This is a genomic window from Williamsia muralis (genome assembly GCF_002735905.1).
GTDB classification, from domain to species: Bacteria; Actinomycetota; Actinomycetes; order Mycobacteriales; family Mycobacteriaceae; genus Williamsia; species Williamsia muralis_A.
Window position 1 is genome coordinate 288,358 of record NZ_PEBD01000012.1, and the last position, 56,152, is coordinate 344,509.

Here is a 56,152-nt window from a genome sequence, read left to right on the forward strand (position 1 = left end):
TGAAGTGCACCACGTAGACCGGCGCCCGGTCTTTGGCGATCAGCTCTTCGATGGTCTCGTGCACGGGCCGGGTGGAGTACGAATACTCCAGCGGCACCGGGCGAGTGGTGCCGGTGATGTCGGCGGTGTCACGTCCGGTACGCCGCCGTAGATCTTCGATGAAGAAGTCGACATTGCCCAGCGTCGCCGACATCAGGACGAATTGGCTCTGCGTCAGCTCGATCAGGGGGACCTGCCACGCCCAGCCACGGTCGGGCTCGGAGTAGTAGTGGAACTCGTCCATCACCACGATGCCGATGGAGGCATCAGCGCCTTCTCGGAGGGCGACGTTCGCCAGGACCTCGGCCGTGGCGCAGATGATGGGGGCACCGGCGTTGACTGAAGCATCGCCGGTCAGCATGCCCACGTTCTCGGCGCCGAACTGGGCGCAGAGGTCGAAGAACTTCTCGCTGACCAGCGCTTTGATCGGCGCCGTGTAGAAGGCGCGGCGGCCCTGTGCGGCAGCGAAATAGAGTCCGCCGCTGGCGATGAGCGATTTACCCGAGCCGGTGGGGGTGGAGACGATCACGTTCGACCCGGCGGCGAGTTCGAGGAGCGCCTCGTCCTGGTGGGGGTACACCTCGATCCCGCGCGCACCCCACCAGTCGACGAACGCGGTGTACAGGCCGTCGGGGTCCGCGTCCCCGGGATTCGGGAAGGCGAGCGGCTGAGCCTCTGCGGACTGTGTCACCACTGCAGGTTAGGTCACCGACGGCGATCAGCCGGCAGTGCCGTCGCCCGCCTGTCCCGGATCATCGTCTGAGTTGCGGCCGCTGCCGGCATCCCCGGTCTGGGTGGCGAGGAACCGTTCCAGCTCGGCCCCGAGCTCGTCGCCGGTGGGTAGATCGCCCTCGGCAGCCAACAGCGATGCCTTCTCCTGTTGCGCCTGGCTGAAGGTGTCGTACTGCGTTTCGAGCGCGGCGACCACAGATTCGACCTCCTGGTTGCCCGACACCTCGGCGTCGACCTGGCTGCGGACCTTCTCCGCCGCGTTGGCCAGTGCGGCCGTCGGCAGATCCAGTCCGGTGATCTCGCCGAGCGACTCGAGCAACTTGTGCGACGCGGCAGGATATTCCGCCTGCGAGAGATAATGCGGCACATGGACGGAGAGTCCAGCGGTGGTCAAACCGTGCTGTCCCAAGCGGAGTTCGAGCAGCATCGACGCGCTGGCGGGGACCTTCAGTTCCGAGCCCCATCGGGGCAGCGAAGCGATCAGGTCCTTGTCGTTCGCGTGCGCGGTGATGGTGGACGGCCGGGTGTGCGGAATCCCCATCGGGATGGCGTTGAGACCGATCACGGTGGAGACCCCGAACCGATCCGACAATCCCTGGACTGCGGCGACGAACCGTTCCCAGCGCAGGTCCGGCTCGGCGCCGGAGAGAAGCAGGAACGGTGTGCCGTTGTTGTCGCGCACGGCATGCAGCGTCAGCTCGGGCATCGCCACATCGGTGAACTGGTCACCGGTGAACGTCATCAAAGGGCGGCGCGATCGGTAGTCCATCAGTTCGTCGGTGGAGAACGTCGCCACCAATTCCGATTCCAGACTCTGCCGCAAGTGGTCCGACGCGAGTTTGATCGCGTGGCCCGCGTCGGCAAAGCCCTCCAGCGCGTGGACCAATACCGGTCCGTCACCCTCGTCGCCGGTCACCTGTGGCGCTGGAAACTCGAGCTCGTAGAGCGTGGACTTGTCGTCCATGGCGAACCTCCTCGCTGCCCAGTCCTGCTGTCGTGTGGATAAGTGTTCTCCATTGTCGCCCATGATCGGCCGTTCGAACCAATCCCTGGCCGAGAGTCAGCCCGACCACGGGCGCAATGGCGACTAGTGTTCTCAACGGAGTTCGAACGGTGTCAATTCCCCAGCGAGTTCGCCGTGAGCGAAAACCAAGCAAACATTAGGGTGAAGACCGTGGCGGTCAGACCGCCCACAAACACGGTCAGTGCAGCGAAAGGCAATCATGGCAGAGCAGGTGCGTGGTGTGGTCTCGGCAGGAAAAGGGGCCCCGACCACGATCGAGACGATCACGATCCCCGATCCGGGTCCCCGCGACGTGGTGGTGCGAATCCTTGCCTGCGGCGTGTGCCACACCGACCTCGCCTACCGCGAGGGCGGCATCAACGACGACTACCCGTTCCTGCTGGGACACGAGGCCTCCGGCATCGTGGAGACCATCGGTGATCAGGTCACCCATGTCGAACCCGGTGATTTCGTCGTACTGAACTGGCGCGCCGTGTGCGGTGTGTGCCGAGCCTGCAAGCGTGGTCGCCCCTGGTACTGCTTCGACACGTTCAACGCGAGCAAACCGATGACCCTGCAAGACGGCACCGAGCTGACCCCCGCACTCGGTATCGGTGCGTTCGCGGACAAGACGCTCGTTCACGAAGGACAGTGCACCAAGGTCGCCCCCGATGCCGATCCGGCCGTGGTCGGATTGCTGGGTTGCGGTGTCATGGCCGGTATCGGAGCCGCGATGAACACCGGAGGCGTCGGCCGCGGCGACAGCGTCGCGGTGATCGGATGCGGTGGAGTGGGCGATGCCGCCATCGCGGGCGCCAGGCTTGCCGGCGCGACCAAGATCATCGCGGTCGACCGCGATGCGCGCAAACTCGAGTGGGCGACCTCTCTCGGCGCAACCCACACCATCGATGGTTCTGTGACCGACGATGTCGTCACCGCCATCCAGGACATCACCGACGGCAACGGTGCCGACGTGGTCATCGATGCGGTCGGCCGTCCCGAGACGTACAAGACTGCGTTCTATGCGCGCGATCTGGCCGGTGTCGTCGTGCTCGTCGGTGTGCCGACGCCCGAGATGACCCTGGAGATGCCACTGGTCGACTTCTTCTCTCGCGGCGGGGCCCTCAAGTCGTCCTGGTACGGCGATTGTCTGCCCGAGCGTGACTTCCCGATGCTCGTCGACCTGTACCAGCAGGGCAGGTTGCCACTCGAGCTGTTCGTCACCGAGCGTGTCGGACTGGACGACGTGGAAGCCGCGTTCAGCAAGATGGAGGCCGGCGAGGTCCTGCGTTCGGTGGTGATCCTGTGACCGTTCGCGTCGACCACGTCGTCACCTCGGGCACGTTCAGTCTCGACGGCGGTACCTGGGATGTCGACAACAACATCTGGCTCGTCGGTGACGATTCCGAAGTTGTCATCATCGACGCCGCACATTCGTCGGCGCCGATCATCGAGGCGGTGGCCGGACGTACGGTCAAGGCCGTGCTGCTCACCCATGGCCACAACGACCACATCACGGTGGCCCCCGAGTTGTCGCGCACGCTCGATACCCCGATGAAGATGCACCCGGGTGACCGAATGCTGTGGGACCAGACGCACGCCGATGTCGCTCCTGAGGAACTGGCCGATGGTCAGAAGATCGATGTCGCGGGCACCGACCTCGTTGTGATCAACACCCCGGGTCACTCGCCTGGTTCGTCATGCATTTACGCGCCAGAACTCGGAGTGCTCTTCAGCGGCGACACCCTGTTCTCGGGCGGACCCGGCGCAACCGGTCGCTCGTTCTCAGACTTCCCGACGATCATCGAGTCGATTCGGACCAAGATCTTCACGTTGGATCCGGGGACGAAAGTGCATACCGGACACGGGGATTCCACTGCGGTGGGTACCGAGTCACCTCACCTCGAAGAGTGGATCAAACGCGGGAGCTGACCTCGCGGGAGGTCAAGCATCCAGTGCAGGCGGCGAGCTGATCCTGGTGATCAGCTCGTCAACCCGATCGTGCTGCATTGTTGCCCCGCCGGACAATGCGGCCGCCACGTTCTCCAACTCGGTGACCGCGGAGCCGGCATGAGCAAGCGCGGTTTCGCGCAGTCGCGGGGGAGTCTTGGCCGCCGCTATCAGCCAATTGTCGAGATCTGTTGCAGCCAGCTCGATCCGGACCCTGGTGTCGATACGTTCGCCGTCGTACTCGAGCTTCGGGTCGGCGCGGAGCAGGGCCAGCGCATCGCGGATGCGCCGGTGCAGCCGCGCTTCCGGGTCATGCGAACCCGCCCATGCCGCAGGCGCATTGGTCGGCTGACCGGGGATGATCTCGTTCGAGCGGACCGCGCTGTCACGAATCCGGCGGGTCATGAGGAACACACCCACCGCAGCAGCGACGCACGCGAGGAGGACAACGACCACGATCGCGGTGGTCACGACGGCCTCGCGGTGGGTGTGGTCATCGCAGCGCCGACCATGCGGCGACAATCGCGATGGTGACGATCAGAGCCGCGAGCACGGCGAACGCGATCTTCACCTTGCTCCACGGACGTTGGCCCTGCACCTCACCGGTCACCCCGTTGATGAAGACCTGGAACGGATTGCCTGCGTAGACCACGGTGAGCAGCCAGATCGGCAACAGGACGTGCTTGAACGTGAGGGCGTTGTACCTGGTGTCCTTGCTGTTGATCCGCTGGTGATCACCACCGATGTCGCGACGGATCGCGTGGTCGATCCCGGCGTCGATCCGCGCCTGGGCCACCGGAAAACACTGGTCGGCGTCGTGGTCGTAGGTACGGCACAGGTGGCCTGCCACGAACTCGGGCGTGAAGGGCGTCGCCTGAGCAGTCGGCCAGGGTTCGAGTTCATGCACCTTGTCGGTGTCGAAACCGGTGTTCGCCAGAACGGCCACGTCGTCGAAGTCGACCCCCACGACACCGGAACGGTGACTCCACCGTGTGCGGGTCTCGGTGCGCCGGTTGTCGCCGCTGCCGACCGTCACCGTGTAGTTGTCGCCGCGCATTCCGGTGTAGGACGTCGTGGTGTCCGCGTCATAGGTGAAGTAGGCGGCGTACACGCTGCTGAAGGCGCCCACCTCGCGGTACTTCTTGAACTCGGTGGGGGCGAACCAGCGGCTGTTGATCCACTTCTCGATCACCTCGCGGCCCTGCTTGTCGTCGACCTGGAATGGCAGGATGCCGTCGACAGGAAGTCGTGTGGGAGCGTCGTGGATGTCGTCTCGCTGGATCGGGGTGGCACAGTACGGACACCGGGTAGCGGTCAGAGTGCCGCTGAACGTGGTCTTTCCGCCACAGCTCTGGCAGACGATCTCGCGCTCGCTCACCACTGTTCGGCCCGACGAGTTCTCCGCGATCAGTCCGCGCAGCTGGGTCATCGTGGAGGCCAGATCGTGTTCGACCACTCGCCGGTTCGTATCCAGCACGATCTGATGAGAACGACCGCAACTCGGGCACAGCAGCTGCTGTGACGCCGGGTCGAACACCAACTGTGCCCCGCAGGTGTCGCAGGGGTAGGTACGTGTCCGCTCGGTGACCTGGAATTGGGCTCGCTCGGGGTCCGATGGCCCGGGCACCGGTTGCTGTGGCGCCGTCGGTCGCGCGTCACGCGTCGGCAACGGTGGCGGGCTGAAGGACGGCGGCGCGGCGTACCCCGACGGCGAGGCGTCCGGATCAGCATGACCGGGCAGCGGGGGCGGTCCGAAGTTGTCGTCGTTCATGGCTACACCGTCGGTGTGGTCGTCGGGATGGGTGGCGGAGTCGCGAACAAGCCCGCAAGAGCGGGAACGGAGGCCGCCTGCGCCCAGCCGGGCATGCCCTGGGTCCACACCAGAGTTGCCCCGGTGAACTGACCCGACGCGACTGCACCTTGCAACTGGGCGACGGTGTAGGGGCCCGCAGGCTGACCGCCGTTGTCGATGTGGAACGTGACGGCCCCGGGCAGCGGTGGAGGCCCTTGTGGCGCAGCGGCATTCGCCTGCTGCGCCTGCCCGCCGAACTGGCCGGCCATCTGGCTGCCCAACGCCACGCCCATACCGGCCGACATCATGTCGCCCATTGCGCCCCCGCCGGGGTTCTGGGCTGCGGCGAGCATGGCGTCGGCGGCTCTGCCCTGCTGATAGCGGCCCAGGTCGCCGACGTTGTTCAGGAAGCCGCCCTCCTCGACCCCGCGGGCGACACCACGCGTCATCGCCGAGGTGATCTCGTCGGGCAGCGAGATGTTCATCGTGATGGAGTCGATGGACAGACCGAACTCGTCGTCGACGCGTTCGGCCACGAAGTCCCGGAGTTTCTGCGACAGCTCGACCTGGCGACCCTGGAGGTCGATCACGCCGAGACCGGTTTCCATGACCATGTCGGAGAACGCCAGCGTGATGACACGCCTCAACAGCTCAGAGATCTCAGCCACGTCCACCTCGCTGTCGGTCCCGATCACCTCGCGAAGAAAGATGTCGGGTTCAGCCACTCGAACGACACACAAACCGTTGGCCCGCACCTGGACCATGGTGAAATCCGGGTCGCGAACCGTCACCGGATTGGCGGTACCCCAACGTAAATCGGTGACCGGCCGGGTGTTGATGAAGTACACCTCGGAACGGAAAGGACTGTTGAACCCGTGCTTCCAGCCCTGCAGGGTGCTCAGGAGCGGAAGGTTCTCGGTGGTGAGCTGGTAGTGACCCGGACCGAAACGGTCGGCCAGTTGTCCGCGGTAGACGAAAACAGCCTGCTGACCTTCACGGACGATGAGTTCGGCGCCGTTCTTGATCTCATTGTTGTAGCGCGGAAAACGCCAGGCCAGCGTGGAGCGCGAATCATCGATCCATTCGATGATGTCGACGAGTTCACCTTTGAGCTTGCCGATGATCCCCATAACCGTTTTTCTCCTTGCGGCGTCGCCTGATCGCTGTCTTCGGTGATGTTCGCGCAGCAGTCGCCCCGGCGGCTGTCACTAGTGGGCAGTCTAATCGTGTCGTGCGCCCCCATGGCCTGCTCGCGGTGGCACAGTGGTTCCGATGAGTTGGGTGTCGGTGTGAGCCGGATGGCAGGTTTTCGAGCGGGGCGACGGGGGTTGTCCTTGCTCGCGATGGTCGCTGTCCTCGCGGTCTCCGGGTGCACCTCCGCGGTCGACGGTGAGCCCACGGCTGCACCGACGAGGTCGGCAGAGCCGAAGAACTCGAGTTCGAGCGTTGACCTCGCATCACGATCCGTCACCGCTGCGGACTTTCCGGCCGGGTATTCACCGACAGAGGTGACCGGGGACCAGTTGGGCGCCGTCGTCGCCGATACGGCGGGTGTCCCCTCGGGCGGCGGTGTCAATCCACCGAACTGCGCCCCGAGACCGTTGCCCAGTGGCGCTGGGCAAGCGGTTGCGTGGGTGGCAACCGGCGCAGGGCCCAATGCGGGAACTCTCAGCGCCGTGTCGGTTCTGGTGAACTCGCCGCTGGCCGACCTACAGACCCAGATCCGGAACTGCCCGTCGTACACAACCGACGCATTCGGTGCGACAGCCACCGTGACCACCACGATCCTGCCTCCTTCGCCCGCGGAATCCGACGAGTCGATGGCGTTCCGCCGGGTCACGGTCTCGGGGGCGATGACTCAGACGATGACCGCGCTGGTGGCCCAGAACGACGGGGTACGCGTATACGTAACCTCCCTCATAGCAGGTCCGCGGCCCGGATCGGATGGGTTGGCGCTCGACGAGTTGTACACCAAGGCGGTCTCTCGCTCGCGTGGATGAGTCGGCCGCTGTGGACAACCCGGGAACGGTGGACAACCTGGCCGAATCGGTCCTCGCGCCATCGCTTTTGTCGCCGGGTGACCCGAACATCGGTGCATGACATCTGACAGCTACTCGACATCGGTTTCTGGCCCGGGAGCATTGATCACCGCCATCCCGGCCCTCCTCGGTTTCATCCCGGAGCGTTCCTTGGTCCTCATCACCCTCGACGGGGACGGTGGCGAGATCGGCACCACCATGCGACACGATCTTGTGCTCGATGACAAGGGGCGTCCGACCTCGGAGATGCTCGCGCTCATCGAGCACCTCGCGCACGTATGCGAGTCGTACGAAGCACAGCTTGTGATGGGGGTCGTGATCGACGGCGCCCATCCGGCCGACAGCCCCCACTATCGGTGCCTGTTCGCGATCATCGATCGGCATCTGGCCGCGGTCGGCGGACTGTACGGCGGTTTCGTGACGCCCGCCATCACATCAGGTTCTCACTGGACAACGATGTGGGACAACAGGTCCGACGCACAACAGGGGAGCGGCCCGGCCACGGGTGTGGTGGGTGACCCGACGATCAGCCCGGTGGCCATCGCACGTGCCGTCAAGAACGGCAGGCGAGTACTGATGACCCGCGACGAGATGGTGAACAGTTTGTCAGCCCTTCCGCACTGTGCGGATCCGGCCTGTGACGCCCACGCCGTGGCTGCCGACGATGACAGGGCGTACTGGCGGATCCACGACGAACGCGCTGAGAGTGCGCTGTTCGGCACAGGGGAGGACGACGAGCTGGAGCCACAGGACTGTGGTCGAGTGGACGACACCGCGCACTGGGTGAACCGGGTCCCGCAGTCGCTGGACCAGACGACAGTCGCTCCATCGACACTGCGACAGTGGGCCGAGTCGGCGGCGCCGCAGCGAATTGCCTTGCCGACCTTGGTCGATGGCCTGCGCCGGCTGCAGGAGAGCCTCGACCTCGAGAGGGCCCTGGACGTGCTCGAGGACGGTCGTGAGCTGACGTGTGCCGATCTCCGGTTCTTCGACAAGGCCCTTCGCGAGTTCTACGTGCGCGACTCACTGCTGGCGTTGGCGGTCACCGACCGATGGATGGACGCCGAACGCGCGTGGACGCAGGCTGCTCGCCGGCTCCGCGGTCGTGGACAGGCATCTGCGGCTACTTTGCTCGGGTTCATCTACTACGTACACGGCAACGGGGCGATGGCAGGCACCGCATTCGACGTCGCGTTGCGTGCCTGCCCGGACTATTCGATGGCGGTGCTGTACAGCGATGCCCTCGTGCGGGGGATCCCACCCAACAGGATCAGCGAATGCGCCGAATCAGGATTCATCGTCGCCCGGTCACTGGGCGTGACACTTCCGGACCCCGTGATGCGGCCGGCGGCCTGAGAACGGACGTCATCGAGCGGCGGCGGCCGCCGAGTGCGCTCGATCGCCGAGGGTCCGCGTGAACTCCCAGGCGTCGCTGACGATGACCGGCAGGTCCGTCTTCTCGGGGTACCACCCGAGGTCGGCGATGGCCTTGTCGCTCGAGGCGATCAGGACAGCGGGGTCGCCGGCGCGACGCGGCGCATCGACGACGGGGATGTCGAGACCCGTCACCTCGGCACATGCCGAGATGACTTGCCGCACAGAGAATCCCGTGCCACTGCCCAGGTTGTAGATCGCGTGACGTCCGGCGATTGCCGATTCGAGCGCCAGCACATGTGCCTGCGCCAGGTCGTACACGTGGATGTAGTCGCGAATCGCCGTGCCGTCATCGGTGTGATAGTCGGTACCGAAGACCTTGATGTGGTCGCGGTGTCCGAGGGCGACCTGAAGGATCAGCGGGATCAGATGCGTCTCGACCTGACGATTCTCGCCCGCGCCGGCATGAGCGCCCGCAACGTTGAAGTACCGCAAGCTCATCGCAGCCAGTCCGTGCGCCGCCGCGTAGGACGTGATGGCGTGGTCGATGGCCAGTTTGGTTGCGCCGTAAGGGTTCGTCGGTCGAGTCGGTGAGGACTCGAGAATCGGCACCGACTCAGGTTCGCCGTAGGTGGCGGCGGTGGAGGAGAAAACCAGTCGCGGAGTTCCCGAAATCCGAACCGCCTCGAGGAGGGCCAATGACTCGACCACATTGCCGTACCAGTACTTTTCGGGTGACTCGACCGATTCGCCCACCAATGACTGCGCGGCAAAATGGAGTACGCCGTCAAATGAGTCGGAGCCGAGTACTCGCGGCGCGACCTCACTCACGTTGCCCTGGATGAACGCGGCGTGGTCGGGCAGGGCATCGACATTGCCGGTGGAGAGATTGTCGATGATGGTGACGTCGTGGCCGTGCTCGATCAGCACCCGAGCGCAGACGCTACCCACATAACCGGCTCCGCCGGTGACCAGAAGCTTCATTGCGGTGCGTTCAGACCTTCTCGACCTGCAGCGAGTGGGCCATTTCCTCGGACAGTGTCAGACCTTCGTGTCCCGGGGTGATGATGACAATCGCGCCGGGCTTCACCGACACGGTCACCCGCGCGTTGGGCACCACACCGGCCTCACGGAGCTGGCTGATCAGTTCGATGTCCGACTGGGCGTGCTCGGACAACCGTCGAACGATCACGGCAACCGGTTCGCCCTGCGGGAGCTCGGAGATGCGCGTCATCGGTCCGGGAGGTGCCATGTCCTCGTAGCCCAGCAGGTCCAGGCCGGGGATCGGGTTCCCGTACGGCGAGGTGGTCGGGTGGTCGAGGACCTCCAGTAGACGTCGCTCGACGTTCTCGCTCATCACGTGTTCCCAGCGGCATGCCTCGGCGTGCACGTCTTCCCACGGCATGCCGATCACGTCGACCAGCAGCCGCTCGGCGAGCCGGTGCTTACGCATCACCGACACGGCAAGGCTGCGGCCTTTGTCGGTCAGCTCGAGGTGGCGGTCACCCGCAACCATCACCAACCCGTCGCGTTCCATCCGTGCGACGGTCTGTGACACGGTCGGGCCGCTCTGTTCCAGTCGCTCGGCGATACGGGCTCGCAGCGGAACGATGCCTTCTTCCTCGAGGTCGTAAATCGTCCGGAGATACATCTCGGTGGTGTCGATCAGTTCGTTCACGATCCCCATCCCTTTCGTCCTCTAGTAAGGTTACCTGTACGAGTGGGTGGTAGCGGTAGCGCGGGGCGACGGGGCGCGATACGCCCGTGCCCTCGTCCGGGTGAACCAGGCCGACAGGGCCCCACTGCGCATCAGTCGAACTAGGCTCGCAGCATGAACAATGCTGTCGATCGACCCGGTGCGGAGCCGGCCGCGGTGATCTGGAGCGACGACTTCCTCGGATACCGATGGACGGCGGCGCATCCGATGAACCCGGTACGGCTGGCCCTGACGATGTCTCTGTCGCGGTCGCTCGGGGTGCTCGACGGTGTCGAGACCACGCCGCCGATGAACGTCGACGACCGGCTGCTGCAGACCGTCCACACCTCGGCTTACCTCGACGCGGTGCGCAGCGCTTCCGCGGTCGACGACTACGTCGGCGGCGCAACGCATTTGCTGGAGAGACTGTTCGGGCTGGGTAGCACTGACAACCCGATCTTCGAGGGAATGCACAGCGCCGCCAGCGTTCTCGTCGGCGGCACCATGGCGGCCGCCGCGGCAATCGCGTCCGGCTCGGTACGTCGAGCGGTGAACATCGGTGGGGGCATGCACCACGCGATGCCCGGTCACGCGGCGGGTTTCTGCATCTACAACGACTGCGCTGTCGCCATCAGGTGGCTGCTCGAGCAGGGGTATGACCGCATCGCCTACATCGACATCGACGCGCACCACGGTGACGGTGTGCAAAAGGTCTTCGCCGCGGATCCCCGCGTTCTGACGGTGTCGTTGCACCAGCATCCGGCGACGCTCTGGCCGGGCAGTGGGTGGCCGGAGGAGGTGGGGGAGCAGGACGGCAGGGGCACCGCGGTCAACATCGCGTTGATGCCCGAGACCACGGACAAGCTGTGGCTGCGCGCGTTCCACGCCATCGTGCCCGGGATGCTCGAGAGCTTCCGCCCCCAGATCATCGTCAGCCAGTGCGGAGTGGACAGCCACCGGCGTGATCCGCTGACCGACCTGTCGCTGACGATCGACGGCCAGCGCGCCGCGGTCCTGGCCATGCGTGACCTCGCCGACACCTACGCCGAAGGGCGTTGGCTGGCGGTCGGCGGTGGCGGGTACGGCATCGTGGACGTGGTTCCGCGCAGCTGGACCCACCTCATCGCTGCGGTCACCGGACACGACATCGACCCGGTGACAGCCATCGATGAAAGCTGGTGCCGCGCAGCGACAGAGGAGACCCAAGCGCTCGACGAAACGCTGCGCGGCGATCCCGTGAACAGCATGACCGACGGGGGCGACATCGACTACCTGCCGTGGGACGGTGATGGTGGCGGGCCGCTGATGGCGGGTGTCACCGATGCCGCCCAAACCCGAACAGACGCCACCATCATGGCCACCCGCCGAGCGGTGTATCCGCTGAGCGGACTCGATCCGGAGGACCCCCGTGACTGACACCGTGCCACCCGATCAGCGGGGCCCCCACGACTACCCGCGTCACTGGATCGCCGATGTGCTCGCCAGCGACGGCGGCGTGGTCCATCTGCGCCCGATCGTTCCCGAGGACGCCGACCGTCTCGTCCGCTTCCACTCGCGGCTGTCCGAGCGCACGCGCTACCTGCGCTACTTCGGGCCGTTCCCGCAGATCCCGCCTCGCGAACTCGCGCGGATGACGACCGTGGACCACTACAGCCGTGTCGCGTTCGTCGGCATGCTCGGCGGCGAGATCATCGCCATCGGCATCTACGAGAGCCTGGCAGCCGACGGTAAACCCGGGACGGCCGAGGTTGCCTTCGTGGTCGCCGACGAGCACCAGGGGAGGGGACTGGGCCCGATCCTGCTCGAACACCTCGCCGGTGCCGCCGCAGAATGCGGATTCGAAAAGTTCGAAGCCGAGGTGCTGGCCGAGAACCCGAACATGGTGGCGGTGTTCCGGGACGCGGGATATCAGCTACGACGTAGCTTCGACGGCAGCACCATCCACGTCGAATTCACCATCGACCCGACCGAAGCCCTGCTGTCGGTGCGCAACGCGCGCGAGCGCGGATCAGAAGCCCGAAGTGTGGCAAATCTGTTGCGGCCGACGTCGGTTGCGGTCATCGGCGCTTCCGTGGACAGACTGAAGGTCGGCAACGCGGTGCTGGCGAACGTGATCGCCGCGGGGTTCACCGGGCCCGTGTATCCGGTCAATTCCGAGCACCGGGCCGTGCGCGGCATCCGCGCCTATCCGACGGTGCGCGACATCCCGGATCCTGTGGACCTGGCCATCGTCGCGGTTCCGGCCGACGCGGTCGAGGACGTTCTCGACGACTGTCTGTCCAAGGGTGTCAAGACGATGCTCGTGCTGTCCTCCGGATTCAGCGAGACCAGCGATTCCGGGCTCGAATCCGAGCGACGTCTGGTCGAGTCCGTCCGTGAGCACGGAATGCGGCTGGTGGGGCCCAACGCCCTCGGTGTGGCAAACACCGATCCGGCTGTCGGTCTCAATGCCACACTGGCGCCGTTGGTTCCCGGGCGAGGTGCGGTCGGCTTCTTCTGCCAGTCGGGCGCCCTCGGCATCGCGATCCTGGACGCTGCCGCCCGACGCCAACTGGGTTTGTCGACGTTTGTGTCGGCAGGTAACCGTGCTGACGTGTCCGGTAATGACCTGCTGCAGTACTGGGACAGCGATCCGGACACCGAGGTGGTGCTGCTGTATCTGGAGAGCTTCGGTAACCCCAGGAAGTTCACCCGCCTCGCCCGGCGGGTGGCAAGCGGCAAACCGGTTGTCGCGGTCAAGTCGGGCCGCGGTGCCGTGCCACCTGCGATGGCCGCTGCCGACCACTCGCTCGACGACGAGAGCACCCGGGCCATCCTCGCCCAGTCCGGCGTCATCCAGGTGGGCACAATATCGGCGCTGTTCGACTGCGCGACGGTCTTCGCCTACCAACCCCTTCCGCGTGGTCCCCGGGTCAGCATCGTCGGCAACTCGACGGCGCTGGGAGTGCTGGCACAGGAAGCCGGTAGCCACTTCGGCCTCGAAGCGGTTCAGCGGGTCGATCTCGGGCCCGGTGCATCCCCGGAGGAGTTCGAGGCCGCCGTTCGAACGGCAGCCGCCGACGACGGGGTGGATGCGTTGATAGCCGTGTTCGTCCCGCCGGTGGCAGTGAGCGTGGACCGGTACGCCCAGGCGTTGATGACCGGGATGGCCGACTCCGACAAACCGGTGGTGACCACCTTCCTCGCGGTGGAGGGTATTCCGCAGAACCTCACCGTCCTCGGACCACACGGAACACCCGCACGCGGATCGATCCCGTCCTATCCAGGGCCCGAGCGGGCCGCCGAGGCACTCGGATATTCGTGGCGATACTCGCAGTGGCGGTCGCGGCCACCGTCCCAGGTCCGCCGGCCTGCCGATGTGGATCCCGACACCGCTCGCCGTCTCGTCCGGGAGGCCGTCGACGCACAGGGTGGGGACGTCACCGAGCTCGACGACGCGGCAACCGCCGAGGTGCTCGCCTGCTACGGCATCCACATCGTCCCCTTCCGGGAGATCAACAGCGTCGAGGAAAGCGTCGCGGCTGCGGACGAACTCGGGTATCCCGTTGCCGTCAAAGCGTTCTCGGAAGAATGGCGAGGCCGAGCCGATCGCGAGGGTGTGCGCCTGGATCTACCCGACCAGCATGCGGTACGGCTCGCGGTGGTGGAGCTGGGTGAGGTGACCGGCGAATCCCGTCTGCACGTCCAGCAGATGGCACCCAAGGGGATCAGCACGGTCATCAGGGTGCGCGACGACCCGTCGTTCGGGTCGCTCATGTCGTTCGGACTGGCCGGCGTGACAAGTGATCTGCTGGGAGACAGGGCGTATCGGGCCTTGCCGCTCACCGAGAGCGACGCCGCCGACCTGATCGAGGCGCCGCGGTCGGCGCCACTGTTGTCAGGCTACGGCGGTTCAGAGCCGGTGAACAAGGATGCGCTCATCGACCTGGTCACCCGTATCTCGGCCCTGGTCGACGACATCCCCGAGGCACGCGAGGTGGTGTGCGACCCGATCCATGCCACGCCGGGTGGGGTGGCCGTGCTCGCGGCACGCATGCACGTGGGGCCCGTTCCCACCAAACACGATTCAGGTCCCCGCCGTCTGGGGTGATACGCGATCCATGACGAGAAAAGCCGCCACCGATGAATCGGTGGCGGCTTTACGCTCGAGTGAAGACGTACGGCGCGATCAGCTCGCGTAGGCGCGGAGCCGCTCGGCGCGTTCGCCCTGGCGCAGCTTCGACATCACTTCGCGCTCGATCTGGCGAACACGTTCACGCGACAAGCCGAACATCCGCCCGATCTGATCGAGAGTGCGTGGCTGGCCATCGTCGAGTCCGAAGCGCAGGCGGATGACCTGCTGCTCACGCTCGTCGAGGGTGGAGAGCACCGTGCGCACGTCGGTGTGCAGAAGACCGGCGATCACGGCATTTTCCGCGGAGGTGGCCTCCGCATCCTCGATGAAGTCGCCCAGGGGAGCTTCTTCGTCGCTGCCGACCGGCATGTCCAGGCTCACCGGGTCGCGGCTGTGGTCGAGCAGATCGGCGATCTTCTCGGCCGGGATGCCCGACTCCGACGACAGCTCCTCGTCGGTGGCCTCACGGCCGAGCTGCTGATGGAGTTCGCGTTTGATGCGCGCCAGCTTGTTGACCTGCTCCACCAGGTGGACAGGGAGCCGGATCGTGCGGCTCTGGTCGGCCATACCGCGGGTGATGGCCTGACGGATCCACCAGGTGGCGTAGGTCGAGAACTTGAAGCCCTTGGCGTAGTCGAACTTCTCCATCGCTCGGATCAGACCCAGGTTGCCTTCCTGGATCAGGTCGAGGAGCGGCATGCCGCGGCCGGTGTAACGCTTGGCCAGCGAGACCACCAGGCGGAGGTTGGCTTCGAGCAGATGTGAGCGGGCCGACTCACCTTCACGGACCAGTTGGGCCAGATCGCGCTTCTTGACCGCGGACAGACGCCTGCGGGTGGCCAGGACATGCTTGGCGTAGAGGCCGACCTCGATCTGCTTCGCCAGTTCGACTTCCTGCTCGGCGTTCAGGAGGGCGGTGCGGCCGATACCGTTCAAATAGACGCGGACCAGGTCCGCGGCCGGGCTCTGTGCATCCAGGTCCTGTTCGGTCATTGCCGGACGGATGGTGGTGGGGCTGGACATGTCGGCCTCCTCGAGTGCGATTGTCTTCACAGAGTTCAACGGCTGAGCCTCACCAGATAGTTCCGCGACGTGTTCCCGCGCTGGATGCCCTGACCTGCGTCTTTTGCGAAGGCGGTCTGAGAAGTTACTGAGAGTGAACTGAGCTTTCCCGGCAGAGCCCGCTACATCCCCGCAGGGACGACGATTCCGTGACGCACCAGACCCTCGATCAACGCGTGCACATCACCCGGATCCAGGGGGTCGGACCCGGTGGCCATGGCGAGCAGCTCGGCCACCTCATCGAGGCACAATCCGTCGGGCCGAAGCCCAGCCAGCAGGGATCGGCCGAGTGCATCTATCTCGTGACTCCACCGGGGTCCGTCTCCGCGGTGGATGCGGGTGGCCACGTCCTCCCAGCCGTCGTCGCCGGTCAGCGTCGCGACCCGTTCGAGCGCGGCGCCCCCACGCACGCTGAAGCGTTCCTCACCCAGATCGTGCTGGCGTAACCACGCGACCCGACGCAGATACTCGGCCGCCTCGGGGCCGAGTGGGTCGTCGAACGCCTGACTCATCTCTTCGGCCAGCAGGTCGGTGGGCTCATCGGTGCGGCGCAGGAAGACGAAGCCGAAACCGATGCCCAGGACACCGGCATCGTCCAGATGGCTCAACCATCGGTCCGCCAACTCCGCAGCCGCAGGATCGCGCAGGTCATGCCCGGCGTCGCGCAGCCACGTGCCGACATAGAGCGCCGGATCGGCGACGTCGCGCTGGACCACCCACGCGTCCACACCGTGGTCTGGGATCCACTGCGCGACCCTCTCGCGCCAGTCGTCGCCGCGGATGGTCCACGACGCCAACATCGAGGCAGTGCCGCCCTCGGCGAGGAAGTCCGGTGCTGTTCGGCACATCAATTCGCTGGCACCGTCGAGGTCGAGGCCGGAGTCGCGGTACGAATGCGTCACGGACGGGAGACCCACCACAAACGGCGGGTTCGCGACGACGTGGTCGAAACGCGATCCCCCGACCGGTCCGAACCAGGCACCACGCGCCACTGAGACCCGTTCGGGCGCGATGTCATTGATGGCCACGCCGGCGCGGGTCATCGCCAGTGATCGCCCGGTGATGTCGGTGGCGGTGATGTGACGAGCGAAGTCGGCAGCATGGATCGCCTGCACACCACAGCCCGTCCCGATGTCGAGAAGTGTGCCGACCGGCTCGGTTGCCGTCGCTCTGAGCAGTGACAACGACGCCTGCCCGACTCCCAGGACATGATCTTCGGTGATGGCGATCCGCCGCATGCTGCCGTCGAGGTCGGAGAACAGCCAACGCGACCCCGTCCCGAAATCCACTGGCCGGACATCGATCGCGGCTCGCACACCGCGACCGTCGTTATCGAGCATCCCGACGCGCACCGCATCGTCGACCGACACGGGCTTCAGGGCAGCAGCCACGTCGCCCACCGGGCACGTGTCCCCCAACAACAGCAGCCGGATGAGGACGCCCAGCTCACCCCCGTCCGCGCATGCACGGCGGACCGGTACGGGTTCGCCGCGACCTAGCGCATCATGCGCGTCGGTTCCCAGTAGGTTCAGGATCCCGTCGGCGGTGTAGTCGGTGCGGAGGAACGCCGAGCGCAGACCGGCCGCAATGGACGCCAGGTCCTCGACGGATCGAGCGGTGCTCACTCGCGTCGTCGGTCGAGCCCGTTGAAGGTGGCCCCGTCGGTGAGCTGCCGGTGATTGTCCGGGCCGTACTTGTACTGGGGTACCTCACCCTTGGCGCGAGGCGGTCGATCATTGGCGATCAGGACCGCCACCCACGGGATGGGAATGGACAGCACGATGATCCCAAGTGCCAGCAGACCGTTCTGGGTGGCGCCATAGACGAGCCCCGCGATGACAAGCGCCGGAACGCGAAACGCCATCAGCGTCAAGTATTTGCGTACTCGAGTACGGTGCTGCTCCTCCAGGGACGTCTGCGCCTGGGTGATCAGATATGTCTCGGTCGCGTGCTCTTTCGGACCCACGGCTCCACTATCCACCTTTCCTGGCCGGACAGCCACCGTGCGCGGTGTGACCCCTACGGCACGCCCGTTGGCCGACACCGCCGCAGCGATGCAGAATTGAGCCCATGGATACGCAGACCGTCGAACGCCCCGATGTCACCACCGATGAGACCACCGAAGACGACACCCCGAAGTTCTTCCATTACGTGAAGAAAGACAAGATCGTCGAGAGCGCTGTCATGGGCAACATCGTTGTCGCGCTGTGCGGCGAGACCTTCCCCGTCACCAAGTCGGCGAAGCCCGGGTCCCCGGTGTGCCCGAAATGCAAGAAGATCTACTCCCGCATGAAGAAGGACTGACTACCGCTCACTGTCGAGGGGGCGGTCCGGGGCTGCGGCCTGGGGCGACTGCGGCGGTTCGGTCGTCTCGAGATCCGGTTTGCGGATCGGGCCCGTAGGCAGTCTCTTCGGAACGGTCTTGAGCTGGTCGGTGATGTCGCTGGTCTGCGCCGAGACCCAGTCGCGTACCTGATCGATCTTGCTCGGGTTGGCGGGCCACGTCTCCTGCACGATGGCGTTGAACTCCGCGCCGATCACGATGGCGAATCCCAGGAAGAACGTGAACAGCAGGAACGCGATCGGCGTGGCCAGCGCCCCGTAGCTGTACCCGGTCTGGGTGATGATGGACAGGTACCAGCGCAGTACCGCGCTGGCGAGCCAGAACACCGCGCCGGCGAGGAGCGCACCGCACAGCAGCCGGTGCCACGGCAGTGGATTGGCCAAGGCAACCCGGTAGAGCGTGGTCAGCCCGATCAACAGCAGGACCGCCACAGCCGGGAAGTAGCCGTAGTCGACCAGCTGTGAGCCGGTCTCGCGCCACGCATCGGGCACCACCTGACGCACGTACGTGGGGCCCAGGGCAACCAGCGGCAGCGTGAACACCGACAGGATGAGGAAGCAGACGTAGAGCCAGAGGGCGAACAGACGTTGGGTCACCGCATGCCGGACGTTGTGTTGACCGTGGGCGACCACGATGGAATCGACAAAGCTGGACATCGCCGAGGACCCGGCCCACAGTGACAGCAGGAACCCGAGAGAGATGACTTCTGCGCGACCGCTGACGAGGACGTTGTCGACGGTGGGGGTGATGATCTCGTCGACCACGTTCTGGCTGAACGTACGGTCCGCGAAGCCGATGATCCGGTCGGAGATGATCTGTTCGGTGTTCGGGCCGAACCAGCCTGCGATGTAGCCGAGACTGCCCAGGATGCCCAGCAGCAGTGGTGGCAAGGACAACGTCTGCCAGAACGCGGCCTGCGCGGACATGGCAAAGATCGAGTCGTCCCACGACTTCGTGATCGTGCGCCAGAGCAGCCGGGGAATCGTTTTGAGGACCGGTGGCCGCGACGCCGGGGCGTCGCGGGGATCTGCGTGAGCGCCGCGCGCCGGCTTCTTCGGGGCGGGTTCGGATTGGGGATCGTTTGGAGGAGCGATGGTGTCCAGCATTGCCGAAGTTCGGATGCGATGCGTGATGCCGCGCCGCCGCCGCGGTCGCTCGCACGGCTGCGGGCGCGGTAACATTTTGCCGGTGCCCGACGGACCCGTGCAGTGGCCGATCTGCCCCTCGGCAGGGCACCGACCGTCCGACCAGCCCGGACGGGTGGAATCCGATTTCATCGCAGCTAGGAGTTGTGCCCTGTCGTGACCCGACCTTTTGCCGCCACCGGATCACAGGTCACGTCCGACCCAGCGCCCGCGCCTGCCGCGTCGTCGCTGCGTACCTGGCAGCGACGCGCGCTGACCAAATATCTGTCCGCGGCACCGCGAGACTTCCTGGCGGTCGCGACCCCGGGTGCAGGCAAGACGACGTTCGGTCTGCGGATCGCCACCGAATTGCTGACCGACCGCACCGTGGATCAGGTCACCGTCGTCGCGCCCACCGAGCACCTCAAGCACCAGTGGGCCGCAGCGGCCGCGCGCGCGGGAATTGCCCTCGATTCACGGTTCAGCAACAGCACCGGCCAGACCAGTTCGGACTTCCAGGGTGTCGTCGTGACCTATGCGCAGGTCGCGGCGCACCCGGCTCGACACCGGGTGCGAACCGAGAACCGCCGCACCCTGGTGATCCTCGACGAGATCCACCACGGAGGCGACGCGAAGAGTTGGGGAGATGCGATCCGCGAGGCGTTCTCCGACGCGACCAGGCGTCTGGCGTTGACGGGAACCCCGTTCCGGTCCGACGACAGCCCCATCCCGTTCATCAACTACGAACCCGAGCCGGGCGGTGGGGCGCGTTCGGTCGCCGACTACGTCTACGGGTATTCCGATGCCCTTGCGGACGGCGTGGTCCGGCCGGTTGTCTTCCTCGCGTACTCGGGGGAGGCAAGCTGGCGAAACAACGCGGGGGAAGAGTTCACCGCCCGCCTGGGTGAGCCGCTGTCGGCCGAGCACACCGCACGCGCCTGGCGGACCGCCCTGGACCCACACGGAGACTGGATCCCCGCCGTCCTGCAGGCCGCGCACACCCGGCTGCGGCAGCTCCGCACATCAGGGATGCCCGATGCCGGTGGGCTGGTGATCGCCAGCGATCAGACCGTCGCACGCGACTACGCCGAACTCCTGCAAGCCATCACCGGTAAGGCCCCGGCGGTCGTCCTGTCCGACGACCCCAAGTCGTCGAGCAGGATCGCGGAATTCGGTGACTCCGACGATGAGTGGATGGTCGCGGTCCGCATGGTGTCGGAGGGCGTCGACGTGCCGCGCTTGGCAGTCGGCGTCTACGCCACCAGTGCATCGACCCCGTTGTATTTCGCTCAGGCGATCGGCCGGTTCGTGCGGTCGCGGCGGCCCGGAGAGAACGCGAGTGTGTTCCTTCCCTCGGTGCCCGTGCTGCTTCAACTGGCCAGCCAGCTCGAAGCCCAACGCGACCATGTGCTCGGCAAACCGCACCGCGAGTCCGAGGGACTCGACGACGCGCTGCTGAACGACGCCAACAAGACCAAGGACGAGAAGGACGACGAACGGGGGTTCGAGTCCCTGCACGCCGACGCCGAGTTGGACCAGGTGATCTTCGACGGGTCCTCGTTCGGTACGGCCACGTTCTCGGGCAGTGACGAGGAGGCCGACTATCTCGGCCTCCCGGGGCTGCTCGATGCCGACCAGGTGCGGGACCTGTTGCAGAAGCGCCAGTCCGATCAGATCGAGGCCCGCAGTGCCGGTCCCGCGGCTGCGCCGGCCACACCGCGCGAACCCACCGTGGGCAATCAGCTCAGTGCGTTGCGCCGGGAGCTGAACAGCCTTGTCGCGATGCATCACCACCGGACCGGAAAACCGCACGGGCTGGTCCACAACGAATTGCGTGCGAAGCTCGGGGGACCGCCCACAGCGATGGCCACAGCAGAACAACTCCAGGCTCGGATCGAGGCGCTGCGCACCTGGCGTTAGGACTTGTGAGAAGTTACTGGGCCCAGACCGACCCCGCAAACGACACCGCCGCGGTTCACAGTGAGTGAACCGCGGCGGTGTTGTGTTTTCGGCGTGTCAGACGAGCTCTTCCTCGTTCGTGATCACGGTGGCGCCCATGTCCACCAGCCGGGCTTCGTGCTCGTTGAAGTGGTGGCGGCAGAACAGCAACTCGCCACCTGTGGAGAGGACAGCGCGTACACGGGCTGCTGCACCACATCGATCACAGCGGTCGGCAGTGGTCAACGGCATGGAGATCGGGGGCGTGGTGATGGTCTCTGACATTTTTTCCTCCGTCCCGGGCCTGCGCTGGCGCGGTCCCTTCGCGAGCTAACACACCGGGGTGGTGCATCCACTCTCACTCTTTCAGACGATCAGGGATTCGGCTTTGTTCCCGGGTGCCTCGGCGTGTGTCGTCACTCACCCGTAACAGCAGGTTTTCGATCGGCAACATCTGTGTGTCGCGGGCCCATGGAATGCGCCCCAGTACGCCTACCTCGCCGGGTCATCACCGCGGTCGTCATGCCTACAGTGAGCGCATGAGCAGCCGTGTCGATCCCTCCCGGTCGGAACGGATCTCCGCCAACCTACCTCTGCTCTTCATCATCGGGGCGGTGTGCCAGTACGTCGGTGCATCGGTTGCGGTGCCGCTGTTCTCCCAGCTCAACCCGGCGGCGGTGGCCTGGCTTCGGGCCACCGCCGCCGGACTCGTGCTGTTGGCGCTGTGGTGGCCGATCGCAGCGCGGCGATGGCCGAGGGGGGAGGGATCCTATCCACCTCGCCGACTCGCGATCGCAGCTGCTTTCGGGCTGATCACCATGGGTATGAACATGTCCTTCTACCTGGCGATCGACCATATCGACCTCGGGGTGGCCGTCGCGATCGAGTTCCTCGGGCCGATCGTCGTCGCAGCAGCGGGTTCGCGGACGATGTCGGACGGGGTTGCGGTGGTGTCGGTGCTGGTGGGCGTTGTCCTGCTCAGCGGGGCGAGTTTTTCCGGTGCGCCGCTCGGGGTGCTGTTTGCCCTGGTGGCCGCCGGATTGTGGGCCGGCTACATCGTGGTCGGCAAGATGGTGTCGACGGGGAACGTACATGCCGACTCGGCGCCGGCCGGCCCGGCGTGGCGCAACGGGATCGACGACCTGGCCATCGGTCTCAGCGTCGCCGGGGCCATCTGCGCCCCGGTGGTGATAGGCGTCACGACGACCATCTCGCCCGGAGAGCTCTGGAGCTGGCGGGTCCTGGCGCTCGGGGTCGCGGTCGGCGTGTTGTCGAGCGCCGTGCCGTATCTGCTCGACCAGGTGGTGCTCGCCCGACTCGGACGGTCCCAGTTCGCCTTGCTGCTCGCACTGCTGCCACTGACCGCGACGGTGGTGGGCGCCATCGCATTGGCGCAGGTGCCTTCGTGGACCGAGGTGTGCGGAATGGTGCTGGTGGTCGCCGCCATCGTCTTCTCGGCGCGATCGTCCGAAATTGACTCTGGCGCAGGTACCGGGTGATGCGGCAGGCTGGTAAGGGTGAGTGACGGCGTCCACCTGGTTCATTTGTGCTCGATATCCGACTGGCTCGAGGCACGTTCGAGTGGCGTCCTGGAACCGGAGTCGCTGACGCAGCAGGGGTTCGTGCACCTGTCTGAACGCACACAAGTCCACATCCCGGCCAATCTGCTCTATCGAGATCATTCCGATCTTGTTCTGTTGAGCATCGATCCGCAGCGAGTGGGCGGCGAGATCGTGTGGGAAGACGGCGACCCGCCGAGCGATGACGGAACGCAGTTCCCGCACCTCTACGACTCTCTGCCGACAAGCGCGGTCATCGGCGTGGAACGGTACGAGATGGATGACTCCGGCCGATATCCACAACTCAACTGACGGGCAGGTCTGGAGTGGTCAACCCGTGCCGTCGGGTCTGACGACACCGTGTTCGCGGGCGATGATCGCGGCCTGCACACGGGACTGGAGCCCGAGTTTGGTCAGAACCCGTGACACGTGAGTCTTGACGGTCGTCTCTCCGATGAACAACTCCGAGGCGATCTGCGCGTTCGACAATCCGCGTCCCAGTGCCGCCAACACGTCGCGTTCGCGTTCGGTCAGCTCGGCCAGCCCGCGTGCCACGACACGATCGGGTTCGGCCGCCGGCGGCCGCGGCGACGGGTGGTGGTCGGTGAACCGTTCGATCACCCTGCGGGTGACTTCGGGGGCAAGGGCAGCGTCCCCCCGCGCCACCGCGGTGACGGCCGACACCAGTTCTGTTGCGGTGGCGGTTTTGAGCATGAACCCGGCCGCTCCGGCGCGCAGCGCCGCGAAGACATAGTCGTCGATGTCGAAGGTGGTGAGGATCAGCACGTTGGCGTCGTGGGTGGCGTCGATGAGAGCGGTGGCCGCGATCCCGTCGGTGCCTGGCATGCGGATGTCCATCAGCACCACGTCTGGGTGGAGTTCTGCGACGAGCCGGACGGCGTCATCTCCGTCGACGGCCTCGCCGACGACCTCGATGTCGTTCACGCCGTCGAGCATGAGGCGGAGCCCCGCGCGGATGGCGGCATGGTCGTCCGCGATCACGACCCGGATCATCGGGACCCTGCCGACGTGGTCGATATACCGGCGGTGGTGTCGAGGACAATGGTCGGCAACTGCGCGGACACTCGCCATCGTCCTTGTGAGACAGACACTTCGAGCACGCCGCCCACCGACGACGCGCGCATCCTCATGTTCGTGATGCCGTGGCCGGCCTCCGGCAGGGCTGCCGTGGTTCCGTCTGGTACGGGGTTCGTCACAGCGATCGACAGAGACGAATCATCCTGCTGCACATCGATCTCGATGGCGCTGCCGGGACTGTGGACCGTTGCGTTGGTGATGGCCTGCTGAATGATGCGGAAGGCGGCGATGTCGGTGGCCGGGGCCAGGCGTGAGTGGCCGATCGTCGCCCGCACGGGAGAACCGGCGGCCCGTGCGGCGTCGATCAACCGGTCCACCCGGGCCATGGTCGCGGTGGCCGGAGGATCGACATCGTCGCTCCCGGAGAGCAATTCGATCATCGTGCGCATCTCACCGAGTGCGTCGACGCTGCTAGCCCGCACAGTACGCAGCACTGTCTCGCGGGTTGTCGAGTCGGTGGTCTCCAGGGCCGCTGCAGTCTGTAGTGCGATGCCCGACAAATGGCCCGCGATCACGTCGTGGAGATCGCGCGCCAGCTGTCGGCGTTCCTGGGCGACCGCGGCCTCCTGTTCCCGGACGGCCAGTTCCTCGGTCGCCTGAGCCCTGGCGCGTTCGCTGCCGGCTGCGATCTGATGTTGCCTGATCGCGTGGCCATAGGAGGCGGGAGACGCGATCAGTGCGGTCACCAGCAGCATGACCATCAAGGCGACCCGCCAGTCACCGGAACCCGCGATCGCCGTGGTCAGGGCGACCGCGGCGATCAGCCAGTTCGCCAGCAACATGGCCCGCCGAGTCTGGGTGGATCCGTACCTCGCGACGGAGTAGACGACATCGGAGTACACGATCCACACCGCGATCGTGGGGCCGGCGAACGCATCGACAACCATGACGGCCAGGCATCCGCCGAGAGCGATGTCCGGGCGGGTCGACCGCAGCGATTGGAAAGCGCACGCAAGGGCGAGTGCGACATATGGGACCCACTCCGGGACGACAGAGACAAGCGGCTCACCGCCGAAGAAGTAACGCAGGTCGCCGACGTAGAGCGCGATGCCCAGAACGAAAAATGCCACGGCCACTGCGACATCGCGCCGGCGGTCCGGGTCGATGGTGAACTTTGTCATCGCGGCGCCTCCTTGCACACCACCATGACAACACACCGGCTGACAGCGGTCGTCGTCCCAAGTGATGACTCTTTCTCGATCTCGTGGCCGATGTGTCGGGTGCGGCCACCGACCGAGACTCGTCGGTATGGAATCGCCTGTTCTCGGTGTGATCGTCGGTTGTGAAGTGGGTTTCTGGGTGGTCGTCTTCGGTGCACTGGCGGTTCGATATCTCCTGCACCGACAACGTGCCTCGATCATCGTGCTGGCTTTGTTGCCCCTGCTCGACGTGGTTCTGCTCGGTGCGGTCGCACTGGACTTGCAGCGGGGGAGCGACGTCGAGACGGTGCATCGCCTTGCCGGTATTTATCTGGGGGTGACCGTCGCGTTCGCCCATTACCTGATCAGGTGGGCCGATGCCAGGTTCGCTCACTGGTTTGCCGACGGGCCGCCGCCTGTGGCCCGACAATCAAAGGGCAGGAACGCTTTTCGGCACGAGGTGGAGATGTTCGGACGGTGGATCTGTGCTGCCGCGGTGTCGATCGTCGCAGTTCTCCTGCTGGCCTGGACCGTAGCGGACGGTGATCAAGCACGTGGCTTGTTCGGCGTCTTCCCCACGCTGGGGATGATCACGGTTGTCTGGCTGCTCGTCGGACCGCTGTGGTCGTTGGCCGATGTCCGCGCCGATTGATCAGCAGTCGCAGCAATCACAGACGTCGCAGCAGTCGCACCCGTTGCATGCGGCTTGGTGCCGGCGTCCGTTGCACGGATTGGTGTGGTCCGCGCAGCAGGCGTAGCCGGTGCAGTACACGCCCATCCACGGCAGGACCCGCTTGTAGAACGGCGGCAGTTGCGGCTGACGACGGTGTCCGGGGCTGGTGAACACTGCATCGGGACCAGGACCGAAGACGCGGACCAGCGCACGATTCAATCCGCCGATCAACAGCATCCGCAGCAAGCGGTCATCGCGCAACCGCACCCCGTCAAGCGCCACCCTGATCGCATCCACCAACCGCACGCACTCTGCCCGCGCGAACTCCACACTGGTTCCCGTTGCGATCAACGGATTGAAGTCTCCACCTGCTCGATCACGCTCGAGATCCTCTACCGCATCCAGCAAGTGAGCACACCGTCCGAAATCGCGACCGATGCCTGCCAATAACTCCTGATTGCCCGGCACTCCCGCCAATTCCGCTGTCGCTGCAAAGACTGCGGCACCAGCGGACGCTGCATTCTCGGTGATCTCCACCAACGACACCGATCCCGACTCCACCTGTGCCTGAGCACCCAGCTGCGTCAACAACTCCCCACCACCCATCGCAGCCGACACCGGCGCATCGGCCAACGCCCGAGACCGCAGCCGCGGCTCCGCCCACCGTGCACCCCCGGCCCGCGCCGCGGACGGCGACGCGACCCCCGCCGCCCGCTCTGCCACCACATCGGCAGCTTTGGCCGAGGCCAACGTCAGCGACGCCGTCGCCCCCAACCGCACGCTGACATCACTCGCCGAGACCACCTTCGCCCCCCGCATACCCCGCAACGCACACCGCCCTGCCGACACCAACTCCGGCGCCGACTCACGCTGCGCATCAACAAGAACCGACACCACCACCGCATCGGTATTGGTCGTCAACCGTGACAACTGTCCGTGAGAAGACCTCAACGCCAAACACACACCACACAAGTGCGCACGCCACTGCGCGCCCAACTCTTCATCCAAATGCGCCACGCATGGGCTCAACACTCCGAACATGCGGATATGGAAGCACAACAGAGGGCGCCGGGCCTCGCGGAAACCCGGATTTACCCCCGATGATCATTCAGACTGCTGACGTGCGCTCTCGACGCGAGCGCAGAAGCCCCGGCGGGAAGGATCCGAGATGCCGTCTGAGTTCGTTGTCGATTCGGTCCACGGCGCAGTGTTGTCCGGCTTGCGGTGGGAGCCCGCCGGGAAGCCGGTGGCAACCGTGTTGCTGGTACACGGCATGGGTGAGCACATTCGCCGGTACGAGGACACCGCCCACGCCTTGACCGCTGACGGCTTCGCCGTGGTCGGCTACGACCATCGCGGGCACGGTTCGTCGGTACTTCCCGGACGCGTCCCCGGCGATCTCGGACCGGACGGCTGGAATGCCCTGGTTGCCGACGTGGGGCGACTGATCGATGTGGCGAAGAACGAGTTTCCGGAATCGCCTCTGGTGGTGATCGCTCACAGCATGGGGTCATTCGCCACGCAGCAGCACCTACTCGAGCACAGCGACGACGTGGCCGCCGTGGTGCTGAGCGGGACAGCGGCCCTGGACGCCCTCGAACCTGCACTCGACCTCGACAGCGAATTGGACCTGTCGATGTTCAACGCACCCTTTGCCCCGGCACGAACCGACTTCGACTGGCTGACGAGGGACACCGAGATCGTCGATGACTACGTCGCCGACCCGCTGTGCGGTTTCGGCATCGATGCAACGGCAACCCGTGAGATGTTCACCGGGGCCCGCAGACTTGCCGACCCCGCGCTCGCGCGAATGATGCGCCGCGACCTACCGATCCTGATCGCGGTGGGCGATCAGGATCCGGTCGGTGGCGGGGGAGCACTGGTCGATCAGTTGGCAGCCCACTACCGGTCTGCTGGGCTCATCGACGTCACCGTCCGGGTGTTCCCCGGCGCCCGGCACGAGATCCTGAACGAGACCAACCGTACGCAAGTACGCAATGAACTCATCGCCTGGATGATGCGGGCGGTCGGCCCCTAGTCGAGGTAGTCGCGCAGAACCTGCGACCGTGACGGGTGGCGCAGCTTCGACATGGTCTTCGACTCGATCTGGCGGATGCGCTCGCGGGTGACCCCGTAGACCTGGCCGATCTCGTCCAGGGTGCGTGGCTGCCCGTCGGTCAGGCCGAATCTCAGGCGGACGACACCGGCTTCGCGCTCGGACAGTGTCTCGAGCACCGATTGGAGCTGGTCCTGCAGCAAGGTGAACGACACGGCGTCCACGGCCACGACCGCTTCGGAATCCTCGATGAAGTCACCGAGCTGGCTGTCGCCTTCGTCGCCGATGGTCTGATCGAGCGAGATGGGCTCGCGCGCGTACTGCTGGATCTCCAGCACTTTCTCGGGCGTGATGTCCATCTCCTTGGCGAGCTCTTCAGGAGTGGGTTCACGACCCAGGTCCTGCAGGAGTTCGCGCTGGATGCGTCCGAGTTTGTTGATGACCTCGACCATGTGCACCGGGATGCGGATGGTGCGGGCCTGGTCGGCCATGGCCCGGGTGATGGCCTGACGGATCCACCATGTGGCGTAGGTCGAGAACTTGTAGCCCTTGGTGTAGTCGAACTTCTCCACTGCACGGATGAGACCGAGGTTGCCTTCCTGGATCAGGTCCAGGAATGCCATTCCGCGGCCTGTGTACCGCTTGGCCAGGGAGACGACGAGACGGAGGTTGGCCTCGAGCAGGTGATTCTTGGCGCGGCCACCGTCGCGCGAAATCCACGACAGATCGCGCCGTTGGGCCACGGTGAGCTTTTCTCCGGAATCGGTGATCCGCCGCATGCGTTCGGTGGCGAACAGGCCGGCCTCGATGCGCTTGGCGAGTTCGACCTCCTCTTCGGCGTTGAGGAGAGCAACCTTGCCGATCTGCTTGAGGTACGCGCGGACCGAGTCGGCGGACGCGGTGAGCTCGGCGTCCTTGCGGGCCTGCCGCAAGGCCTCGGACTCGTCTTCGTCCCACACGAAGTCACCGGAGGCCTTGTCGGTCTCGGACGGTTCTTCGACATCCTCGTCGGCCTTCTTGGCCTTGCCCTTACCCGGTGCGACGACTCCGGCCTCGACAGTGTCGTCGTCGACCACGACCACGACGTCGTCGTCGGTCAGTTCGCCCTCGGGTACGTCGATGTCATCGATCGAGGGATCCGGTTCGAGACCTTCGCCTTCGATGATGTCGCCATCAGGCGCGCCGTCGACCTTTTTGGTCGCGCGCTTTGCGCCTGCCTTCTTGGCCGGGGCTTTTTTCGCCGGGGCCTTCTTGGCGGCTGTCTTCTTGGCGGCTGCTTTCTTTGCGGGTGCCTTGCGCGCCCGCGACGCGGTCACCGACTCCGATTCCGACTGCTCGGTATCCGGTTCGGTTTGGCGGGTTTTCGTGGCTGCCACGTACGACCTTTCGGGCTATCTCCGTGACACCGAAACCGGTGGGTTTCGCCGCGGAGACGGTGTCCCGCCGAGATGTCACTCGGCGAAGCTGGGGGCTTGGGGGGAACCGGCGTACAGCCAGTCGAATGCCATTGTAACGGCACCTAGGGGCGCAATCCCGCCTCCACCGCCATAGCGGCGCCCACAATCCCGGCGGTGTTCTGCAAAGTGGCCGGTACAACGGGTGTCTGGTTGGTCAGATGAGGAATCCATTTGTGCGCCTTTCGGCTGATCCCGCCGCCCGCGATGAAGACCTCGGGCCAGAACAGTGCCTCGTACGCCGACAGCACGACGGACACCTCCTCGGCCCACTTGGAGTAGGACAGGTCGTTGTCTTCCTTCACCTTCGACGACGCCCGGTGTTCGGCCTCTTTGCCACCGACCTCCATGTGGCCGAGTTCGGTGTTCGGGATGAGCGTGCCGCCGAACATGATCGCCGAGCCGATCCCGGTACCGAAGGTCAACAGCATCACCACACCCTTGTAGTCCTTGCCCGCGCCGTACCGGTCTTCGGCCATGCCGGCCGCGTCGGCGTCGTTGAGCACCGACAGCTGTCGGTCCCCCAGTTCGGCACCGAGCAGCTTGTAGACGTCCGTCCCGATCCAGCCCTTGTCGACGTTGGCGGCGGTGCGTGCGACGCCTCCGGTGATCACGCAGGGCAGGGTGACGCCGACGGGTCCCTTCCAATCGAAGTGCCCGACGACTTCGCGGATGCCGCCGGCAACGGCTTCAGGAGTGGCCGGCTGCGGGGTCAGGACCTTGAATCGATCGCCGACCAGCTGTCCGGTGGTCAGATCGACGATCCCGCCCTTGATCCCCGATCCGCCGACATCGACGCCGAACCCCAGCTTGTTCGACTCTGGTAACGACTCGGTGGACACCCCGGGTTCACTGGACACGAGAACGGCTCCTTCGGCTCGACACGGCGGTGACACCAACCGGCCCGCCGTTGTTCAGGCTAGTCAGCACGCAGGGGTTCTGCGCGACGTCGGGCGGATCTGTTCGCGTTCGGTTCACCGGGTCGCCCCGTCGTTTCGGCCAGGGGTGTGCTCACATGTAGCAATGGCGGAACTCGAGCCGGCCGACCTGACCGCGGTGGCGATCCAGGTTGCCGAACAGGCAGCACAGCACGTGCGCACCCGAAGGCCCGAGGTCTTCGGATCTGGTGTCACGAAAACCGATGCACCGCAATCGGTGTCGACAAAGAGTACCGACACTGATCCGGTCACGATCGTCGACACCGAGTCCGAGAGCCTGGTCCGCGGGCTGCTCGCGTCGCTGCGTCCGGACGATGCCGTGCTCGGCGAAGAAGAGGGTGGCTCGGTCGAGGTTCCTTCGGGTGTCCGGTGGGTCATCGACCCCATCGACGGCACGGTCAACTTTCTTTACGGCATTCCCGCGTACTCGGTCTCGGTCGGCGCCCAGGTGAACGGGCGCACGGTCGCCGGAGCTGTTGTCGACGTCGTCCGCGGCACCACCTACTCCGCCACTCGTGGCGGGGGCGCGTACTCGGATGATGGCTCGGGTCCGGTCCGGCTCCGGACGAACCCCATCGACAAGGTCGGGCTCGCTCTGGTGGCCACCGGTTTCGGCTACGGATCGGCGCGTCGACGGGTCCAGGGCGAGTTGATCTCAGCTTTGCTGCCACACATCCGCGACGTCCGCAGGATCGGTTCGGCCGCACTCGATCTCTGCATGGTGGCCAGTGGGGCGGTGGACGCACATTTCGAACACGGCCTGAGCCCGTGGGATTGGGCGGCCGGGTCGCTGATCGCTGAAGAGGCGGGCGCCGTGGTGACGATCCCCGACGCCACCTCACGGAGCGCAGCGGGCAACGTCACCCTGGCCATGGCACCGGGTATCGCCGACGAATTGGGCGAGTTGCTGGCGCGGCTGGGTGCCCTGGAGCCGATCCCGGACTAGATCCGGCTACGGGCTACGGGCTACGGGCTACGGGCTACGGGCTACGGGCGGTCGGTGATCAGCAGGGGGAGTCGTGCACCGCTGCCACCACTGCAGGGTCGGCGCCGGTGTTCGGGTCCTGAGGATTGGCCACCCGCAGCGTGTCGAGGACGGCGAGTGCGTCCTGATTCTGTCCACTTTCGCCGTAGTTGTTGCCGAGTGCGAGGTCGACGTCGGTTCCTGGGCGCCCGTCGTTGATCAGCTGCGTGCACGGCGCTGCGATCCACAGTGCAGCAGCGGCGGCCTTGCCGCCTTCGCCGAACCGGATCTGCCCGAAACAGTCGAGATTGCGATCCGGATAGAGGGGATCGTCTCCGTAGGCATTTTCCGGCGCGGCCTGGAATCCGAGGGCGGTGAGGTCGTCGAGGATGGTCTGCGCCATGCCCTGTTCGTCTGTCGCATTGAGGACCCGGATCTGAAAACTGCTCAACGCGGCGGGCGGAACCTGCAGCATCTCGTCGGTGGCGGCCGGTGTACCCACCACGGGTGTGGGCCCTTCGGGAGCAGCCGATGGAGACTGAGGTTGCGGACAATCGGTCGGGGTCGCCTGCGTGTCGGACGAGGACAGGGCACCGGCCCACACCACCGCAGCGATGAGTGCAAGCACCACCGCAGCGATGATGGCCGGGAGGTAGCGGCGTCGCCGGAAGGGACGGCCGCGATCATCGGTGGGGTAGCCGTAGGTGATCTGGGAAACCACGGGTTCTCAGGTGCCTTCCGCGCGCAGTTGTGGGGCGAGTCAACTGTAGTCGGTACACACCGCGGCGCCGCGCAGCTGGACACGCAGGCGATTTGGGCCGCGTCGCCCATCATGCGCGGCACACGGCTTCCGGCGGGAATGTTCTCGCGCGGCCGTTGTTGTTGACTCTGAGCAACGGCTGGGCTAGGCTTCGGCCGCCTCGGTTGGACAGCCCAAAAAGAGGCTATCCACCAACTGTGGCGAAAATCACAGAAATCATGCTCCTGTTCGGCAACGAATACTGATCGATGGCTCGTTGTCCAAGGGGCATCGTCGCGGAACTTTGCAGATGGGGAAGTACGCGGCTTGTTGGGACTTTTGGAACCTGCACACATCGGGAACCTGAAAGTCGCAGGCGCTTCTATTTTAAGGCGGAATGATGGCAACTGATTACGATGCGCCGAGGCGCACTGAATCCGACGAGGTATCCGAGGACTCCCTCGAAGAGCTGAAGGCGCGGCGGAGTGAGGCGCAAGCCGCCTCCGTCGACATCGACGAAGGCGACACCGCCGAGTCGTTCGAACTCCCGGGGGCAGACCTGTCGGGTGAAGAACTCTCGGTGCGGGTCATCCCGAAGCAGGCGGACGAGTTCACCTGCACCAGCTGCTTCCTCGTCTACCACCGCAGCCGACTCGCGACCGAGAACGGTAACTCGCGTATCTGCGTCGACTGCGCTTGACACAACGCCGTCCGCGACCACGGTGTGGCGGAAGGCGATGATCGCCGGCGGGTTCGACTACCCCGGCTCCTAGGCTTCGGTGGCCGCGTCTGGTAATCCCAGCGCGGCCACCAGCTTTTCGGGGTGTCGCGTACTGACGAGCCAGTAGGGCGTTGGGTCGTCGGGGTCGTCGAGAACCAGTAAGACCATCGTCTTCACCCAGAACTTGTGAACCAGGAACGCGGCCGGATCGAGCTGGCGGCCCAGCGCGGCACTCTTCGCAGCGGCCGGGATCACGGCGGCCCGGTCGATCACCTCGATCGGCAGATGGGCATTGTGGGCCCACAATTCACCGTCGGCCACCCGTATGCGCGTGCGGCCCATCGACCACAGACCCCAGAAGACCAGCGGGGTGAGGACCGCGTACGCGATCCAGCTCAGCGAGCTCTGATGCAAGGCCAGTTGCACCTCGTACCCGAGCAATCCGATCAACGCGACGCCCAACAGCCACCACCAGGCAGGTACGCGCAGCCGCTCGTCATGGGTCCCCTCGGATGGGGTCGGGCGGGTGCCGGCAGCGTCACCGGCAGGGTCGGGTGATGGAAGAGGTGGCACGTCCCCAGCGTAGTCTTCCGGTGTGGCAACCAACGCTGGCAGCACCCCCGCCGATGCACCGTTCGTCGCCGTCAGGCGTCTTGATCCGGGCATCGATCTACCCACGCGGGCCCATCCGGGTGATGCGGGTGTGGACCTGTCGAGCACGATCGACGTGGTGCTCGAACCCGGCCATCGGGCCTTGGTGCCGACCGGCATCTCGATAGCGTTGCCGATGGGCACGGTGGGACTGATCCACCCGCGCTCGGGCCTGGCCGCCCGCGCGGGACTGTCGATCGTCAACACACCCGGAACCGTCGACTCGGGATATCGCGGTGAGATCAAGGTGTGCCTGATCAATCTGGATCCGCACGATGCGATCACGATCGCCAGGGGCGACCGGATCGCCCAGCTGCTGGTCCAGAAGGTCGAGTTGCCCAACTTCGTCGAGGTCGACGAACTGGACGAGACAAGCCGGGGTGCAGGCGGATACGGATCGAGTGGGGGCCACGCGATGTTGGGGGCCTCGCAGCCGAAGGGAGTCTGAACCATGGCACGGGACAAGGCAATCGGGCGTGGCCGCCGCGCCCGCGGTGCGGCATCTGAGCCCGATGTCGAACCGAAGGTCATCGGCAGCGGTGAAGGCCCTTACGACATCGGCGATCTGGCCGCAGATGCCGGCTTCGAGAACTCTCATCTCGATCTGGGCTCGGTACTCGTGCCCGTGGTCGAGGGCGGTCAGGTCACCGTTGAGATGACCGCCGACCACCAGCCCCAGGCCGTGTATCTGGTGACGCCCCACGGGCGGATCACCGTGGCGGCCTTCGCCGCGCCGAAAACGAGCGGGCAGTGGCGCGAGGTCGTCGGCGAGCTGACCGAGTCCCTGCGTGCCGAGGGAGCAGAGACCAGCATCGAGACCGGCTTCTGGGGGCGTGAGGTGGTCGCCACCGTGCCCGGCGGCATTCATCGTTTCATCGGCGTCGACGGTCCGCGCTGGATGATCCGCTGTGTTGCCAGTGCGCCGACCGCCAGTGCCGAAAGCCTGTCGAAGGTGGCCCGGGCTGTGGTCAGCGAAACGGTCGTTCGCCGCGGCGACGAACCACATCCACCCCGAACCCCGCTGGCGATCGTGCTGCCACCCGTGCTGGCCGAGCAGGTCGCGGCCGCACAGCAGCAGATGGCGGCCGGTCAGCAGAATGTTCCGGGTGCCGTACCCGACACGGGGGCCCAGGCCCAGTCTGCGCAGGCGAACGTGATGGTGCAGGGCGGCGCCGAGGCCGTTGCCGTCGAATCGGAGCCGCCCGCCCCGGCCGAACCGGAGGTCGAACCGGGTCCGGTGTCTCGCGGTTCGGCAATGCAGCAGCTCCGCAATCAGCCCAAGCGCTAGCCGGGGGCGGCCGTGAGGTCGCGCCAGCCGTGGATAGCGAGGCGGCCCAGGAGCGCCGGGTCCGCACCCCATCGGGCCATCGAGATCTCGGTCGCCACCGAGCTGTCGGCGGCGTCGTGCCACGCCTTCGCAACGTCTGCGGGGTGCACCGGGTCGTCGGACACCGCAACGATCGACAGTGGAACCCGCAGTCCCGCAATCACTTCCGCGGTCGGGGCGACATAGTTGGCGGCCTCGTCCAGTTGTGACACCAGGTGCGGACCGGCGGCCCGCCAGGATCTGTCCAGTTCGGCGGAGAGCCAGGCCGGACTGCCGGCAGACATCTGTCTGATCGTTTCCTCCAACCCGTGGGTGCGGATCAATGCTGCGGTCCAGGCTGCGCTGTGCGCAGCAGGCGCCGTGCGCGGAGAACCGATCCACGGGGGCAGGGCCGCGAGCACCCCGGCGCACGCGGCCGGATGCGACAACGCCCACTGCACCGCAACGCACGCACCGATGGAGATGCCCGCCGCTATCACCTGGGTGTGGTCTGCGGCGGCACGGTCCAGAGCGCGCTCGTATCCCCGGACCAGCCCGGCCCCGTCCGGATCCACCGCGACGACCGGCAGTCCCGTGGACCCGAACGCGCGTCTGGCGTAGTCGGCATCCGACCCCGTCCCGGGCAGCGCCACGACCACCGGATCGGCACTTGCAGGGACCGTTCGCGACCCCTCTGAACTGCGCATCTGTTGATCTTCCCGTGGAGGGTGGAAGTCGGGTGTGCGGGGGTCTACTCTGGCGGAAGCACAGCCCCGTGCCCACCAGCCCGATTGTCCCCGAAGGGTGCATAAGCGCAATGACCGCAGGCGGATATCTCAAACGCCTCACCCGCAGGCTCACCGAAGACATCGATCAACTCGATGCCGAGGACATCTCACAGCAGTCGCAACAAGCAGGTGCACAGCGCGCCTGCGATTGTTCGGCAGGCGACGAGGTGACCATGCAAGGTGAGCTCCGCTCCGTCCAGACCTGCTCGAAGGCCATGAAGACCGGGATAGTCGCCGAGTTCTTCGACGGAACCGACGTGGTGACCCTGAAGTTCATCGGCCGTAATCGCATCCCCGGCATCGAACCCGGACGGACGTTGACGGTGCGCGGTCGAATCGGTGAGCACGACGGCAACAAGGTGATGTTCAACCCGTACTACGAGTTGCTCGGTGAGAGCTGACGGCAGCGCTCATCGGCAGCAGCCAGATGGCGATGAGCGGGTGCCGCCCAACGACACCACCCCGGGTGACGTCGACAAGGCCGACGCTCCCACGCTGACGCTGCTAGAGCAGATGGGTGGCGTCTCGGGGCTGATCTACTCGTCGGTGCCGATCCTCGTGTTCGTCCCCGCCAACTCGTTGTGGAATCTGACGGTGGCAATCTACGCCGCCCTGGCCACGGCGCTGGTCATCTTCCTGGTCCGGCTGGTGCGGCGTGAACCCATTCAGCCGGCCATCTCCGGTGTGATCGGCGTGGCGGTGTGCGCGTTCATCGCCCACCGCACGGGCAATGCGAAGGGATTCTTCCTCTTCGGCATCTGGACGACACTGCTCTACGCCGGTGTTTTCGTGCTCTCCATCATCGTCCGGTGGCCGCTGGTCGGCGTGATCTGGAACACGTTGAACGGCAACGGAACCGACTGGCGTCGTCATCGGCGCACGTTGATCGCCTACGACATCGCGACCGCCATCTGGGCAGCCCTCTTCGGCGTGCGCTACCTCGTCCAGTCATTCCTCTACGACCACGATGAAACCGGTGCTCTCGCGATCGCACGGATCGGGATGGGGTGGCCACTGACAGCGGCCGCAGTTGTTGCGACGTTCTTCTTGGTCCGGTGGGCACACAAGGAAGAGTCTGTGGATCAGGACGACACCACCCCGGAGCAGCCGGACGGGATCAGCGGGCAGGCCCCGCCGGCTCGATGATCGCTGCGCGCAACTGACCTTCGGCCTCGGCGGGCACGATGAAGATCAGCTCGTCGCCGCCTTCCACGGCGTCGTCGGCGAGCGGCACGATCACGCGTCCGCCCCGCAGGATCGTGACCAGAGCGGCGTCGCGGGGGAGTCGCAGCTTTTTCACGGGCTTGCCCGCCAAGGGTGTGTTGTCGGGAAGCGTCATCTCGACGAGATTGGCCTGCCCTTGCCGGAAGGTCATGAGCCGGACCAGATCACCCACCGATACCGCTTCCTCGACCAGTGAGGCGAGCATCCGCGGTGTGGAGACGGCCACATCCACGCCCCAGTCCTCGTCGAACAACCATTCGTTGCGGGGATCGTTGACCCGGGCGACCACACGGTGGACCGCGAACTCGGTTTTCGCGAGCAGGCTGACCACCAGGTTGGCCTTGTCATCTCCGGTGGCCGCGATCACCACGTCGAACCGTTGCAGCTGAACCCGCTCGAGGTTGTCCAACTCACACGCATCGCCGCCGACCCACTGTGCCCCCGGTACCGATTCCTCGTCGATGTGCTCAGGATTGCGCTCGAGCAAGGTGACGTCGTGGGCGTTGGCGATCAGCTCCCGTGCGATGGAACGGCCTACCGCGCCGGCTCCGGCGATCGCGACCTTCATGATTTCTCCTACGGGCTGTGGTCGAAAGATCTCGTTCGTGACTGGGTGGGTGATGCGGGCAGAACTCAGTCGAACTCCGGGGCCACGCCGGCGGCAACGGTGCGCACTGCCTCGAGGTTGTCGGTGAGGGCCGCGACGAACACCTGATCATCCTGCTGGAGAACCGATTTCGGGCTGGGTAACAAGGGCCTGCCCAGTCGGTTGATGAAACTGACCCGGGACCCGGTGTTCTCCTGGAACAGGGTCACCGAGGTTCCCACCCACGATTCGTGCACGGTGAGCTGGACGATCGCGACCTCGCCCGACGGTTCGGTCCAGGCGACATCGTCAGCACTGCGACTGCCCAGCGCGGAGATGAACCGGTCAGTGGTCCACGGCACCGTCGCCACGGTGGGAATGCCCAGCCGTTCGTAGACCGCGGCGCGCTTGGCGTCGTAGATCCGGGCGACGACCTTGGGCACATTGAAGGTCTCGCGGGCGACGCGTGCGGCGATGATGTTGGAATTGTCACCGGAGGAGACCGCCGCGAAGGCGTCGGCATCGGCGATTCCTGCGCGGCGCAACACTTCCTGATCGAATCCGACGCCCTTGACCTTGGTTCCGCCGAAATCCTCGGGAAGTCGCCGGAACGCTGTGGCGTCGCGGTCGATGATCGACACATCGTGCCCGGAACCTTGCAGCTCCTGGGCAATGGACGCGCCCACGCGACCGCATCCCATCACCACAACATGCATGAGAACTCCTCGCTCACATCACTCGAGTGAACTGTTGCTCCGAGCTCGGCTCGGCCGCGTCCACTCACTCTCCCGAACGCTACCGTGACCGGCGTAGCTATACGGCAGCACAGGCCCTATTGTTTGCTTGGTGTCCACGGTGTCGAAGACCTCCACCGCAGCCAAACGGCTGCTGCTGGGACGTCCTTTCAGGAGCGACAAACTCGGGCACACCTTGCTGCCCAAGCGGATCGCCCTCCCGGTCTTCGCCTCCGATGCCATGTCATCGGTGGCCTACGCCCCGCAGGAGATCTTCCTCGTCCTCTCGGTCGCGGGTCTGTCGGCGTATACGTACACACCCTGGATCGGTCTCGCCGTCGCCTTGGTGATGGTCGTGGTGGTCGCCAGCTACCGGCAGAACGTCCACGCCTACCCCTCCGGCGGCGGCGACTACGAGGTGGCGACGACCAACCTCGGCCCCACTGCCGGTCTGACGGTCGGTAGCGCACTGCTGGTCGACTATGTCTTGACGGTGGCCGTGTCCATCGCATCGGCGGCCGAGAACATCGGTTCGGCCATCCCACTGGTCCAGGACCACAAGGTGTGGTTCTGCGTGGTGGCGATCGTTCTGCTGACGTCGATCAACCTGCGCGGACTCCGAGAATCGGGCACTGCCTTCGCAATTCCCACCTACGCCTTCATCTTCGGGATGGTGGCGATGCTCGGCTGGGGTTTCCTGCGGGTCCTCGTGTTCGGTGATGACCTCACCGCCGAGACCGCAGGCTACGAGATCAAGGCCGAGCAGAGTCACCTCGTCGGTATCGCGTTCGTGTTCCTCATCGCCAGGGCGTTCTCGTCGGGCTGTGCGGCGCTGACCGGGGTGGAGGCGATCAGCAACGGGGTACCCGCGTTCAAGAAGCCCAAGTCCCGCAATGCGGCCACCACCCTGCTGCTGCTCGGCGGCATCTCCATCGTCCTGTTGATGGGCATGATCCTGCTGGCCAAGCAGATCGGTGTGAAGTACGTATCGGATCCGGCGAAAGACCTCATCGGCGCCCCCGACGGATACGAGCAGAAGTCCTTGATCGCCCAGATCGGGCACGCCGTGTTCGGTGGGTTCACGCCCGGCTTCTACTTCGTGACGATCGTCACCGCGCTGATCCTGGTACTCGCAGCGAACACGGCGTTCAACGGTTTCCCGGTGCTCGGTTCGGTTCTGGCACAGGATCGCTACCTCCCGCGACAGCTCCACACCCGTGGTGACCGGCTTGCCTTCTCGAACGGAATCCTCTTTCTCGCTGCGGCGGCGATCGCGTTTGTCGTCGCCTTCGGCGCTGAGGTGACCGCGTTGATCCAGCTCTACATCGTCGGGGTGTTCGTGTCGTTCACCCTCAGCCAGATCGGCATGGTCCGGCACTGGACGCGCCACCTCAAGACAGAGAAGGACCCCAGCGCAAGGTCGCGAATGCTGCGCTCGCGGGTGATCAACAGCATCGGTCTGGTGATGACCGGTTCGGTCCTGATGATCGTCCTGGTGACGAAATTCCTTGCCGGAGCATGGATCGCCATCGTGGCGATGGTCGCGATCTTCGGCCTGATGAAGCTGATCCACCGGCACTACGCCTCGGTGCAGGCCGAATTGGACAATTCCGACTACGAGGCGGTGTTGCCGAGCCGCACCCATTCGATCGTGCTCGTGTCCACGCTGCACCTGCCGACCCGCCGGGCGATAGCGTTTGCCAGGGCCACCCGTCCGGACACCCTCGAAGCCGTCACCGTGAACGTCGACGACCGCGACACCCGGAAACTGGTGGCGCAGTGGGAAGACAGCGACATCACCGTGCCGCTCAAGGTGATCGCCTCGCCGTATCGAGAGGTCACCCGGCCGGTCATCGAGTACGTGCGCCGACTGCGGCGTGAGTCACCGCGCGATGTGGTGACGGTGTTCATCCCGGAGTACGTGGTGGGGCATTGGTGGGAGCAGATCTTGCACAACCAGTCGGCACTGCGCCTGAAGGGTCGTCTGCTGTTCGAACCGGGTGTGATGGTGACGTCGGTTCCGTGGCAGCTCAGCTCGTCCGACCGCCGTAAACGCGACCGGGTCTACATTGCCCCGGGCGACACCCGGCGCGGTGTCGGCTCCACACCCGGCGAACGCACCGGACGTGGGCCCGAGTGAGCGGCCCCGAGAGCAAAGAAGGCCACGACACCGGTTGGCTGGGAACAGAATTCGACATCACCGTTGACCGGCTGGGTCACGGCGGCGTCTGTGTCGGCCGCCATGAAGGCAGGGTTGTCTTCGTCCGGCACGCGCTGCCGGGAGAACGGTTGCGGGTCCAGGTCACCGAGGATCGTGGCAAAGGGTTCTGCCGCGCCGAGGTGGTGGACATCCTCACCCCGTCCGATCACCGGATCGACCCGGCTTGCCCGGCAGGAGCCCCCGGTGGCGGCGCCGGATGCTGTGATCTGTCCCATACCACCGGAAGCCATGCGCGCGAGTTGAAGTCGTCCGTGCTCACCGAATTGCTGTCCAGGATGGGCGGGGTCACCTGGGAAGGCGAGGTCACCTCGCTCGACCCGCACGCCGGATCCGAACCGGAGACGGGATGGCGAATCAGGCAACGGCTGTTCGTCGACGACGACGGCAGGCCCGGCCTGGCGGCCTTCGGGTCGCATGCGGTGGTGCCACGACTGGACTGTGCGCAGCCGGTCACCGGCATGCTCGGCGGGCTCGACGAGTACACCGGCCTGACACCCGGGGCCGAGCTGGTCATCACGATCGGTGACGACGAACAGCGGCACATCTCGCAGATCGCGCCACCGGAGGCAGAACGCGGTCGGCCGGCGAAGCGGCGGACCCGGGCGAACGATCGACGCGGTCAGGCGCAGCGGTCACGCTCGAAACGCGCCGCGCCGCGGGTCGAGAAAATCGTCTCGGGCACCGAATCGGTTCAGCGCACGGTCGGGAACAGGACGTGGCTCTTGCCGGTGTCGGGCTTCTGGCAGGCCCACCGGCTGGCGGCAGCCGGGTACGCGAACACGGTCCGAGAGCTGCTCCGGCAGGCCGACCTGGGTCCGGCCGTGGTCGCCTGGGATCTGTACGGGGGAGCCGGAACGCTGGCCGGCGCGATCCTCGACGAGTGCGACAGCACCCGCGCGGTGGTGACCGTCCATGTCGTGGAGACGGACCCACAGGCGGTCGCCGCAGGATCCGAGACGTTCGCCGACGACCCGCGCGTGCACTTCCACCACTCGAGCGTGACCCGGACCGTGGCGGATCTGCCCGCCCCGACCGTTGTCGTCGCCGACCCGCCACGCGCGGGCGCGGGCAGGGAAGTGGTGGAGAAGGTCGTCGCCGCAGCGCCCTCGGCGATCATCGCTGTCGGCTGCGACCCGGCCACCTTCGCCCGTGACCTGGCGGACTATCGACGCGGCGGCTACGAAGTGCACTGGTTGCGCGGTTTCGACGCGTTCCCGCTGACCCACCACATCGAAGCGATCGCGCTACTGCGGTCCTCGCCACAGTCGGCTGCGGTACGAGCCCGCAGCGGCATACGTCCGTAGACTGGGTGATCACGTGCCGCCACAGCCCGGCGGCGCAGCGACGGTCTCGAACATCTCGCCGTTGCCCATTGCCATGAAAGGACCTGGGATGAGCGTGCTGGATTCGGTCAATTCACCCGCCGACCTGCGCGAGCTCTCCTTGGAGCAGACCCGGGAACTGGCTCAGGACATCCGGCAGTTCCTCATCGCGAAGGTGGCGGCGACCGGTGGCCATCTCGGACCGAATCTCGGAGTCGTCGAGCTGACCTTGGCGCTGCACCGGGTGTTCGACTCGCCCCAGGACGCACTGCTCTTCGACACCGGTCACCAGTGTTACGTGCACAAGATCGTCACCGGTCGCAAAGGTGCCTTCGACACCCTGCGTCAGCGGGGCGGGCTGACCGGTTACCAGGAGCGAGCCGAGAGCGAGCACGACTGGATCGAGTCTTCGCACGCGTCCGCGGCGTTGTCGTACGCAGACGGGCTGTCCAAGGCGTTCGAACTGACCGGTCAGGACCGGCATGTCGTGCCGATCGTCGGAGATGGCGCGCTGACCGGGGGAATGTGCTGGGAAGCACTCAACAACATTGCCGCCGGCGATCGCAAGATGGTGATCATCGTCAACGACAACGGTCGTTCGTACGCACCTACGATCGGCGGATTCGCGCAGCATCTGTCCGGACTGCGGCTACAGCCCGCGTACGAGCGGGTCCTCGATGAAGGCCGGCGCGCGGTGTTGCGGCTGCCGCTCTTCGGGCAACTCGCGTACTCGGCACTGCACGGTCTCAAAACCGGTATCAAGGACGCGCTCACACCTCAGGCCATGTTCACCGATCTCGGCCTCAAGTACGTCGGGCCGGTCGACGGCCACGATCAGGACGCGCTCGAAAACGCTCTGCGACAGGCGAAGGCATTCGGCGGACCGGTCATCGTCCACACCGTGACCCGCAAGGGCATGGGCTATCACCACGCCGAAAACGACATCGCGGACCAGATGCACTCCACCGGGATCATCGATCCGGCCACAGGCAAGGCCACCTCGGTCTCGGCCCCGGACTGGACATCGGTCTTCTCGGCTGCCCTGGTCGAGGCCGGGAATCAGCGTCGCGACATCGTCGCCATCACCGCGGCGATGGCCGGGCCCACCGGGCTGGCCGCTTTCGGTGAGCGTTTCCCGGACCGGATGTTCGACGTGGGCATCGCCGAACAGCATGCGCTCACCTCGGCGGCGGGACTTGCACTCGGTGGGATGCACCCGGTGGTCGCCATCTACTCCACGTTTCTCAACCGCGCGTTCGACCAGTTGCTGATGGACGTTGCCTTGCTCGGCCAGCCGGTGACCCTCGTGCTCGACCGCGCCGGCGTCACCGGTCCGGATGGCCCCAGCCACAACGGAATGTGGGACCTGTCCCTGATGTCCATCGTGCCGGGCATGCGGGTCGCCGCGCCCCGCGATTCGGTGCGGCTGCGTGAGGAACTCGCCGAGGCGCTCGACATCAACGACGGCCCCACGGCGCTGCGTTTTCCGAAAGGTGCGGTGCCCGAAGATATCCGGGCAATCGATCGATTCGCCGACGGCACCGATGTGCTGCATCGGCCGGGTCACGGTGAGTCTGAAGACGTCCTGATCGTCGCGGTGGGTCCGTTCGCCTCACTGGCCATGGACACTGCAGCCCGGCTGGCGCAGCAGGGGATCGGCACCACGGTTGTCGACCCTCGCTGGGTGCTGCCGGTGCCGGAGTCCATTTCCGAACTCGCCATCACGCACCGTCTGGTGATCACCGTGGAAGACGGTGGAGTGCATGGCGGTGTCGGGTCATCGGTCTCGGAAACCCTTCGGGCGAAGGGGATCTCGACACCGGTCCGCGATGTCGGCATCGCTCAGGAGTTCCTGACGCCTGCCTCGCGTGGACAGCTGCTCGACCAGCTCGGACTCACCGCCCAGGACGTTGCTCGGGCGATCACCGCCATGGTCTCTCGCATGCAACCACCGCTGTCGTCGTCGGACGAGAGTGACCTCGACTCCGGTTTCGCGGGCTCCGACGATGTAGTACGGCCCGAGAACAGTTCAGGCACTCGCGAATCCGGCCGGTGACGCTCGCGATCAGACCTCTTCGGCTGCCGGTCCGTCTGAGTTCTCGTCATCGAGGGGCCGACCCAGCGCTTCGCTGATCACCGGCGCCGTCAGCTCTATCTGCCATGGACGCGCGCCGCCCGCGGCCAGTCGCTGCTCGACTGCCTGCAGGGTAGGCGGATCGATTCCCTCCCAGGACAATTGGCGAACCAGCTCGGGAAGCAGCAGGTTCTCGACGGGTACGGAGAACTGTTCGGAGAGGTCCGTGAGGCCGGCTCGAACTCCGGCCAACCGGGCAGCAGCCTCGGGGTCTTTGCCCTCCCATCGATTGACGGGCGGCAGACCCACCGTTGCCGGTCGGCGCGAGGGCAGTTCCTTGTCGGTCAGTCGACGCGCTGCATCGAGCGCTGACAGCCAGCGGGCGGCCTGGCGACGTTGGCGAGGGCCGCCGAACACCGGCACTTTGTACAGTTCGTCGAGTGACTTCGGGTCTGCGGTGGCAGCGGCGATGATGGCCGAGTCGGGAAGGATGCGTCCGGGAGCCACATCGCGACGCCGGGCGATCTCTTCGCGGGCATTCCAGAGCTGCTGGACGGCTGCGAGGATGCGCGGCGACTTGATGGTGTGGATACGGGAAACACGTCGCCATCTGTCGGTGCGTGGCGGTGGATCCGGTCGGGCCAGTACGGCGGCGAACTCCTGTTCGGCCCAGATTTCCTTGCCTGCATCGACCAGAGCGGCCGCAACCGCGTCACGCAATTCGATCAGGACCTCGACGTCGAGAGCGGCATAGTTGAGCCAGTCGGCCGGCAGAGGGCGCCTCGACCAGTCGGCTGCTCCGTGTCCCTTCACCAGGCCCAGCCCCAAGAAGTGCTCGACCATCGCCGCGAGGTTGACCCGGGCGATCCCGAGCAACCGGCCGGCCAGCTCGGTGTCGAAGAGCCGGGCACATCGGAATCCGAGCTCGCGCAGGCACGGCAGATCCTGATCGGCTGCGTGGAGGATCCACTCGGGGCCGTCGAGTGCGTCGATCACCGGGGTCAGCGCCTCAGGATGATCGATGGGATCGATGAGGAAGGATCCGCTACCGGTCCGTTTGATCTGGATGAGGTATGCCCGCCCCGAGTAGCGGAAGCCCGATGCGCGTTCGGTGTCGAGTGCCACCGGACCCGTGCCCTCGGACAGCAGTCGGCCGGCCTCGGCGAACTCGGCTGGGGTGGACAGGACGGGCGGAACGCCATCCGCCGGTTCTGTCAGCGGAATCGGTTCGGGACGGTCGGGCTCGTCCAGGGTGCCGCCGTCCGCCACGTCCGGCTCGCAGGATGACTGATCGCCCGGGCCGGTGTGGGCCGTCGGGTCAGTGCTCGTGGGATCGGTCATCGGCGTCCCGGCTCACGCTTTGGTGAAGCCGAGCTGCGTGACGCCTGTCGGCGGCAGCCCGGCCGCGAGCGACAGCACCTCGCAGAAAGCCTCGACGTGCCCGTCGAGGTCACTGTTGGTCGCGGTCCAGGAGGCGCGGAGTTCCAGTTGATGAGCTCGCGGTGGTCCGGAGATGTCGCCGTACCGAACCGATGAGGTGGAGGTGACCGTGCCGCCGAGGGCCGTGATCTCGATGGTGGGTTGCGCCAGGGCCTCGGTGAGCCAGCTCCACGCGACTTCCGGGAGCAATGGGTCGGCGGCGAGGACGGCTTCGACCTCTGCCTGGATGAATGCCACCAACCGCATGGTGCCGTTCCAGGCCTCGTGTCCGTCGGGATCGTAGAGCAGGATCAGCCGGCCGAAAGCGCTGCCGTCGGAGTCCGTGGCGATCTCGCCGTCGTCGGGCTGGGTCACCTCGGCGCCCACCGCATAGCTGAAGGGCGCCAGCCGCTGAGGTGGGCGAATGCTGCCGAGCTCGATCTCCGACCGCACCTTGGCCGCATGCATCGATTCGATGGCGCTGCGGAAAACTGCAGGCTCGCTCGAGGCTTCGGATGTGGTCACCCGTCGACCGTAGGTCCAAGCCGGGCGGACCGACGGTAGGCGCGCCGATGGCTTGATCGGCCCCTATTCGGTAGTCCTTGGAGTCCCGGGCGCAGTGCATGGCAGCATGTCAGGTGATGACTCAACAACATGCCCGCGCCCTTTCGCCGCTGGTCGCGGCCGCTCGTGGGCAACAGCCCGGCCGCCGACCGGTGTGGTTCATGCGGCAGGCCGGCCGCTCTCTGCCCGAGTACCGGGAGATCAGGGTCGGGCGCGGGATGCTCGAATCCTGCTTCGACCCAGACCTGGTCTGTGAGATCACCATGCAGCCGGTTCGCAGGCACGGTGTCGACGCGGCAATCCTGTTCTCCGACATCGTGGTTCCGCTCAAGGCGGCCGGGGTCGACCTCGACATCGTCTCCGGGGTGGGTCCGGTGATCGCGCACCCCATCCGCACGCACGCCGATGTCCGCGCCCTTCCCTTGCTGACACCCGACGCGGTCGGTGCGGTGTCGGCCGCGGTGAAGCTGTTGAAGGCCGAGCTCGGCGAGACCGCATTGATCGGTTTTGCCGGCGCCCCGTTCACCTTGGCGTCGTACCTGATCGAAGGCGGCCCCAGCCGCAACTACGAGAACACCAAGGCCCTGATGTACGGGCAGCCGGCCATCTGGCACGAACTGGTCGGCAAGCTCGCCGACATCACGATCGCTTTCCTGAAGGTCCAGCTCGATGCGGGAGTGGACGCCTTCCAGTTGTTCGATTCGTGGGCAGGCGCGCTCTCGGTGGCCGACTACAACGCCTTTGCCCGACCTCATTCGGCGCGCGTCTTCGCCGAACTGGCGTCGTACGACGTTCCCCGCATCCATTTCGGGGTGGGCACCGGCGAGTTGCTCCACGAAATGGGAACCGCCGGCGCCGACGTGGTCGGGGTCGACTGGCGGATTCCGCTCGACGATGCAGCGCGGCGGATCGGGCCCGGCCGGGCCCTTCAGGGAAACCTCGATCCGGCGGTGCTGTTCGCGCCGTGGCCGGTGGTGGAACAAGAGGTCCGCCGCATCGCCGCCGAAGCTGATCGGGCGGTGGCAGCGGGGGCCCTGGGCCACATCTTCAACCTCGGTCACGGGGTTCTGCCCGCCACCGACCCGACCGTGTTGACCCGGGTGGTGGAGTTGGTGCATTCGCTGTGACCCGTGTCGCGGTGCTCGGTGGCGGTATCTCGGGACTGACCGCGGCGTACCGGTTGCGGACGCTACTCGGGTCAGACGCGGTGATCGATCTCTTCGAAGCATCGCCGGTCCTCGGTGGCACGTTGCGGACAGCCGAACTCGATGGACACCATGTGGACGTCGGCGCCGAGGCATTCCTGGTTCGCCGCCCGGAAGTCGCCGCGCTGGTGGACGAACTCGGCTTGACCCCATCACTCGTCCATCCCGGTGTTCTCGGCCCCAATGTCCTCAGCGGTTCCACCCTCAAAGCAATGGCCCGTCCGACGGTGATGGGAATCCCCGGTGGTCCGGACGCCGTACGTCACCTCGCCGAGGCGGACGACCTTGCGCGCATGGCCGACGAGCCGCAGCGACCCCTCGATTGGCAAGCAGGACAAGACATGTCGATCGGGGCCCTGATAGGGGACCGATTCGGCCGGTCGATCGTGGATCGCAGTGTGGACCCGATGCTCGGCGGGGTGTATTCGGCGCGTGCCGACGACCTGGGAGTGCGGGCCGTGGTTCCTGCCCTGGCGGCGCGACTCGACGCCGATGCTCCCAGTCTGACCGCGGCGGTGACCGACCTCCTGGCCGCATCAGGTGGTTCTGGTCCGGTGTTCGGCGCCTTGGCCGGGGGATACCGCCAGCTGGTCGACGAACTCGGCCACCGGTGTGCCGCAGGCATCCATACCGGCGTGGCAATTCGACAGCTGGTCCGGGCGGGCTCCGGCTGGATGGTTGACGACGTCCATTACGACGGTGTGGTGGCGGCGTTGCCGGCTCCCGTCCTGGCCCGCGTGTGCGCAACCGTTCCCGAGGTCGCCGAGCCGCTGACGCAGGTGGACCTGTCGGGGTCGGCGGTGGTGTCGCTGGCGCTCGAGGCTGGTGTCGACTTGCCCCAGCTCTCGGGGGTGCTCGTTGCCAGTGACGAATCACTCGTGCACGCAAAGGCTTTCACCTTCAGTACGCGCAAATGGAATCACCTCGCCGAGGACGCGGTGTTGGTGAGGGTGTCGTTCGGTCGTTACGGCACCGATCTCGAAAGCATCGAGGATGACCAGCTGATCGACTGGGCTGTGGCCGATCTCGCAACGGTCATCGCTCTGGCCGGCGGGGGAGAAGTGCGTGTCGGACCGCGGGACGCCGTGGTCCAGCGGTGGCCCGGTGGACTTCCTCGATACGCGCCCGGGCACGCGTCCCTGGTGGCAGAGGTCGACCGCAGTCGACCGCCGGGTCTGGTGCTCGCCGGGGCCACTTTCGACGGTGTGGGGGTACCCGCATGTGTCGGTCGTGCAGACAGGGCGGCCCGGCAACTCGTCGCCGATCTGGCTGTTGATGGGCCGCGGAGCACGCACCTGCGCTGACATCGCGTTGTCCTGGCAATGGCAGGATGGGAGCCATGACGCGCCTGGACTATGCAGAACTCAACGCCACTGTTCGTTACCTCATGTTCTCGGTCTTCTCGGTTCGGCCGGGCGAGCTGGGCGACGATCGGGACGAGGCGATCAGCGATGCCCGCCAGTTCTTCGACTCGCTCGAGGCCAAAGGTGTTGTGGTTCGCGGTTTGTACGACGTCTCGGGTCTGCGGGCCGACGCAGACTTCATGATCTGGTGGCATTCGGAAGAGGTCGAGCAGATCCAGGCCGCCTACGCCGATTTCCGCCGGACCACCATCCTCGGCCGTGCCAGCAACGCAGTGTGGAGCAACGTGGCGCTGCACAGGCCGGCCGAGTTCAACAAGAGCCACATCCCGGCTTTCCTCGCGGGTGAGGAACCGGGCAAGTACATCTGCGTGTACCCGTTTGTCCGCTCGTATGAGTGGTACCTGCTGCCCGATGCCGAACGACGCACCATGCTCGCCGATCACGGCAAGCAGGCACGCGGATACAAGGACGTCCGGGCGAACACCGTGTCGTCGTTTGCCCTCGGCGACTACGAGTGGTTGCTGGCGTTCGAGGCGCCCGAGCTGCATCGGATCGTCGACCTGATGCGCGATCTACGCGCAACCGAGGCGCGGATGCACGTACGCGAGGAGACCCCGTTCTTCACCGGCCCGCGCGTCGACGTCGACAAGCTCATCACCGCCCTGCCCTGACCAGCCGCTGCCCTCGAGCAGTCGATCGGTCAGCGCTGTCCGCCGCCTCGATTTTCGGATTCAGTTCATGCGCCGACGGTGGCTGCGGGCCGCGTTCGGGTTCCGGAGATCTCGTGATCCCCGGATTTGCGAAGGTCCAGATACCGGAACAACAGCGCACAGAACACCGCGATCATCAGCAGTGACCAGCCCCAGGTCACCTTGTTGTACTCGATCGCCCGCCCGAACGCCTCCCAGCGATCCGAGTAGAACCCGTCGAATGTGAAGCACCCGTACACGCCGAGCCAGGCCGGCCAACTCCGGATGGCCGAGCCCCGCATGAACACCGTCATCAGCAGCGGGAACAGCAACATCGAGTAGTATCCCTGGCCCAGCGAGCCGACCAGCCACGACGTGCACAGCAGTACGCCGGCCGAAGTGCTCATCCACAGCAGTTCATCGGTGGTGCGGTAGTAGCGGTACAGGAACCACAGGCTGAAGGCGGCCATCAGGACAAAAGCGATCCGCAACAACACCACGAGCCAGGTCTGCACGCCGAAGTAGGCGGCATTGCCGACGATCGAACTGTTGTAGTAGTCGCGCGCCTCGAAGAGATACGGCGCGGTGCGGCTCACGAAAGACCGGGGGTCGGCGGACAGCGGCCACGCGAGCGCGGTCAGCAGCAGCGGGACCCCGATCGCACCCACGAACACCTTCCACTGACGGTTGAGCAGCGGGAGCAACAGCAGCACGGCAAGAACCGGCTTGACCGCGAGGGTGAGACCGAGAGGGATACCCGCCCACAGGTCTTTCCGTTTGAGCGCCAACATCATGAACAAGAGCTCACCGAGCAACACGAAGGCGTTGAAGTTTACGAAGATCAGAGTGTGCGACACCGTCTCGGACAGGAAGAAGACGAACAGCACAACGGGCATCACCCACGACCGCACCGAGTACCCGAACATGCGGGTGATCAGATACGCGCACAGCACGAGCACGGCGGCGGAGACGAAGATGAACAGCCATCGCGCTCGCTCGGGGTCGATGTAACCCAGCGGAGCCATCAGCAACGTTCCCGACGGCGGGTACAGGTAGTGAGGGTCGACCGTGTTGTAGTTCTCGGTGTAGATCGGCTCGTTGCGCAGGAACGCCAACGCGGCGCGATACACCGGAGAGAAGTCGTCCGTGCGGTCACCGTCCACACCCAGGATCACCGTGCGCTGGAACACCATGAGGATGGCCACGGGCCAGAGCACCATCGAGATGATGCGGCCTACGTCGACACCTGGGAACAGGACGCGTTCGGCCGTTCCCGTGCGGTTGGCCAGGCCGTACCCGGGTCGCTTCCCGTGCTCCCGGCCGACGCCAACGGAAGTTGTCTGGTGGTCTCCGGTGGAAGGGTCATTGATCGACACTGCCGCACCGTACTACGGCAGCGGCCCTGCGCCGTGCCCGACACCACGAACCGATGCCGGTCCCGCTGATCCGGTCAGGCCGGACACGCACCGGGCGCGGGTGGTTCACCCGATCGGGCGTAGGCGATGGCCGCTTCCCCGGCACAGTCCGAGTGCGCCAGCACCGAGTAGCCGAGGCCTTCCCACGAGAGAATCGATGACGTGGCACCAGCGCCGATCAGGGCGCCGTTGATGCCGTCGGACGCGGTGGGTCCGTTGATGGTGTCGCCCGAGCCGGTGAACATCAGCACCGGCACCGGGATCTCGCCGATGGTCGGCGGGGCGGCGCCGGCGGGGAAGCCGTTGCACCGCAGGAGACCCAGTGCCGTTCCGGCACCGGTCAGTGGGTACTGACGTCCCCATTCGGCGATCAGCCCGTCGATCTGGTTGCGCCCGACGGGTTCAGAGGTGTCGTTGCACTGTGACAACAGCTGACCGTCGGTGCCGCGCAGGGCCCGGGCCTGAACTATCGCCGTGCGCAGTGGGCCGAGAGCGCCGCCGTCGGCCGCACTGAGCATGTCGGCGGCTGTGGTGATGACGGTGGCCCGGTCGCCGGGCGCGAGCGCGATCGTGGTGGTCAGTGCCGCCAGGACGTCGGTATCGGCGATCCCGTCCAGGCCACCGGTACGCGCCCGGTCGAGCAGGCCGGCGATGACGACGCCGGGGTCGGCGCCGAGGGAGCAACTGATGGCCCGGCACTGATCGGCGAACAAGCTGAGTGCGGCGCCGGTGCCCTCGGCGATCTGCTGCCCGGTGGTCTGGGCGTTGGTCGAGTACGGCGCCGGCGTGTCGAGGATGAGCCGGGCCAGGTGGTCGGTGTAGAGCCCTGCGTAGGCGAGCGCCACAGCTGCGCCTTCCCCGACGCCTGCGATACCGATCCGGTCCACCTGCCACACCGTGCGCAGCTTCTCGAGATCGGCTGCCGCATTGTTGGCGGTGAACTGCACCTGGTGCGGACTCAGGATTTCGGTACAACCGTCCGACGCCGACGTCCCCGCGGCGGCCAGTCGCTCCACGCGCGCCGGGTAGTCAGCGGATGAGGTGCTGAAGCCGTTGTTCAGGAGGGTGTTTCGTTCCAGGTTCGTCATACAGTCGAGCGGCGTCGACGCGCCGGTCCCGCGCCGGTCGACAGCGACCACGGGATGCGCCGACAACAGATTGCGACCGCCACCCTGGGCCAGGCTGAGCAGTGTGCGGGTGGACGGTATGTCGGTGCCGGAGGTCAGCACCAGCGGAGCAGCGTCGGCCGGCGTGTCGGCCGACCGTGCTCGGACGGCCGAGACCGTGACGGTGTCGATGCTCTGGGTGCCCGGTGTCACCGAGTTCTCGAAATTGCCGCATTCGAACGTGACGCCCGGTGGAAGAGCGGTCCCGGGGAAGCGCTCCTGGAGATCGTCGCCGCACTCTCGCCATGCCAGATCCTGTTTGGGGACTTCGAGGCTCGGTGGCGGCGGCGTGGTCGTCGGGGCCTGTCCTCCGCCGTTGTTCTCTTCGATGACCAGATCGGGCCCGGGATCGGGGCCGGCCGTACATCCGGTGAGGATGCCCACCGCCACCATCGCTGCCGCCAACAGGCGCAGCGAGCGGCGACGAGCTGAACGATCCGGGCGGTGCGCCCACATCCGGCCGGTGCGGTCGTCTGTGGTCACAAGGGCGCGCTGCATATCGGCGAGGGTACTGGCGAACGACATCACTCCTGATCGCGCACCCAACGCAGGTACAGGTAGTCCTCGTCGTCGGCGAGGACGTGGGCGCGTCGCATTCCACGGACCGCGTCCGAACCGGCCGTAATGTGTTTGCCGCTACCCGCAGTGACCCTGGGGCTGACCGTCACGCAGAGCTCGTCGACCAGATCTCTGTCGAGCAGCGAACCGAGCAGGGCCGGCCCACCCTCACACAAGATCTGCGTCAGGCCGCGGTCGGCGAGATACCCGATTGCCTGCGCCGGATCGACTTCCTCGTCGCCGCAGTCGACGACGGTTGCCCCGGTGTCGAGGAGCTGAGCGCGAGCGCCTGCGGGGGCCGAACGGCAGGTGAGGACGATGGTGCTCGGTGCGAGAGTGAAATCACCCTTTCCGGGAACCGGGATGGAGAGTGTGTTGCTCACCAGGGCGAGCGCCGCGGCCGCCGGCCGGCCCTCGGCCGTTCGCAGCTCGCCGAGCAGGGGGTGTGGCTGAACCGGCCCGTATTTCTCGGTGACAGCGGTACGGGCACCCACCACGATGACGTCGGCCAGTGCCCGCAGAACCGAGAACAACCGCTGGTCGCCCGACGACCCCAAAGCGCCGGATCGCCCTGCGACCGTTGCCATCCCGTCGATCGACGTGATCATGTTGGCGCGTACCCGGGCGACGCCCGTCTGACGCTCCGGATAGGCGTAGAGGGCGGCGAGCGCCTTGTCGTCGAGGTCACCGGTTGTGAGCTGGGTCGCTTTGCGCAGTGGGTACACACAGCCATTCTCGTCACGTCGCTAGGCTCGGCGCATGCCAGCACGTTTGAGTGACCGCACTCCGCAGGTCGCGCCCGAAGCCCTTGTCGATGAGATGGTGCCCCCCTCGATGTTCGACGAGGTCAGTTTCGACTCGTACATTCCCGACCCCAACGAGCCGAGCCAGGCCGAGGCGGTCAAGGCCGCGCGCAGCTTCGTCGAACGCGCGACCAAGGCAAAGGGCGGCAAGCGTGGCCTCTTCGGGCGCAAGTCCGCGCCGCAGCAAGGGCTGGGCCTCTATCTCGACGGCGGCTTCGGCGTCGGCAAGACCCACCTCCTCGCGTCGATCTATCACGCGATGCCGGGACCCAAGGCGTTCGCGACGTTCGTCGAGGTCACCCACGTCGTCGGAGCTCTCGGTTTCGCCAACGCCCTCGAGCGGCTCTCGGACCACTCCGTGCTGTGTATCGACGAGTTCGAGCTCGACGACCCGGGCGACACCATGCTGGTGTCGCGACTGCTGACCGAACTGTCGGCCAAGGGCGTTTCCATCGTCGCGACGTCCAACACCCTGCCGGGGCAGCTCGGCGAGGGTCGTTTCGCCGCTCAAGATTTTTTGCGAGAGATCAAGAAGTTGGCGGCTGTGTTCGAGGCCATCCGCGTCGACGGCCCCGACTACCGGCACCGCGACCTGCCGCCGGCCCCGCCGCCCCACAGTGACGCAGAGCTCGAGAACCTGGCCGAGAGCACTCCTGGCGCCACCTTGGACAACTTCGACGAACTCTGCACTCACCTGGCCAAGCTGCATCCCTCCAAGTACAAGGCGCTCGTGGAGGGCGTCACGTTGGCGTGCGTGGAAGGTGTGCACCCCGCGGCGGATCAGACGGTCGCATTGCGTCTCGTGGTGCTGGCCGACCGCCTCTACGACGCCGGAACCCCACTCATGGTCTCGGGTTCGAAGCTGGACGAGATCTTCACCGAGGAGATGCTCGCGGGTGGCTACCGCAAGAAGTACCTCCGTGCGACATCGCGTCTGCTCGCACTGTCACGTTTCGCAGAATCGGCGTAGCCCTTCAGGGTCAATGCAGATCCGACGTCGGCGGGGGAGTGCGAGCGAGCACGTAATCGCTGCAGCGCTTACCGCCGACGACAAATGACTTGCGCCCCACGATGGTGAAACCCATCTTCTCGTAGAACCGTTGTGCTCGGCGGTTCTGCTCGTTCACGCCGAGCCAGATGCGGGCGCTGCCCTGCTCGGTGGCGTGCGCGAGCGCTGCCGACATCAACGCCGCGGACACCGCTCCGCCGTGAAAACCGGGTAGCACGTACAACTTCGACACCATCGTCAGCGGGCGTTCCGGAATGGCCGCCAGGACGTCGGTGTCGTCGGGTTCGGAGTCGATGAGGAGTGCGTACCCCACGATGGCACCGGAGGCGCTGTCAGTCGCCTTCAGGACGTGGTGATCGGGCTCGCTGAGATACCGGCGGAAGTGCTCACCCGACAATGTGGTCGCGATGAAGTGCGCGACGTCGTCGGCGCTCAGATCCGGCGGGCAGGCCAGCGGAAAGGTCGCGGCCGCCACCTCCGCCAATTCGTCGGCGTCGGTGGGATCGTCGGTGGAGTTCACCAGTATCTCGGGACCGCTCACGACATCATCTCAACACGGGCGTCGCGCGGGCCGCTCAGCGGCGCGAGGTCTCTCAGCGTGAGCTGGTGGCCAGCTCTGCCTGGCCGGACACGAGTTGCTGCGCAGCGGCGTGCAGGGCCCGTTCCCGTTCGTCGATGTTGCTGTACTCGCGGCTGATCGGCAGCAACTCGATCAGGATCTGGCTTCCGCTGACCGAGTACCCGTTGGTGCTCGCCCAGTTGAGGGTGTACTGCAAGACGTCGCGGTCGAGAGTGTCGTTCATGGAATTCCTGTGACTCGATGTGATGAACAATCCGTCCGTACCCGTCACATGAGAATGACCCGGGGTCGCCGGGTCATTCTGTGGTGCAGGTGGTGCGCGATACAGGGATTGAACCTGTGACCTCTTCCGTGTCAGGGAAGCGCTCTCCCGCTGAGCTAATCGCGCGAGATTGTGTTCAGTTGTCGAACTGATCTGGAGGCGGCGACGGGAATCGAACCCGTGTGCACGGCTTTGCAGGCCGTTGCCTCACCACTCGGCCACACCGCCACGGTGGAAATATCGTGCTCCGAGCGGATGACGGGATTCGAACCCGCGACCCTCACCTTGGCAAGGTGATGCGCTACCAGCTGCGCTACATCCGCATGCACCCTGAAAACTGCTGCTCTGGGTGCGAACGTGAACATTATCGGACGTACCCGCAAAGCAACAAATCCGCTGGTCAAACGGTCGGTTGCGGAACCATCCCCAGGTCACGTGCGACGGCGACACCCGGGGTGAATCGAGTGGATGTGATTTGGGTTCCGGCGGGGTGTGCGTGTTAATGTCTTTCGGTCGCAGACCCCGGTTCAGCCGGGGTAGACGTCAGGTCCCGTGGCTCAGTGGAAGAGCGTCCCGTTCACACCGGGAAGGTCGCTGGTTCGATCCCAGCCGGGACCACTTCATCTCCCGTTCAATCGACTGACGTTCGTGCGCAGTCCTGTTGCATCTCCCGTGTCGTCGACTTCCGTAGAGTTGCCTGAAAAGGTTTGCGAATGGTCAATTTCGGACAAAGGAACGTCATGCCTGATGACGCGAAAGTCGATGCCGACGAAGAACGGTCCCAGGGCGGGATACTCTCCGCGATCGGCAACAAGCGTGACCAGATTCGGGAGCAACGCCGCCTGAATCTCATCTACCGCTGTTGTGTCGGTGTGGTCGGAACGGGCGTCCTCCTCGTGGGTATCGCGGCGATCCCGTACCCCGGTCCCGGATGGCTGATCGTGTTCGCAGGTCTGGGCATCCTGGCATCCGAGTTCGATTGGGCGCGCCGCCTGCTCCAGTTCGCGCGCAGCAAGTACGACGCATGGATGGACTGGATCAAGAAGCAGCACTGGACGGTCCAGGCGGCATTCGCCATCCTGACCTGCGCCATCGTGCTCCTGACGCTCTGGCTGCTCGGCGCGCTCGAGATGGCGGCCGGCTGGATCGGCCTCGATTGGTCGTGGCTGAAGAGCCCCATTCTGTAACCGGCCCGAACTTCTCGGCGACCGGTAGGGGGTAGTGGGTCCCTCGGGCACTACGATCATGGACTGATACGCCAGCTCGGCCGTGCCGGTCGAGTGGTCTGCCTCGACAAGGAGTTTCCTGGTGCCCGAGAACGCCGCCGCCCCGCCCCCAGCCACGATCACGGTGGCGGCCGGGACCACTGCGGGGGCGGCTCTGCGCGACAGCGGTCATCCCAACAAGGGGCCGGAGGCGATCGTCGTGGTCCGCGACGCGGAAGGCACTCTTCGCGACCTGTCGTGGTCGCCTACGAGCGATGCCGTGGTCGAGCCGGTCGCGGCCAACACCGAAGACGGACGCAGCGTCATCAGACACTCGGCTGCACATGTGCTGGCGCAGGCGGTTCAGGATCTGGACCCCAAGGCGAAACTCGGGATCGGCCCCCCGATCGAGAACGGTTTCTACTACGACTTCGATGTCGAGGACCCGTTCACGCCCGA

Annotated in this window: 56 protein-coding genes and 4 tRNA genes (2 of these 60 running past the window's edge); 28 read left to right on the forward strand and 32 right to left on the reverse strand. The window is 65.9% G+C overall.

Annotated elements, in window-relative coordinates; genetic code table 11:
- Both CSW57_RS23440 and CSW57_RS23445 read right to left on the reverse strand, forming a co-directional pair.
- On the reverse strand, positions 1 to 730 hold the 5' portion of the coding sequence (locus tag CSW57_RS23440; RefSeq protein WP_099385072.1) for a DEAD/DEAH box helicase. The gene continues 1,775 nt to the left of window position 1, outside the view; only the first 730 of its 2,505 coding nucleotides appear in the window; the start codon lies at positions 728 to 730; the stop codon falls past the left edge of the window.
- Between the two features lie 27 nt (positions 731 to 757).
- Positions 758 to 1,735: a proteasome assembly chaperone family protein gene (locus CSW57_RS23445; protein ID WP_099384999.1), complete on the reverse strand. Its 978-nt coding sequence runs from the start codon at positions 1,733 to 1,735 to the stop codon at positions 758 to 760.
- A gap of 259 nt (positions 1,736 to 1,994) precedes the next feature.
- Between CSW57_RS23445 and CSW57_RS23450 the strand changes: the two genes are divergently transcribed.
- Together CSW57_RS23450 and CSW57_RS23455 are read left to right on the forward strand one after the other, a co-directional pair.
- The gene (locus tag CSW57_RS23450; protein ID WP_062798541.1) at positions 1,995 to 3,083 is read left to right on the forward strand and encodes an S-(hydroxymethyl)mycothiol dehydrogenase; all 1,089 of its coding nucleotides are present in this window, start codon (positions 1,995 to 1,997) and stop codon (positions 3,081 to 3,083) included.
- Positions 3,080 to 3,706, forward strand: coding sequence for an MBL fold metallo-hydrolase (locus CSW57_RS23455; protein WP_099385000.1), 627 nt, complete (start codon positions 3,080 to 3,082; stop codon positions 3,704 to 3,706). Before CSW57_RS23450 ends, CSW57_RS23455 begins: the two co-directional genes overlap by 4 nt.
- A gap of 12 nt (positions 3,707 to 3,718) precedes the next feature.
- On the opposite strand, the gene CSW57_RS23460 is transcribed toward CSW57_RS23455, so the two are convergent.
- Genes CSW57_RS23460 through CSW57_RS23470 form a run of 3 tightly spaced genes read right to left on the reverse strand, consistent with a single transcriptional unit; the run spans position 3,719 to position 6,646 of the window.
- Positions 3,719 to 4,195 (reverse strand): hypothetical protein, encoded by a 477-nt coding sequence (locus tag CSW57_RS23460; RefSeq protein ID WP_143696606.1) that lies wholly within the window; start codon positions 4,193 to 4,195, stop codon positions 3,719 to 3,721.
- Between the two features lie 22 nt (positions 4,196 to 4,217).
- Positions 4,218 to 5,495, reverse strand: coding sequence for a hypothetical protein (locus tag CSW57_RS23465; protein ID WP_223249467.1), 1,278 nt, complete (start codon positions 5,493 to 5,495; stop codon positions 4,218 to 4,220).
- 2 nt (positions 5,496 to 5,497) lie between these two features.
- A complete protein-coding gene (locus CSW57_RS23470) occupies positions 5,498 to 6,646 on the reverse strand; it encodes an SPFH domain-containing protein (RefSeq protein ID WP_099385002.1) in 1,149 nt (382 codons plus the stop codon).
- A gap of 168 nt (positions 6,647 to 6,814) precedes the next feature.
- Here CSW57_RS23470 and CSW57_RS23475 point away from each other — a divergent pair, with 168 nt between their 5' ends.
- Positions 6,815 to 7,516, forward strand: a complete 702-nt coding sequence (locus tag CSW57_RS23475; protein ID WP_143696607.1) for a hypothetical protein — start codon at positions 6,815 to 6,817, stop codon at positions 7,514 to 7,516.
- Positions 7,517 to 7,612: 96 nt separating this feature from the next.
- A complete protein-coding gene (locus tag CSW57_RS23480; protein ID WP_099385004.1) occupies positions 7,613 to 8,911 on the forward strand; it encodes a DUF4192 domain-containing protein in 1,299 nt (432 codons plus the stop codon).
- Between the two features lie 9 nt (positions 8,912 to 8,920).
- Here CSW57_RS23480 and galE read toward each other — a convergent pair whose 3' ends face one another.
- On the reverse strand, positions 8,921 to 9,913 hold the full coding sequence (galE, locus tag CSW57_RS23485) for a UDP-glucose 4-epimerase GalE (protein WP_099385005.1): 993 nt from the start codon (positions 9,911 to 9,913) through the stop codon (positions 8,921 to 8,923).
- 10 nt (positions 9,914 to 9,923) lie between these two features.
- Positions 9,924 to 10,607, reverse strand: coding sequence for a metal-dependent transcriptional regulator (locus tag CSW57_RS23490; protein ID WP_030163376.1), 684 nt, complete (start codon positions 10,605 to 10,607; stop codon positions 9,924 to 9,926).
- A gap of 153 nt (positions 10,608 to 10,760) precedes the next feature.
- Between CSW57_RS23490 and CSW57_RS23495 the strand changes: the two genes are divergently transcribed.
- Positions 10,761 to 12,041: an acetoin utilization protein AcuC gene (locus CSW57_RS23495; RefSeq protein ID WP_099385006.1), complete on the forward strand. Its 1,281-nt coding sequence runs from the start codon at positions 10,761 to 10,763 to the stop codon at positions 12,039 to 12,041.
- Complete coding sequence (locus CSW57_RS23500) at positions 12,034 to 14,715, forward strand: bifunctional acetate--CoA ligase family protein/GNAT family N-acetyltransferase (protein ID WP_223249468.1); 2,682 nt, start codon at positions 12,034 to 12,036, stop codon at positions 14,713 to 14,715. Before CSW57_RS23495 ends, CSW57_RS23500 begins: the two co-directional genes overlap by 8 nt.
- Positions 14,716 to 14,793: 78 nt before the next feature.
- On the opposite strand, the gene CSW57_RS23505 is transcribed toward CSW57_RS23500, so the two are convergent.
- The 3 genes from CSW57_RS23505 to CSW57_RS23515 all read right to left on the reverse strand — a co-directional run bounded on the left by CSW57_RS23505 (position 14,794) and on the right by CSW57_RS23515 (position 17,803).
- The gene (locus CSW57_RS23505; protein WP_099385074.1) at positions 14,794 to 15,762 is read right to left on the reverse strand and encodes a sigma-70 family RNA polymerase sigma factor; all 969 of its coding nucleotides are present in this window, start codon (positions 15,760 to 15,762) and stop codon (positions 14,794 to 14,796) included.
- Positions 15,763 to 15,923: 161 nt separating this feature from the next.
- Positions 15,924 to 17,426 (reverse strand): DUF7782 domain-containing protein, encoded by a 1,503-nt coding sequence (locus CSW57_RS23510; RefSeq protein ID WP_099385008.1) that lies wholly within the window; start codon positions 17,424 to 17,426, stop codon positions 15,924 to 15,926.
- Positions 17,423 to 17,803, reverse strand: a complete 381-nt coding sequence (locus CSW57_RS23515; protein ID WP_051406576.1) for a DUF3099 domain-containing protein — start codon at positions 17,801 to 17,803, stop codon at positions 17,423 to 17,425. Before CSW57_RS23515 ends, CSW57_RS23510 begins: the two co-directional genes overlap by 4 nt.
- A 68-nt stretch (positions 17,804 to 17,871) precedes the next feature.
- Between CSW57_RS23515 and CSW57_RS23520 the strand changes: the two genes are divergently transcribed.
- Complete coding sequence (locus CSW57_RS23520) at positions 17,872 to 18,105, forward strand: DUF3039 domain-containing protein (RefSeq protein ID WP_099385009.1); 234 nt, start codon at positions 17,872 to 17,874, stop codon at positions 18,103 to 18,105.
- Here CSW57_RS23520 and CSW57_RS23525 read toward each other — a convergent pair whose 3' ends face one another.
- Positions 18,106 to 19,251 carry a YihY/virulence factor BrkB family protein gene (locus tag CSW57_RS23525; RefSeq protein WP_099385010.1) on the reverse strand — a complete coding sequence of 382 codons (1,146 nt, stop codon included), beginning with the start codon at positions 19,249 to 19,251 and terminating at the stop codon, positions 18,106 to 18,108.
- 267 nt (positions 19,252 to 19,518) lie between these two features.
- Between CSW57_RS23525 and CSW57_RS23530 the strand changes: the two genes are divergently transcribed.
- Positions 19,519 to 21,189 carry a DEAD/DEAH box helicase gene (locus CSW57_RS23530; protein ID WP_223249484.1) on the forward strand — a complete coding sequence of 557 codons (1,671 nt, stop codon included), beginning with the start codon at positions 19,519 to 19,521 and terminating at the stop codon, positions 21,187 to 21,189.
- Positions 21,190 to 21,285: 96 nt separating this feature from the next.
- Here CSW57_RS23530 and CSW57_RS23535 read toward each other — a convergent pair whose 3' ends face one another.
- A complete protein-coding gene (locus CSW57_RS23535; protein ID WP_030163359.1) occupies positions 21,286 to 21,492 on the reverse strand; it encodes a DUF7455 domain-containing protein in 207 nt (68 codons plus the stop codon).
- A 254-nt stretch (positions 21,493 to 21,746) separates the two neighbouring features.
- On the opposite strand from CSW57_RS23535, the gene CSW57_RS23540 reads away from it, so the two are divergent.
- A complete protein-coding gene (locus CSW57_RS23540) occupies positions 21,747 to 22,706 on the forward strand; it encodes an EamA family transporter (protein ID WP_099385012.1) in 960 nt (319 codons plus the stop codon).
- Between the two features lie 18 nt (positions 22,707 to 22,724).
- Positions 22,725 to 23,078: a DUF952 domain-containing protein gene (locus CSW57_RS23545; RefSeq protein ID WP_099385013.1), complete on the forward strand. Its 354-nt coding sequence runs from the start codon at positions 22,725 to 22,727 to the stop codon at positions 23,076 to 23,078.
- An 18-nt stretch (positions 23,079 to 23,096) separates the two neighbouring features.
- Here the strand turns inward: CSW57_RS23545 and CSW57_RS23550 are convergent, their stop codons facing one another.
- Positions 23,097 to 23,780: a response regulator gene (locus tag CSW57_RS23550; protein WP_099385014.1), complete on the reverse strand. Its 684-nt coding sequence runs from the start codon at positions 23,778 to 23,780 to the stop codon at positions 23,097 to 23,099.
- Positions 23,777 to 24,985, reverse strand: a complete 1,209-nt coding sequence (locus CSW57_RS23555; RefSeq protein ID WP_189339417.1) for a sensor histidine kinase — start codon at positions 24,983 to 24,985, stop codon at positions 23,777 to 23,779. The genes CSW57_RS23550 and CSW57_RS23555 overlap by 4 nt, the downstream gene beginning before the upstream one ends.
- Positions 24,986 to 25,112: 127 nt before the next feature.
- Between CSW57_RS23555 and CSW57_RS23560 the strand changes: the two genes are divergently transcribed.
- Positions 25,113 to 25,655 (forward strand): hypothetical protein, encoded by a 543-nt coding sequence (locus CSW57_RS23560; RefSeq protein WP_099385075.1) that lies wholly within the window; start codon positions 25,113 to 25,115, stop codon positions 25,653 to 25,655.
- Here CSW57_RS23560 and CSW57_RS23565 read toward each other — a convergent pair whose 3' ends face one another.
- Positions 25,656 to 26,717: a DUF5685 family protein gene (locus tag CSW57_RS23565; protein ID WP_099385016.1), complete on the reverse strand. Its 1,062-nt coding sequence runs from the start codon at positions 26,715 to 26,717 to the stop codon at positions 25,656 to 25,658.
- 127 nt (positions 26,718 to 26,844) lie between these two features.
- Between CSW57_RS23565 and CSW57_RS23570 the strand changes: the two genes are divergently transcribed.
- Positions 26,845 to 27,714, forward strand: coding sequence for an alpha/beta hydrolase (locus CSW57_RS23570; RefSeq protein WP_099385017.1), 870 nt, complete (start codon positions 26,845 to 26,847; stop codon positions 27,712 to 27,714).
- Here the strand turns inward: CSW57_RS23570 and CSW57_RS23575 are convergent.
- Positions 27,711 to 29,108 (reverse strand): RNA polymerase sigma factor, encoded by a 1,398-nt coding sequence (locus CSW57_RS23575; RefSeq protein ID WP_099385018.1) that lies wholly within the window; start codon positions 29,106 to 29,108, stop codon positions 27,711 to 27,713. The genes CSW57_RS23570 and CSW57_RS23575 overlap by 4 nt on opposite strands.
- 143 nt (positions 29,109 to 29,251) lie before the next feature.
- Positions 29,252 to 30,046: a polyphosphate--glucose phosphotransferase gene (ppgK, locus tag CSW57_RS23580; RefSeq protein WP_030163340.1), complete on the reverse strand. Its 795-nt coding sequence runs from the start codon at positions 30,044 to 30,046 to the stop codon at positions 29,252 to 29,254.
- A gap of 163 nt (positions 30,047 to 30,209) precedes the next feature.
- Between ppgK and CSW57_RS23585 the strand changes: the two genes are divergently transcribed.
- Positions 30,210 to 31,070 carry an inositol monophosphatase family protein gene (locus CSW57_RS23585; RefSeq protein WP_099385019.1) on the forward strand — a complete coding sequence of 287 codons (861 nt, stop codon included), beginning with the start codon at positions 30,210 to 30,212 and terminating at the stop codon, positions 31,068 to 31,070.
- Between the two features lie 58 nt (positions 31,071 to 31,128).
- Here the strand turns inward: CSW57_RS23585 and cei are convergent, their stop codons facing one another.
- Positions 31,129 to 31,809 carry an envelope integrity protein Cei gene (cei, locus tag CSW57_RS23590; RefSeq protein WP_099385020.1) on the reverse strand — a complete coding sequence of 227 codons (681 nt, stop codon included), beginning with the start codon at positions 31,807 to 31,809 and terminating at the stop codon, positions 31,129 to 31,131.
- Between the two features lie 418 nt (positions 31,810 to 32,227).
- On the opposite strand from cei, the gene CSW57_RS23595 reads away from it, so the two are divergent.
- Positions 32,228 to 32,527, forward strand: coding sequence for a DUF4193 domain-containing protein (locus CSW57_RS23595; RefSeq protein ID WP_030163338.1), 300 nt, complete (start codon positions 32,228 to 32,230; stop codon positions 32,525 to 32,527).
- 69 nt (positions 32,528 to 32,596) lie between these two features.
- On the opposite strand, the gene CSW57_RS23600 is transcribed toward CSW57_RS23595, so the two are convergent.
- Positions 32,597 to 33,121 carry a DUF3093 domain-containing protein gene (locus CSW57_RS23600; RefSeq protein WP_223249470.1) on the reverse strand — a complete coding sequence of 175 codons (525 nt, stop codon included), beginning with the start codon at positions 33,119 to 33,121 and terminating at the stop codon, positions 32,597 to 32,599.
- Between the two features lie 22 nt (positions 33,122 to 33,143).
- Here CSW57_RS23600 and dut point away from each other — a divergent pair, with 22 nt between their 5' ends.
- Entirely contained in the window at positions 33,144 to 33,647 is a 504-nt protein-coding gene (dut, locus tag CSW57_RS23605) for a dUTP diphosphatase (protein WP_099385077.1), read from the forward strand.
- Between the two features lie 3 nt (positions 33,648 to 33,650).
- The gene (locus tag CSW57_RS23610; RefSeq protein ID WP_099385021.1) at positions 33,651 to 34,487 is read left to right on the forward strand and encodes a DUF3710 domain-containing protein; all 837 of its coding nucleotides are present in this window, start codon (positions 33,651 to 33,653) and stop codon (positions 34,485 to 34,487) included.
- On the opposite strand, the gene CSW57_RS23615 is transcribed toward CSW57_RS23610, so the two are convergent.
- The gene (locus tag CSW57_RS23615; RefSeq protein WP_099385022.1) at positions 34,484 to 35,212 is read right to left on the reverse strand and encodes an alpha/beta fold hydrolase; all 729 of its coding nucleotides are present in this window, start codon (positions 35,210 to 35,212) and stop codon (positions 34,484 to 34,486) included. The two genes, CSW57_RS23610 and CSW57_RS23615, sit on opposite strands and share 4 nt — an antisense overlap.
- A gap of 110 nt (positions 35,213 to 35,322) precedes the next feature.
- Between CSW57_RS23615 and CSW57_RS23620 the strand changes: the two genes are divergently transcribed.
- A complete protein-coding gene (locus CSW57_RS23620) occupies positions 35,323 to 35,694 on the forward strand; it encodes an OB-fold nucleic acid binding domain-containing protein (protein WP_023959592.1) in 372 nt (123 codons plus the stop codon).
- Positions 35,695 to 35,806: 112 nt separating this feature from the next.
- A complete protein-coding gene (locus CSW57_RS23625; RefSeq protein WP_099385079.1) occupies positions 35,807 to 36,439 on the forward strand; it encodes a DUF3159 domain-containing protein in 633 nt (210 codons plus the stop codon).
- Here CSW57_RS23625 and CSW57_RS23630 read toward each other — a convergent pair.
- Together CSW57_RS23630 and CSW57_RS23635 are read right to left on the reverse strand one after the other, a co-directional pair.
- Positions 36,411 to 37,085 carry a potassium channel family protein gene (locus CSW57_RS23630; RefSeq protein WP_030163327.1) on the reverse strand — a complete coding sequence of 225 codons (675 nt, stop codon included), beginning with the start codon at positions 37,083 to 37,085 and terminating at the stop codon, positions 36,411 to 36,413. The two genes, CSW57_RS23625 and CSW57_RS23630, sit on opposite strands and share 29 nt — an antisense overlap.
- Positions 37,086 to 37,150: 65 nt before the next feature.
- A complete protein-coding gene (locus tag CSW57_RS23635; RefSeq protein ID WP_099385023.1) occupies positions 37,151 to 37,819 on the reverse strand; it encodes a potassium channel family protein in 669 nt (222 codons plus the stop codon).
- 130 nt (positions 37,820 to 37,949) lie between these two features.
- Here CSW57_RS23635 and CSW57_RS23640 point away from each other — a divergent pair, with 130 nt between their 5' ends.
- From CSW57_RS23640 to dxs, 3 genes are all read left to right on the forward strand, one after another.
- Positions 37,950 to 39,977: an APC family permease gene (locus tag CSW57_RS23640; protein ID WP_174548733.1), complete on the forward strand. Its 2,028-nt coding sequence runs from the start codon at positions 37,950 to 37,952 to the stop codon at positions 39,975 to 39,977.
- On the forward strand, positions 39,974 to 41,362 hold the full coding sequence (locus tag CSW57_RS23645) for a class I SAM-dependent RNA methyltransferase (protein WP_223249471.1): 1,389 nt from the start codon (positions 39,974 to 39,976) through the stop codon (positions 41,360 to 41,362). Before CSW57_RS23640 ends, CSW57_RS23645 begins: the two co-directional genes overlap by 4 nt.
- Before the next feature lie 88 nt (positions 41,363 to 41,450).
- Positions 41,451 to 43,436 carry a 1-deoxy-D-xylulose-5-phosphate synthase gene (gene dxs, locus CSW57_RS23650; RefSeq protein ID WP_099385081.1) on the forward strand — a complete coding sequence of 662 codons (1,986 nt, stop codon included), beginning with the start codon at positions 41,451 to 41,453 and terminating at the stop codon, positions 43,434 to 43,436.
- 9 nt (positions 43,437 to 43,445) lie between these two features.
- Here the strand turns inward: dxs and CSW57_RS23655 are convergent, their stop codons facing one another.
- Positions 43,446 to 44,795, reverse strand: coding sequence for an HRDC domain-containing protein (locus CSW57_RS23655; protein WP_099385024.1), 1,350 nt, complete (start codon positions 44,793 to 44,795; stop codon positions 43,446 to 43,448).
- A gap of 12 nt (positions 44,796 to 44,807) precedes the next feature.
- A complete protein-coding gene (locus CSW57_RS23660; RefSeq protein WP_030163311.1) occupies positions 44,808 to 45,398 on the reverse strand; it encodes a DUF3000 domain-containing protein in 591 nt (196 codons plus the stop codon).
- A 116-nt stretch (positions 45,399 to 45,514) separates the two neighbouring features.
- Here CSW57_RS23660 and hemE point away from each other — a divergent pair, with 116 nt between their 5' ends.
- Genes hemE through hemQ form a run of 3 tightly spaced genes read left to right on the forward strand, consistent with a single transcriptional unit; the run spans position 45,515 to position 48,677 of the window.
- Positions 45,515 to 46,564, forward strand: coding sequence for a uroporphyrinogen decarboxylase (hemE, locus tag CSW57_RS23665; RefSeq protein ID WP_099385082.1), 1,050 nt, complete (start codon positions 45,515 to 45,517; stop codon positions 46,562 to 46,564).
- Complete coding sequence (gene hemG, locus CSW57_RS23670; protein WP_099385025.1) at positions 46,561 to 47,946, forward strand: protoporphyrinogen oxidase; 1,386 nt, start codon at positions 46,561 to 46,563, stop codon at positions 47,944 to 47,946. Before hemE ends, hemG begins: the two co-directional genes overlap by 4 nt.
- Positions 47,947 to 47,981: 35 nt before the next feature.
- Positions 47,982 to 48,677, forward strand: a complete 696-nt coding sequence (gene hemQ / locus CSW57_RS23675) for a hydrogen peroxide-dependent heme synthase (RefSeq protein WP_023959574.1) — start codon at positions 47,982 to 47,984, stop codon at positions 48,675 to 48,677.
- 65 nt (positions 48,678 to 48,742) lie between these two features.
- Here hemQ and CSW57_RS23680 read toward each other — a convergent pair whose 3' ends face one another.
- The 3 genes from CSW57_RS23680 to CSW57_RS23690 all read right to left on the reverse strand — a co-directional run bounded on the left by CSW57_RS23680 (position 48,743) and on the right by CSW57_RS23690 (position 52,559).
- Positions 48,743 to 49,915, reverse strand: a complete 1,173-nt coding sequence (locus CSW57_RS23680; protein ID WP_099385083.1) for a glycosyltransferase family 87 protein — start codon at positions 49,913 to 49,915, stop codon at positions 48,743 to 48,745.
- Positions 49,916 to 50,145: 230 nt separating this feature from the next.
- Positions 50,146 to 51,801, reverse strand: a complete 1,656-nt coding sequence (locus tag CSW57_RS23685) for an alpha/beta hydrolase (RefSeq protein WP_099385026.1) — start codon at positions 51,799 to 51,801, stop codon at positions 50,146 to 50,148.
- Positions 51,801 to 52,559, reverse strand: a complete 759-nt coding sequence (locus CSW57_RS23690; RefSeq protein ID WP_099385027.1) for a pyrimidine reductase family protein — start codon at positions 52,557 to 52,559, stop codon at positions 51,801 to 51,803. The genes CSW57_RS23685 and CSW57_RS23690 overlap by 1 nt, the downstream gene beginning before the upstream one ends.
- 34 nt (positions 52,560 to 52,593) lie before the next feature.
- Between CSW57_RS23690 and zapE the strand changes: the two genes are divergently transcribed.
- A complete protein-coding gene (gene zapE, locus CSW57_RS23695) occupies positions 52,594 to 53,607 on the forward strand; it encodes a cell division protein ZapE (RefSeq protein WP_099385028.1) in 1,014 nt (337 codons plus the stop codon).
- 10 nt (positions 53,608 to 53,617) lie between these two features.
- Here zapE and CSW57_RS23700 read toward each other — a convergent pair whose 3' ends face one another.
- The 5 genes from CSW57_RS23700 to CSW57_RS23720 form a co-directional block, all read right to left on the reverse strand.
- Positions 53,618 to 54,187: a GNAT family N-acetyltransferase gene (locus CSW57_RS23700; RefSeq protein WP_223249472.1), complete on the reverse strand. Its 570-nt coding sequence runs from the start codon at positions 54,185 to 54,187 to the stop codon at positions 53,618 to 53,620.
- Between the two features lie 52 nt (positions 54,188 to 54,239).
- Positions 54,240 to 54,449 carry a hypothetical protein gene (locus CSW57_RS23705; RefSeq protein WP_030163286.1) on the reverse strand — a complete coding sequence of 70 codons (210 nt, stop codon included), beginning with the start codon at positions 54,447 to 54,449 and terminating at the stop codon, positions 54,240 to 54,242.
- A 90-nt stretch (positions 54,450 to 54,539) separates the two neighbouring features.
- A tRNA-Val gene (locus CSW57_RS23710) sits at positions 54,540 to 54,614 on the reverse strand.
- Between the two features lie 28 nt (positions 54,615 to 54,642).
- Positions 54,643 to 54,716 (reverse strand) — tRNA-Cys (locus tag CSW57_RS23715).
- Between the two features lie 22 nt (positions 54,717 to 54,738).
- Positions 54,739 to 54,811: transfer RNA gene (locus CSW57_RS23720), tRNA-Gly, on the reverse strand.
- 223 nt (positions 54,812 to 55,034) lie between these two features.
- Here CSW57_RS23720 and CSW57_RS23725 point away from each other — a divergent pair.
- The 3 genes from CSW57_RS23725 to thrS form a co-directional block, all read left to right on the forward strand.
- A tRNA-Val gene (locus CSW57_RS23725) sits at positions 55,035 to 55,106 on the forward strand.
- Positions 55,107 to 55,228: 122 nt separating this feature from the next.
- A complete protein-coding gene (locus CSW57_RS23730; RefSeq protein ID WP_099385085.1) occupies positions 55,229 to 55,675 on the forward strand; it encodes a TIGR02611 family protein in 447 nt (148 codons plus the stop codon).
- A 121-nt stretch (positions 55,676 to 55,796) separates the two neighbouring features.
- A protein-coding gene (thrS, locus tag CSW57_RS23735) for a threonine--tRNA ligase (protein WP_099385086.1) crosses the window boundary here: on the forward strand, positions 55,797 to 56,152 show its 5' end (the start). It continues 1,720 nt past the right edge of the window; the window shows 356 of its 2,076 coding nt (coding positions 1-356); the start codon lies at positions 55,797 to 55,799; the stop codon falls past the right edge of the window.

Bases quoted from the DNA above. Each gene is read 5' to 3' on its own strand.
- CSW57_RS23655 (WP_099385024.1), bottom strand. From the start codon at position 44,795: ATGACCGATCCCACGAGCACTGACCCGACGGCCCACACCGGCCCGGGC.
- dxs (WP_099385081.1), top strand. From the start codon at position 41,451: ATGAGCGTGCTGGATTCGGTCAATTCACCCGCCGACCTGCGCGAGCTC.
- CSW57_RS23520 (WP_099385009.1), top strand. From the start codon at position 17,872: ATGGATACGCAGACCGTCGAACGCCCCGATGTCACCACCGATGAGACC.
- hemQ (WP_023959574.1), top strand. From the start codon at position 47,982: ATGACGCGCCTGGACTATGCAGAACTCAACGCCACTGTTCGTTACCTC.
- CSW57_RS23615 (WP_099385022.1), bottom strand. From the start codon at position 35,212: ATGCGCAGTTCAGAGGGGTCGCGAACGGTCCCTGCAAGTGCCGATCCG.
- hemE (WP_099385082.1), top strand. From the start codon at position 45,515: ATGACTCAACAACATGCCCGCGCCCTTTCGCCGCTGGTCGCGGCCGCT.
- CSW57_RS23680 (WP_099385083.1), bottom strand. From the start codon at position 49,915: ATGGTGCTCTGGCCCGTGGCCATCCTCATGGTGTTCCAGCGCACGGTG.
- CSW57_RS23550 (WP_099385014.1), bottom strand. From the start codon at position 23,780: ATGATCCGGGTCGTGATCGCGGACGACCATGCCGCCATCCGCGCGGGG.
- zapE (WP_099385028.1), top strand. From the start codon at position 52,594: ATGCCAGCACGTTTGAGTGACCGCACTCCGCAGGTCGCGCCCGAAGCC.
- CSW57_RS23595 (WP_030163338.1), top strand. From the start codon at position 32,228: ATGGCAACTGATTACGATGCGCCGAGGCGCACTGAATCCGACGAGGTA.
- galE (WP_099385005.1), bottom strand. From the start codon at position 9,913: ATGAAGCTTCTGGTCACCGGCGGAGCCGGTTATGTGGGTAGCGTCTGC.
- CSW57_RS23465 (WP_223249467.1), bottom strand. From the start codon at position 5,495: ATGAACGACGACAACTTCGGACCGCCCCCGCTGCCCGGTCATGCTGAT.
- CSW57_RS23630 (WP_030163327.1), bottom strand. From the start codon at position 37,085: ATGAAGGTCGCGATCGCCGGAGCCGGCGCGGTAGGCCGTTCCATCGCA.
- CSW57_RS23470 (WP_099385002.1), bottom strand. From the start codon at position 6,646: ATGGGGATCATCGGCAAGCTCAAAGGTGAACTCGTCGACATCATCGAA.
- CSW57_RS23505 (WP_099385074.1), bottom strand. From the start codon at position 15,762: ATGTCCAGCCCCACCACCATCCGTCCGGCAATGACCGAACAGGACCTG.
- CSW57_RS23495 (WP_099385006.1), top strand. From the start codon at position 10,761: ATGAACAATGCTGTCGATCGACCCGGTGCGGAGCCGGCCGCGGTGATC.
- CSW57_RS23475 (WP_143696607.1), top strand. From the start codon at position 6,815: ATGGCAGGTTTTCGAGCGGGGCGACGGGGGTTGTCCTTGCTCGCGATG.
- CSW57_RS23625 (WP_099385079.1), top strand. From the start codon at position 35,807: ATGGGTGGCGTCTCGGGGCTGATCTACTCGTCGGTGCCGATCCTCGTG.
- CSW57_RS23585 (WP_099385019.1), top strand. From the start codon at position 30,210: ATGGCGGAACTCGAGCCGGCCGACCTGACCGCGGTGGCGATCCAGGTT.
- CSW57_RS23535 (WP_030163359.1), bottom strand. From the start codon at position 21,492: ATGTCAGAGACCATCACCACGCCCCCGATCTCCATGCCGTTGACCACT.
- CSW57_RS23525 (WP_099385010.1), bottom strand. From the start codon at position 19,251: ATGCTGGACACCATCGCTCCTCCAAACGATCCCCAATCCGAACCCGCC.
- CSW57_RS23620 (WP_023959592.1), top strand. From the start codon at position 35,323: ATGACCGCAGGCGGATATCTCAAACGCCTCACCCGCAGGCTCACCGAA.
- CSW57_RS23685 (WP_099385026.1), bottom strand. From the start codon at position 51,801: ATGTCGTTCGCCAGTACCCTCGCCGATATGCAGCGCGCCCTTGTGACC.
- CSW57_RS23445 (WP_099384999.1), bottom strand. From the start codon at position 1,735: ATGGACGACAAGTCCACGCTCTACGAGCTCGAGTTTCCAGCGCCACAG.
- CSW57_RS23570 (WP_099385017.1), top strand. From the start codon at position 26,845: ATGCCGTCTGAGTTCGTTGTCGATTCGGTCCACGGCGCAGTGTTGTCC.
- CSW57_RS23555 (WP_189339417.1), bottom strand. From the start codon at position 24,985: ATGACAAAGTTCACCATCGACCCGGACCGCCGGCGCGATGTCGCAGTG.
- CSW57_RS23540 (WP_099385012.1), top strand. From the start codon at position 21,747: ATGAGCAGCCGTGTCGATCCCTCCCGGTCGGAACGGATCTCCGCCAAC.
- CSW57_RS23565 (WP_099385016.1), bottom strand. From the start codon at position 26,717: ATGTTCGGAGTGTTGAGCCCATGCGTGGCGCATTTGGATGAAGAGTTG.
- CSW57_RS23610 (WP_099385021.1), top strand. From the start codon at position 33,651: ATGGCACGGGACAAGGCAATCGGGCGTGGCCGCCGCGCCCGCGGTGCG.
- CSW57_RS23730 (WP_099385085.1), top strand. From the start codon at position 55,229: ATGCCTGATGACGCGAAAGTCGATGCCGACGAAGAACGGTCCCAGGGC.
- CSW57_RS23560 (WP_099385075.1), top strand. From the start codon at position 25,113: ATGGAATCGCCTGTTCTCGGTGTGATCGTCGGTTGTGAAGTGGGTTTC.
- CSW57_RS23480 (WP_099385004.1), top strand. From the start codon at position 7,613: ATGACATCTGACAGCTACTCGACATCGGTTTCTGGCCCGGGAGCATTG.
- CSW57_RS23450 (WP_062798541.1), top strand. From the start codon at position 1,995: ATGGCAGAGCAGGTGCGTGGTGTGGTCTCGGCAGGAAAAGGGGCCCCG.
- CSW57_RS23635 (WP_099385023.1), bottom strand. From the start codon at position 37,819: ATGCATGTTGTGGTGATGGGATGCGGTCGCGTGGGCGCGTCCATTGCC.
- CSW57_RS23705 (WP_030163286.1), bottom strand. From the start codon at position 54,449: ATGAACGACACTCTCGACCGCGACGTCTTGCAGTACACCCTCAACTGG.